Below are 57,671 nucleotides of genomic sequence, written 5' to 3' on the forward strand. Positions count from 1 at the left end.
TTTAGTTAAGGTGGTATTAAAGATTATTTAAGAAATCTTTAAAAATATGTTGAAAAATGTAAGCGCTTTCATTATCATTATTGCACCTTGGTAAAAAACTGTTAGCAATCAATGCGTGATCATTTAATTTTATTATCCGGTTTGCTGTTTCTTTTTATGGGAGCGCTTTCCTGTAAGGAAAAAGTTGATGAAAATGTATTGGCGCAAATTAACGATTACTCGATTACCAAGATTCATTTCGAGAATGCTTTCAAGGAATATTATTATCGCACCGGAAGAGCTATAAGTGCAAACCCTTCTACTAAACTTTCCGTTTTAAATGCAAAATTCGATAATTACGTACTAGCTACCTATGCTGAAGACAGAGGCTTCGACAGAACGGAGGAAGCTTTTCAAAAAAGAGGGGAGATTGAAAGAAGAGTTTTAAACGAAGAGTATTTGAATCAGGTTATTCTTAAAGATGTGCAAGTAAGTAATTCTGAACTTAATGAGTACTTCATTCGGTTCAATACTACATTAAGAGCTTCGCATCTATTTGCCCATGATCATGAATCAGCTGATCAGTTATATAAGAGGTTACAAAACGGCGAAAAATTTGAGGAATTAGCAAAAGAAGTATTTCAGACTCCTTATCTGGCAAACAATGGTGGAGATGTAGGACGTTTTACTACTGATGAAATGGATATCGCTTTTGAAGAAGCTGCTTTTGGATTAAAGATCAACGAAATTTCAAAGCCTGTTCCTACTGCTCAGGGATATAGTATAATCAAGCTAACTAACCGTTTCACAAAGCCTATTCTCACAAAAAATGAATTCGCTATTAAAAAAGCTGAAATTGCTTCTTATGTCTATAAAAAGAAGAAAGAGCTTGCAACCAGAGAACATTTATATAATTTCAGAGATAATTTAGAATTCAATTCTGAGGTTTTTGAGGCACTTTGGGCTAGAATGAATGAGAATTACTCCGCTGCAATTTCTAAGGATCCCGAGTTCTTATCTAATCTGGCATCAGATAATACTTTGGCTGTTTTTAACGATTTTGAATTTACTCTTGATGATTTTGCTGTAGAGTACAGATTTACTCCATTAGCTCAAATCAATGCAATAGAAGGGAAGCAGGGTTTCGAAAACTTCGTAATCGGGACTGCATTAAGAGCTTATTTATATAAGAATGCAAAAGATGCAGGAATAGATGATCAGGAAATTGTGAATGAGTCGATTCAGGAAACTTTTAATACATATCTGGCTCAAAGCGCGGTTAAGGATCTTAGAAGTTCCATTTCAAACTCAGATCAGGAATTGCGAACCGCTTATCAAAACAACAGTGAACGCTTTTATAAGCCCATAGAGGTTAATCTTTCCAGAATAGTTGTTGATACAGAAGAAAAAGCAAATTTTTTAATCTCTGAACTAAAGAGTGGAGCTGATTTCAAAGCACTAGTGGAAAAGCACACCATTATAAATGAAGACTTGCTTACAAATGGGGAGTTGGGTTTTGAAAGCATCAAGAATTATGGCTCTTATGCTCCTAAAATTTCTGAATTAAAAGTAGGCGAGATATCAGAAGTGATCAATTATCAAACAGGTCAATACACCATTTATAAAATGAATGGAAAAATCGAAGGTCGCTATTTGACATTTGATGAAGCCAAAGAGTCAGTTGATGCGTTTTTGTCGAATAAGAAATTGAAAGACTTAAAGGACAAGACAATTAAGGATGTTAAAGAAAAGCATAATGCTCTTATTGATATCGAAAAATTAAATGAAGTTACTATTCAAATTTGAAGCAGTGTATGAACATTAAAAAGCTACTACCGGTATTATTTCTATTAGTTAGTGTTGGGGTGCAGGCGCAGTCAGGAAAAATTACAGGTAAAATTCTTGATGCTGAAACCGGAGAGCCACTGATAGGTGCAACAGTTGGTATAAAAGGGTCTACAAAAGGTGCAGTTGCCAATATCGATGGTAATTTTCTGATGTTAAATGTAGCCCCGGGCACTTATACGTTGGAAGCAAGATACATCGGTTATGCTACTCTGGCTGTACAAGAAGTAATTGTAAGAACTGATCTAACTACGGAACAGGATTTCAGGTTAGAACTGGAAGCATTTGAAGGTGAAGAAATTGTGGTAGTGGCAACTCGTCAACCTGTTTTAAAAGATGTGACCAGTTCTGAATCCAGAGTAAGCAGCGAAGAAATTAAAAAATTACCTGTTCAGGAAGTTTCAGATGTGATTGGTTTACAGGCGGGAGTTAATGTTGATAATGGAGGTGGAATCCATATCAGAGGTGGACGAACTTCAGAGGTTTCCTATGTTGTGGATGGAATCAGGGTTACAGATGATTATGACAGATCAAACGGTGTAAGAATTGAAAATGAATCTGTGCAGGAATTACAAGTTATATCAGGTTCTTTTAATGCAGAACATGGTCAGGCACTTTCAGGAATTGTAAATGTAGTTACCAAATCGGGAGGCAGCCAGTTCGATGCTTCTGTAAATGCTTGGACAGGTAGCTATATGGCAACCTCGCAAAGTGGTATATACGATGGTATTGGAACGGGTTTTAATAATTTAAATCCAAACAGAATGTATAACCTGTCTGCTTCTGTATCAGGTCCTATTATAAAAGACAGACTTACATTTTTTGTAACAGCCCGAAGATTTGAGAACGAGGGGCATTTAACCGGTAGAAATGCTTTTTCATCTCACGGACAATTCAGAGATACGTTGGCACTGGGAACAGATTTTGATTCCTACAGAACTATATACAATGAGAGAGTCGACTTTGATAAGCCTTGGTATTCTATAGATACAGTAAATTTTCAAGGTACCGAACAATTGATTTTAACAGATGACGGAACCAGAGATAGTTCTTTAGTAAACATGAATAACTTTCAAAGTTCCAGTTTTCAAGGAAATCTGGAGTATCGTTTTTCAAAGTTTTTGAAATTTAACTTAATAGGCTCATATGGTCTTGAAGAAGGGCAGGGATATGATCACCAAAACAAATTAGTTCCCCTTGGCAGAGGTACGAATTATAGAAATAATTATGCTTTAAATTTCAAAACTACCATTACTCCTTCGGCAAAAACTTTCCTGACCGTTAATCTTGCTAACAGATACAACGAGCAAAAGAGCTACTTGTATGAAGATCCATGGGATCCGCGATACTTTAATTTTGATCGAGTTTCAGATTTTTACTCACCGGGCGAACGCAGTATACCGGGTGCGGCACAGTTTAGTTTTTACGGTACTGATAACAACAGATTTTTCAGATCGACAGATACATTTATCGGAAAAGCAGAAATTTCAAGCCAGGTAAGCGAGAACCATTATGTTAAAGCAGGTATTAACCTTCAGTTTGATGAAGTCAGTTTCGAAAATATCTCACTAGTTCCTTTTACTGATCCATCCATAAGTTTACCGCCCGGCACACCTGACGATATTAAACCATTTGTAAAACTAGGCTATCCGGAGTTGAATACACCCGGTTATCAAAAGTATTCGGAGTCGCCGAGAAATTTTAGTGCTTATGTTCAGGATAAGATCGAGTTTGATAATCTGATCATAAATGTTGGATTAAGATTCGATTACTTTGATCCAAATTCCAGAGTGGTTTCTGACCTTGAAGATCCTGATATCACTTCACCTACAAAACAAGAAAATCAGTACAGAGATCAAAACGGGAATGGGCAGCAAGACCCGGGCGAACCTGATGTTACTTTAGAAGAACGCCAGGAATATTGGTACAAGGATACCAGTGTTAAAACTCAGTTAAGTCCGAGAATCGGTGTAGCTTACCCGATCAATGATCGTGGAGTTTTGTATTTCTCTTATGGTTACTTCTTTCAGGTGCCTTCTTATAGCTTCATGTATACAAACAGCAGAGTATTTGTGGGTGAAAGAAGTGGGAATTTAGGTTTATTCGGAAATCCTGATCTGAGACCAGAACGATCTACTCAGTATGAGTTAGGTTTAAAGCAGGAAATTTTTGACGGTACAGCAATTGAGCTTACCGGTTATTATAAAGACACCAGAGATTATGTTTCAAGCCGACCTCAGGTTACAGGAGCAGCTTCTACAAATTACGGTATTTATTTTAACAGAGACTTTTCAAAATCAATTGGCTTTACGTTCGCATTCAATCAATTTGTAAGTCAACGTTTTAACTTTGGTCTGGATTACACATTCAGTTCTGTTGAAGGAAGTAATTCGGATCCAAACTCAGAGTATTTTGATATTGTTAATGCAGGAACTCAAATTGATTCAACAAATCAAACTTCATCAACAACAAAGTTGATCCAGCCTCTCAATTGGGATAGAGCTCATATAGTAAATGGTTCAATGTTTTATTCCGGAAATAATTGGGGAGCTAATCTGGTAACCAAATTCAGTACAGGTACACCATATACACCACAAACAGACATTCCGGGTGTAGAAATTGGTGTTGGAGCAAGTACAAGAGACCTAAGAAACACTTCACGTCTACCGGCACGACTAACGGTGGATCTTAATACATATAAGAACTTCAATTTACCAAACGGTTCCAGTATGGAGCTTTTTCTGAATATTTATAACCTGCTCGACAGCAAAGTAATTAATAGTGTGTATGGAGATTCAGGAGAGGCAACGGCTCCATTACCAATAAACACGGTTAGTTCTGCCGATCCCGGATTTTATTCAAATCCGACTTTCTATGCAGAACCAAGAAGAATTCAACTAGGACTTTCAATCTCTTTTTAAACAATGAATAAAAACACGTTAAATATTAAAAGCTTATTCATTTTACTTACGGTATCGCTGTTTCCTGTAATTATAGTGGCTCAGGATTATACTCCAAGTGATGAAAGATCTTCTTTTGAAGACAGAAAAAAGTCTACAATGGATGCCAACAGATTGAGAGCATCTTATTTCAATACCGGTCATGCAGGTCGTAGAAATAGTACAAGCTTAGATGAGTTGATCTATGAATTTCCTAGGAATACAAATCGTGAGTATATGTATTTCATGAGTGTTCACTTTGGAACAGAAGTAGAAGCTCAAAACAGCTCTGATATTCTTCAGGTAGTTGATGTAGCATCGTTCAAAACAAATAGAGATGGTAGTCAGAATTGGTCTCTTAATCCAATAGAAGGCTATTCACGAGATGATTCCAAAGAATTGGCAAGAAGTGACAGAGGTCCGGGTTCTCCTCTTGGCAATACCTGGCCTGATTCCTGGCCGGATAAGTTCAAGGATGGAGGAGATGGATGGGCAGGTTCATGGAATGGTTTCTTTGGTCGCGATCAGTTTAATGCAGATATAGAATTTTATTACAAAGCCGGAGACGACAGATATACACGTTACAGTAATTCCGGAGCATTCAAACCAGACGATACAGACCCAACCAGAGGTGGTTTAGCGATAGTGATGGATACAAGAGTATTAGCTTGGTCTCAAATCCTGATCAATTCTGTACACTTTAACATTTTTGAGATAACTAATGACGGTAGTTATGATTATCCGAGAATGTCATTCGGGCTTTGGATAGCTGATTTCGTTGCCGGTGGAGGACCAACAGATCAGCCTGTATTCGATAACCTGAGAGCAATTGCTTATTTAACAGATACAGACCGAAACAACGCACCATCTTCATTCGATGGATTACCTATTGGTGAAATGGGACTCAGTTTTCTGGAAACGCCCGGAAATGCAGGCGATGGTATTGATAACGATGGTGACAGTGATACTTACGATGTAGAAAATGCTCAGTTTTACGATCCTGACAATGCAGACCTTTTTAGTTTATTGTTAGAATCAAATGGAGGGTTTTATTCAAGTGAAACGCTCAGAGATACAGTAGTTAGAGAATTTATAGCCACAGACTTTGATTCCAGAACCATAAATATTGGGGATAAAATTGTATTGATCGATGAGAATGGAACCAGAATCGTTAAAGAATATGATGGTAATTCATTTCAGTCTCAGGGAGTTACATATAATCTAGGCGCTTCATTTTCAGTTCAGGAGGAAACATTGCCTCTTTCAGATCCTAACTTTGGAGTACATATTGATGGGTTAGATAATGATTTCGATGGATTAATAGACGAAAATACACCAAACCATCTTGAGAAAACTACTTTTGTTAATGGAATTTCCATTACTAAACCGGTAAGATTTATTAATTATTTATACTTCAATGATGGAGATAGCCTTCAACAAGGATTAATTGTATCCAATCAGGAAATCAGAGATAGGATGTCATCTGATCAAGATTTTGAGGATCTGGTAAACGATACCTATGACGGAAGACTTCAAAATCATTTTACCAGTGCTCCAATGATCGATGAAGGCAGAGGCGATTCTTTCGATAATGATAATGACTGGAATGAAAATTTTGATGACGTTGGAATAGAAGGTGATCCTGACTCCCCAAGTGATGGACAAGGAGATGGAAAAGCGACTTCAGGAGCGGGTTCTAATTTCCCCGGAGAACCAAATATTGATAAAACTGATGTTAGTGAAACTGATCTTATTGGGGTTTCCAGAGCTATAATATTTTCAGCAGGAGCACTCCAAGTTAATTTAGACTCTGATATTTGGTTTAACTATTTGATACCCGGTGAATTTGATGTAGTTGGAGATCCGGGAACAGATCAGGATATTTATGTTTCTTCAGGTCTTTTTCCTTTAAGAGTTGGTGAATCTCAAAGTTTTGCTGTTGCGGTTTCTGCAGCTGCTTCTACTTCTCCAACAGGGACTGCTGCTCAGGACAGAGCTCAGCTTAATAATAATTTAGATCAGGCACGTGTCGCATATGAAGCAGATTACCAGTTTGCAGTAGCACCTGATCCACCGGTTTTAACCGCTGTACCCGGAGATGGAAAAGTAACTTTGTATTGGGAGACAAATTCAGAGTCTTCATTCGATCGTTATTTAAATAATATCTCAGGAAATGGTTTCGATTTTGAAGGTTATAAAGTTTACAGATCAACCGATCCATCGTTTGAAGATATTTTTAATGTTACGGATGCTTATGGAAATGCTACATATTATAGTGATATAGCCATTTTCGATAAAAATAACGGCATCCAGGGATTGCATCCAGTAGATGTAAATGGTGTTAAATTTGACTTGGGTAATGATAGTGGACTCCGCAGATCATATGTTGATACAGATGTTGTAAATGGTAAGACCTACTATTACGCAGTAACAGGATTTGATTTTGGATATGTTCCGGCGGGAATTTCACCTTCGGAATCTCCAATTCAAATCAGTCAAGGTCCTGATGGATCGATCACTTATGGTGTAAATGTAGTTCAGGTTCGTCCGTCACGTTCACAAGCCGGTTATATTGCTCCGGATAAACCACAAGCTACAATTGTACAGGGCTCTCCGGGAGGTTCAGTAACAGTGGATATTATTGATCCGTATGAATTAAAGCCTGATAATTTATATGAAGTTACTTTTGAAGATACACTTATCGATGGTGGTTCTGATCCGGATACTTTGAGAACTGAAAACTTTACTCTTCGAAATGTAACGGAAGGAGCTAATGATACATTAATTGCACGTTCACCAAATGTAAACGGGGGCAATAATCCTATTACGGAAGGTTTTTCACTTGCGCTTACCAATATTGAGTCTTTTGGAGTAAATGAGTCCAGGTCAGGCTGGAATGAGACAGGAAACCCAAAACCACATGAGTACTTTTTTGCTACTCAAAGTGTGTCTAAAGTTTCTGATTATGAGTTAGTAATTGGAGCAAATATAGGTTTTGGTCAATCCACAGAACGTACTATTGAAATAGCTCCCGGTTCTTTTTTCAATGCTCCTTCTCAGCCTACCAATTTTAAAATATTCAATACTTATACAGAAGAAGAAGTTGATTACGCTTACTTAGATTTGAATAGAGACGGGACTCCATTTTCACCAAGCAGGTGTGATCCTACTACTAATGCACCTAACAATTACGTTTCTCCGGATCCGGGTATTTTATCTGCCGTTGCGGGACTAAATGGACAATGTTCTGATATTGTATATGCAATTGAAGATGCTCGAGACTTTCAGGATACACTTACTTATCGGTTTGAACTAAGGGCACAAATATCGAATAACAATCTTACAACTAGAAACCCGCAGTCAGGGGATACGTTGGAAGTATTCACTACTAAACCATTTTCAAGAAACGATCGATTCCAGTTCAGAATGGATCCTGAAAATCTACCAAAAGTTGACGCAGATTCTGCAAAAAGTGCTTTGGATGAGATTTTAGTAATTCCGAATCCTTATAAAGTTTCCAGTATTTATGAACAGGAAGCAGCAGGAGGCAGCAGGCAGCAAAACAGGGAGATCCATTTCACTGGTTTACCGGTTCCATCAAATCTAAAGATTTTTACTTCATCGGGAGTTTTAGTGAGAGAAATTGAGGTAACATCAAGAAATGTTCGGGGAGATAACGGAGGAACCTATATATGGGATCTGTTGACTAAAGATAATCTGGAAATCGCTTATGGAATTTACATATACCATGTGGAAGCTAACGGTGTAGGAAACAAAACCGGTAAATTTGCGGTGATCAAATAATGAATGCTATGAGAAAAATATTCTACACTGGTTTAGTTGTATTGTTGTCAGGAATTGGGAGCAGTAGTTTTGCACAAATTTCAAAAGTAGGTACAACATCAAGTCATTTTTTAGAGATGCCGGTTGGTGCCAGATCTTCTGCAATATCTGCATTTGCAGCCGCTGTAAATGACCCTTCTGCAATGGTATTAAATCCGGCAGGTTTGGCAGAATTAAATGGTCAGGAAATACAGATCGAGTTCACCGACTACTATTTGGATTTTACCCATAGTTACATAGGTATCGGATTACCAACAAAAAAAGGAGTGGCCGGAATTCATGTATTAGCAATGAACTATGGTGAGTTTGAAGAAACTACTGAACAAGCACAAGGCAAAACCGGGAGAACTTTTGGAGCATATTCAGTTTCGGTTGGAGGTTCTTATGCACAAAAATTAACAGATAAATTATCGGTAGGTGGTACCATAAAATTCCTGCATGAACAAATTGAAGATGTATCAGCTTCAGGACTGGCCTTTGATGTTGGTACCTTATTTATTACTCCTTTTGATGATATCCGATTTGGAGTAAGTGTTACAAATATCGGTTCAAAAATGCAGCTAACCGGAAATGGATTGATTACAGAATGTAATTTAGACGAAAGCAGCTCCGGAAATAGTGATACTGATTGTAATTTAGCTACCGGAAAATACGATTTACCATTAATGCTCAGAGTTGGTTTTGCCTGGGATGCTTATACAAGCGACGATATAAGAGCTACATTGACTCTTGATGGTAATAACCCATCAAATAATGTACAGAGCATTAGTGTGGGAGGAGAAATTTCGCTGTTAAATGATACGGTATTTCTTAGAGGAGGAATTCCTTATATCGGTCAAAATAACAGCAAAGAGACATTCAATGCCGGGATAGGGGTTAAATATCAGGTAGACAGTTCTTTAAAACTTGGTTTTAACTACGCATATCACGGATATGAATACATAGGCGACGTTAACAAACTTAGCCTTCAGATTTATTTTTAATACTACTAAACAATAACAACAAAACAAGGTACATGATGAATAAAGCTACTAAACTTGTGCTAACATGTTTGCTGATGATCTTCGGGATCTCTGCAACATCTATGGCCCAGGTAACAAAAATACGTGACGCACGTGGTATGGATGGCCAGGAAGTTACGATCGTAGGTATCATGAATACGCCAGACTACGGTTTTAATGACGGACAATTTTTTGTTCAGGATACAACCGGAGGTATAAACGTATTTTATGATGATGTAGGAGGAGCGAACAATCAGGATAGTTCAGCATTTTTAGGTTGGACAAAAGGTGATACTCTTCAAATTACTGGAACAATTGGTTCATTTGGACAACAAGTACAAATTGCCCCAAGTTCTGTAACCATTTTAGGTGCAGGAGATGCTTCAAGTGTTCCTGTAACAACAATAGCACAAGCAGACCTTAGTGTGGATTCCAAATATCAAGGTATGTTAGTGAAAATAGAATCAGTTGGCTTGGCTGATGGTGAAACATGGCCGGCTGATGCTCAAACATCTTCAGGAGTAAGTTTAGATGTTGCTACGGCTGACAGTGCATTTATATTAAGGATCGACAGAGATGAATCCTATTATGACGGTGCGCCAGCTCCTACAGAAGCGTTTAATTTAACAGGTTTACTTGCCAGATTTAATTCTGATGTACAGGTTATGCCGTTTGACTCTACCGATATTCAGAACATCGTTAAAGTTACTTTCATGGTTAATACTTCAACGGCAGCTGATACTGTAATGGAAGACCATTATGTTGGTGTGTTTGGTGCAATTTCAGGTCCAAACGGTGCAGGAAACCCATACTTAGGTCAAACTATTGATTGGAATAACTCTACTGATATCGTTGCTGAGAATCAGGGTGGTGACTATTGGTCAGTTACTTTTGATATGGCAGCTGGTGATACTTATAACTACAAGTATTGGTTAGGTTCAGATAAAGATACAGAACTTCCCGGAGGAGGATGGGAAAGTGGAGATAACAGAGTTTTCACTTTAGATTTTGATCAAGCTTCTGACTCGGTTGCTCCAATGAATTGGTATGAAACCAGAATGGCTCCATTTACTTCAGAAGAAGACAGTGTTTCTCTTTTCTTCAGAGTTAATGTTGGTGCTCAGGTTCAGGATGAATCATTTGATCCGGAGACATTTAAAGTTGGTGTTCGTGGAAACGGCGCTTTCTTTACCAATGACTGGGGAACAGGAGACTTCCTTGAAAAAGGTGGACAAACAGGTGATAATTTATTCTATGAAGGTGTTGTAAGAGCTCAGAAAGATTCTGCTGCAGCAATTGATGGCTCCATAGAATATAAATTTGTTTTTGAAGCACCTGATGGAGCAGTAACCTGGGAATCAACAGATAACAGACCAATAACTGTTCCTGCTCAGGATTCTACAGTTCACTGGGTGTTTTTCAATAATACTCCTCCTACGGATGCTGTAATTGTAAACACAACACTTAGCTTTGAAGTTAATGTTGGAATTTTGGAAGGACTGAATCTTTTCAACTCAAGTATTGATACAGTATCTGTAAGAGGTACATTCAATAGCTGGGGAGAGAATAGAATGAATTTCAATCAGGTGCTGGGTACTTATGAAGCAAACAACTTGCCTTACACAAAAGCTGAAGGAACTGAAGAGAAATACAAATACTACATTAAGTGGGATGCTCGAAGAGATTCTTCTGAAAGTGAGTTTTTCTTAGAAGGTATTCAATCGGCAAATACAGGTTGGGAAGAGCCTGGTGTAACCGGTGGTGCTGACAGAACTTTTACCGTTGAGAATAAAGACAATCAGGATAAGCTTTCTGAATTCTATAATGGTGTGGAACCGGAAGCATTGTTAACTGCAAACAATGTTGAGTCAGGTGCTATCAGCGTTACTTTTAGTATTGATATGTCCCCTGCACTTCAGCATACAACTCCGTTTGTTCCTGCATCTGATTCAGTTTATCTTTTTGTAGATACTCCATTCTTTGCATTAACAAATGGAATTACAGTTCCTGGTGATACTGGTGAGAACTTTATCACAACTTCGGATGCTGAAAAAGAAAGACTTCAGTTTACTGATGGTGATGGAGATATGGTTTACGAGCTAACTCTGGATCTGGTATTACCAACTCTAAACCATATTGGTTTCAGAATAGCTTATGGTGAGCCAACTTCAGCTGATGGTTCTCTGGTTGTTAATGGCGGTGGATTTGATGCCGGTCGTAGACATTACCAATACATTTCACCTCAAGTAGATGCGCAAGGTAATGTAACATGGGCTTCATCATTTACTTTCCCGGAATTAACGTGGAAAGCATCTGATCTTCCATGGGAGACTACACCTGATTACCAAACTGTTTCTAACGAAGAAATAGTTGGTAATGTGGAATCATTCAGATTAGATCAAAACTATCCAAACCCGTTCAACCCAAGTACAAACATTAGCTTCAACCTGCCAACTGCTGCAGATGTGTCTCTAACTGTGTATAACGTTCTTGGACAACGTGTTGCTACATTATTAAATAACAGAAAATATACTTCTGGTAGCCATACACTTAGTTTTGATGCAAGTAACCTTGCTTCAGGTATTTATATCTACCGTATTGAAGCAGGTTCTTATGTAAGTCAAAAGAGAATGACTTTAATCAAATAATTTTTCTCTAATAAGTCTTCGCAGATGCTTTGACCGGCATCTGCGTATTTAATCTGATACAGAAATTTGGCATCAACTATATACGATATTGCAGAAAAAGCAGGAGTAAGCATAGCTACTGTCTCCAGAGTTTTTAACAGGAGAGAGAGTGTTTCTGAACGAACACGAAAAAAAGTTATGGCTGTTGCAGAGGAAGTAGGATATCATCCTCAGGCTAATGCTCAAGGTCTTGCAAGCAGAAAAACGAATAACATTACCGTTGTTGTTCCTGTGATCTCTAACTATTTCTTTATGGAAGTTTTAGGAGGTATACAGGATAAGCTTAATAGCTTCGATTACGAACTCACTATTTTCAATATCAGTCCCAGTAAGGATACGTTTTCTCAGGTAGAACATGTGTTAAAGAGAAGGGCTTCAGAAGGGTGTTTATTCATTTCAATTCATTTAGAGCAGGAAGAATGGCATCAATTAAAGCGCTACAATATTCCGATTACTTTGATAGATGAATATTATGAAGGATTTGATTCTGTAAGTGTCGATAACACCGAAGGCGCTTATAAAGCAACAAAATATCTATTAAACAGAGGTTTAGACCGGGTGGCAATGCTTTCAGCGTTAGTTACATCTAAACCTATCCAAAGCAGGATAAAGGGTTTTAGAAGAGCCTATGAAGAAACGGGAAAAGCTTTTTCGCCTTCATTGATCGTAGCCGGAGATTCCACTTACAGAGATGGTTTTACTGAAAGAGGAGGATACGAGGCGATGGTTAAGATCCTAACCTTGAAACCTGAAGCAGAAGCATGTTTTTGTGCTTCTGATATCCAGGCAGTTGGTGCTTTAAAAGCTATGCAGGATATGGATAAAAGTATTCCTCTCATCGGTTATGATGATATTGAACTGGCTGAGTATATGGGGCTTTCCACTATTCGTCAGCCTATGAGAGATATGGGATTTTTTGCCACTCAAAATCTGATCGACAGATTAGAAAATCCAAAAAAAGCAGTTTCACAAACCGTTTATACACCAGAATTAATTTTAAGAGACTCCACTGAGTAACTTTTTTATGAAAAATTTTTTAAAAACAACATCAGTATTTCTAACACTTTTGTTTTTACCTGTAATCACTTTATCACAGGTTGTTACATTCGAACCTTCTTTTGCAACTCAGAACGATACATTAACTCTTACTTTTGATGCGACCGAAGGAAATGGTGGTTTAGAAGGTTTTACCGGCGATGTTTACGTATTTACGGGGTTAATTACGGATAAAAGCTCAACACCTTCTGACTGGAAATATGTTCAATCAGGATGGGATTCTTATCCTTCAAGGCTAAAGACAACGTCGCTTGGAAATGATAAATGGGAATTTAAATATCCTTCTTCAATTAGAGAGTTTTATAATGTTTCCGCTTCAGATGAAGTTCTGGAAATAGCAATGTTATTCAGAGGAACTAATGATGGAGCGGGTGATCCGGATGCAGTTGGTAGAGGTGCAGGCGGATCGGATATTTTTTTAGAATTATTTAAAAATGAAGTTTCTGTTCAGTTTTTAAACCCTGCAGAAAAGTCCAAGATCATAAAGACCGATGAACTCTTTGAGATTCAGGGAATAGGAAATTCCCCGGCCGGAAACCTAAATTTGAGTTTGAAACTGAATGGTACTGAAGTTGCACAAACTTCTGTTTCTGATACAATCAGTTACGCATTTTCGTCAGCATCTGAAGGGAATTATAAATTTGATCTTGTAGGTGATGACGGGGCAGGAGAAGAGGATTCAACGTCTGTAAATATCATCGTTACAGACGGTGCAGTTATGGAAGCAAGGCCTGCCGGACTTGAAGATGGAATCACTTATGGAGAAAATGGAAGCTCAGTTACCCTATCTCTATTTGCTCCGGGCAAGAAGGAAGTTTTTGTAGTTGGAGATTTCTCGAATTGGGAATTAAATTTCAACTACCAAATGAAAAAAGACTCTCTGAAAGCAGATAGCGTTTGGTTCTGGACAGAAATTACCGGATTAACTCCGGGAGAAGAGTATGGTTTCCAATATGAAATTGATGGAAGTTTAAGAATCGCTGATCCTTATTCAGAATTAGTACTTCATCCAAATGATGATAACTTCATTTCTGAATCCATATTTCCAAATTTGAAAGAATATCCAAACGGAAAAACCACAAACTATGTGGGAGTTCTCTTTCCCGGAAAAACCCCATACCAATGGGAAGCAACTTCTTACGAAAGACCTAAAAAAGAGGATCTGGTAATCTATGAGCTTTTGGTAAGAGATTTTCTGGCAGATCACAGCTATTCATCTTTAATTGATACATTGGACTATCTGGATAGGCTGGGAATAAATGCCATTGAGCTTATGCCGGTAAATGAATTTGACGGAAACGAAAGCTGGGGGTATAACCCAAGTTTTCATCTAGCATTAGATAAATATTACGGTACTCCCGATAAATTCAGAGAGTTTGTTGATGAAGCGCATAAAAGAGGAATAGCAGTTATTTTGGATGTAGTGATGAATCACGCTACAGGACAAAATCCTTTGTATCAAATGTACGAGTTTGGTAGTAACCCATACTTTAATACAGAGGCAAAACATGAATTCAATGTGTTTAATGACTTCAATCATCAGTATTCCGGGACTCAGTACTACAATAAGAAAATGATCGAACATTGGATCAATGAGTATAATATTGATGGTTTCCGATGGGATCTGACCAAAGGATTTACACAGAATTGTAGTCCGGCAGGGAATGGCTGTACAAGCTCTTATCAACAAGACAGAGTCGATCTTTTAAAAAAGTACGCTGATTACCAGTGGGCTACTGATCCTGATTTTTACGTGATCTTTGAACATTTGGGAACTTCAAATGAAGAAAAGCAGTGGGCTGATTACCGTATCGATGAAGGAAAAGGAATCATGCTTTGGGGAAAGATGAATCAACCATACAATGAAGCAACGATGGGTTACACAACTAACTCAAATCTATATGGAGTACTTTCAGAGTCTCGAGGGTTTCAGGAAGAAAGATTGATCGGGTATATGGAGAGTCACGATGAGCAATGGTTGATGTTCAAAAATATCAGTTTCGGGAATTCATCCGGCGATTACAACATAAGAAATCTGAACACAGCTCTTGGAAGACAAAAACTTGCCGGTGCTTTTTTCTTTACACTTCCGGGACCCAAAATGATATGGCAGTTTGGTGAAGTTGGATATGGATACGGAGACAATGGAGAGCAATGTTTAAACGATTCTGAAGATTGTCCGGCTAGTGCTCCGGGCAGAGTTGCAAATAAGCCAATTCGTTGGGACTATTGGAATACCAAAGGAACTGAACGGGTAAAGCTCTATAAAACCTGGGCTGCACTTATCAACTTAAGAAACAGCAGTCCTGCTTTTACAGAACCGGAAAGTACTAACTACGCTTTATCCAATCGTATAAAAAGAGTAATTCTCGAGCATTCAGACACTGATGTGGTTGTAGTTGGAAATTTTGATGTTGATGCAATCACAACAACAGGAGATTTCCCGCAAACAGGAACATGGTACGATTATTTTGAAGGATCAGAGTATGAAGTAACTGATTCCGAACAAGCAATTCGATTAGAGCCGGGTGAGTTCAAGGTGTATACAACTAAGCAATTTGATACTCCTGAAACGGGAATAGCAACTTCAACTGAAGAGCTGCCAAGCGAAGGCCCTGAATCATTTAAGCTTTACAACAACTACCCAAATCCATTCAATCCATCTACAAACATCAAGTTTGATGTTGCAAAGACGGGAGTAGTTAAACTGGAAGTGTTTGACATACTTGGAAGAAAAGTCGCCACACTTTTTGATGGAAAGAAATCGGTTGGTACACATACCGTAACTTTTAATGCATCATCACTTTCAAGTGGGGTTTATTTCACCCGATTTACAGCCGGAAATACTGTACAAGTTCAGAAAATGACATTACTAAAATAATTTAGAAAGCATAGCATGAGGAAATTAACCGGGTTAGTAGTACTGTTTTTGATTTGGGGGTGCTCCTCAGAAAGTAATATCAATTACGGAGATCAGATCGTTGGATTGGGATCTCCAATAACTTTAGGATATGATTCCACGGTTGTGACCATGGAAGACTATTTTATGGATCCATCAACAATCGATGATGTTTCTACACCTTCTTCAATCACTTATTATTTGACTGATGATAACTCAGAATTAGTTTTGAAGGGAGATATTTCCGGAAAGCTTGATGTCATTTCTTTTCATGATGGTGATGTTTCCTATGATATACTACTCAAGAAAACTTCAAAACAGGAAGTAACTTTCAGTATAGAAGACAAAGGCTATGATCTTGTACAGGTAAAAGGGGAGATGAATGCCTGGAATCCTAATGCTTCTGATTTCAAAAAAGAAAATGGCAATTGGACTTTCAGCATGTTGGTGAACGAAGGTTTGTATCAGTATCTGTATGTAATCGATGGAGAGGAAATGAAAGACCCATCTAATTCAGAAACTGTTTCAAATGGGATGGGCGGATTTAATAATCTGCTTATAGTTGGTAATACTGATGCTGAAAAGCCGAAATTAGATACATATGATTTTTCAGACGAACGAGTGTATTTGCAGTCTGATGAAGCCGATAATGTAATCGCTCTTTGGGAAAATCATCAACTGAAAACAGAATTTAAGGATGATATTATCAGAGTGTATTTACCCGAGAATTCTGATCTTGAAGGGAGAACGCATATTCGCGCATGGACTTTCAATGAAAGCGGGATATCTAACGATGTACTTATTCCTTTGGAAAACGGTAAGGTTCTGGATGATTCTGAAAGTCTTACCCGAAAGGACGTAAGAGCCTGGAACATGTATTTTGTGCTTATTGATCGATTTAAAGATGGGAATCCATCAAACACCAGAAAAGTTGATGATCCTGATATACATCCAAAAGCCAATTATTATGGTGGAGATCTTGCAGGAATTACACAAAAGATCAAAGATGGATATTTTGAAAAGATCAATGTAAATGCACTTTGGCTTTCACCAATTTCCCAAAATCCGGAAGACGCATGGGGATTATGGGACAAAGGCGGTGTAAAAACTAAATTTTCGGGTTATCACGGATACTGGCCAATCTCATCTTCTAAAATTGATGATCGATTCGGAACATCAGAAGAGTTTAAAGAATTACTTAGCGTAGCCCATGAAAACGGAATGGCAGTGATTCTCGATTATGTAGCCAATCACGTTCATAAAAATCATCCGGTTTATCAAAGAAATCCTGAATGGGCAACAGATCTGTATCTACCCGACGGAAGAATGAATACGGAATTGTGGGATGAGCAGCGTCTAACAACTTGGTTTGATACTTTTATGCCTTCACTGGACTTTTCAAATCCTGAAGTAATAGAAACCATGACGGATTCAGCACTATTCTGGGTTGAAGAATATGAATTGGATGGTTTTCGTCATGACGCCACAAAGCACATTCAGTTAGAGTTCTGGAGAACATTGACCAGAAAAGTAAAAGAAGAAATTGTAGTTCCTGAAAACAGACAAGTATTTCAGGTGGGAGAGACTTACGGAAGTCGTGAGTTGGTAGCCAGTTATATCAATTCCGGAATGCTTGAAAGTCAGTTCGATTTCAGCATGTACGATGCAGGATTGAATGCATTTGGCCAGGACCTTTCTTTTGAAGGATTACAGAGCCAACTTCAGGAAAGCTTCAATTACTTTGGTTATCACAATATGATGGGAGTTATTTCAGGAAATCATGACAAACCTCGATTCATAACGCTAACCAGTGGCGAAGTAAAATGGAATGAAGATTCTAAACTAGCAGGATGGACCAGAGAGATCGGTTCACCTCAGGCATTTGCTTATGACCGACTGAGTTTACTTCTGGCTTTTAATCTGACTATTCCCGGAATTCCGGTTACGTATATGGGCGATGAATTTGGAATGCCCGGTGCTAACGATCCTGATAACAGAAGATGGATGCGATTTGAGGATTCTGAATTAAGTCAGCTTGAGTTAAGGAACAGAAGTATCTATTCAAAATTGTCGGAGTTGAGAACTTCAGAAATGTCCATTCTTTTTGGAGATTTTCAATTCCATAAAGTTGAAGATGATGTTATGGCATATTCCAGAGCATATTTTGCTCAGCAAACCATTGTAGTTTTCAACAAAAGCAAAACACAACAACAAGTTTCAGTTGACCTGAGACCGGGTTTTGATTATTCAAGTTTGGCAAATCATTTTGGTAATTCTTTTTCAGTTGAGGGGAATACTTTGACTGTGACTTTACCTTCAAATTCATTCGAAATTTTAACGCTTTAAAAAATAAATATGCTTAAGCGAACTTTACTTTTATCCATTTTTGTAGCCTCGGTATTTGCGGCTTGCACTCCGACAGAAAAGCCGGTTGAGAAAAAACCAAGTCAGGTAGTACATCCTGAATGGAGTAAAAATGCGAATATTTATGAAGTGAATATCCGTCAGTATTCTGAAGAAGGAACATTCAAAGCTTTTCAGGAAGATCTTCCGCGATTAAAAGAAATGGGTGTTAAGATCTTATGGCTGATGCCTATTCATCCGATTGGAAAGATCAACAGAAAGGAAACTGAAGAAAGCAGAGGGAGTTATTATTCTGTAGCTGACTACAAAAAAGTAAATCCTAATTTCGGTACAGAAGAAGACTTTAGGAATTTGGTTGACGCAGCCCATGAGCAAGGCTTTAAGCTGATCATTGACTGGGTTGCTAATCATTCAGCTTGGGATAATCCATGGACAGAAAACAAAGATTGGTATGAGTTGACAGAAGATGGGAACTTCATGCCTCCAAGGGGAACAGATTGGTCTGATGTTATTCAGTTGAATTATGAAAGTGAAGAAATGCGTGCAGCAATGTTAGATGCTCTCGAATTTTGGGTTAGAGAATTTGATATAGACGGATATCGTTGTGATGTTGCAGGAATGGTTCCAACAGATTTTTGGGAAAACGCCAGAGTAGAATTGGACAAAATTAAGCCGGTATTTATGTTGGCTGAAGATGGAGAGCCTGAATTACTTCACAAAGCGTTTGATATGAATTATGCATGGGAATATGCTCATGTAATTCGTGAGATCGCTAAAGGAGAGCAAACATTCGAAGATCTGGACTCACTTTTTGAAAGAGATAGTAAACGATTTCCTGACAATGCATACCGAATGTATTTCACTTCCAATCATGATGAAAATTCATGGAATGGAACCGATCCTGAAATGTATGGTGATAATTTTGAGAATTTTGCAGTGTTGTCTGCTACCGTGAAAGGAATGCCACTGATCTACAACGGGCAAGAAAGTGATCTGGATAAACGATTGGAGTTTTTCGAAAAAGACGAAATAGAGTGGAAAAACTATAAGTATGCTGACTTCTATAAGATGTTGCTGACTTTGAATACAGAAAACGAATCACTTTGGAACGGGGATTTTGGTGGAGAAACGATCAGAGTTGAATCACCTGAAGGCACTTATGCTTTTAAAAGAAAGAAAGGAGATCATGAGATTTGGGTAGCGATCAACAATAATTCTGAGACTTCTACAATTAGTTTCCCTGAGTGGAATCAAGACAAGCTTAATGTATATGGAGAATTGGTTGGTATGTCGGAATTTTCTTCAATAGAGTTGCCGGCGAATGAATGGATCATTATTTCAACAAATTAAAAAAAATAAAAGGGATACTTAAATGTCTGAACAGCAACAAGATACTAAGCCACGTCTGAGTTTTTGGCAAATATGGAATATGAGTTTTGGGTTTTTGGGAATCCAATTCGGATTTGCACTTCAAGGTGGATTCATGTCCCGGATTTTCCAAACACTGGGTGCTGCTAAAGATGATATCCCTTTACTTTGGATAGCGGCTCCGTTAACCGGGTTATTAGTCCAGCCAATTATCGGATATTTGAGTGACCGTACCTGGAGTGTAAAGTTTGGTCGCCGCAGGCCTTATTTCCTGATTGGAGCAATTCTTAGTTCAATTACATTATTGTTTGTTCCTCATTCACCTATTCTTTGGGTTGCTGCAGGTTGTTTATGGATTCTGGATGCATCCATCAACATTAGTATGGAACCTTTCAGAGCACTTGTCGCTGACAAGCTTCCGGAATCACAACGTTCTTATGGATTCGTGGTGCAAACGCTGATCATTGGTATCGGTACCTGGATTGCCAGTAACTTGCCTTGGATGGTAAGTCAGCTTGGTGTTGCAAATGATGCTGCTCCCGGAGTAGTTCCAATGTCAGTAAAAGTTGCATTCGGAATAGGCGCTTTTGTTTTTATTTCAAGTATTATGTGGACGATTTTCACTACTGATGAATATCCTCCGGAAGACATGGAAGCTTTCGAGAAAGAGAAAAAAGAAAACTCAGGTTTTTTTACCGGAGTAAAAGAAATTTTTTCAAACATCGGTAGTATGCCGGTTGTAATGAGAAAATTAGGTGTTGTTCAATTTTTTAGTTGGTTCGCTTTCTTTACAATGTGGAGCTTTGCGGTTCCGGCACTGACAGAACATGCTTTTTTAGCTCCCGTTCCAATGCCCGATGCAGTAGATTTTGATACAGCCAATGTGGCCTATAACAATGCTGCAAATCTTGTTGGTTCTTATATGGGGACCTATGGATTGTCTTCCATGTTTTTTGCCTTACTTTTGACTTTTGTTACCAGCAAGATCAGGATCAACAGAAAGTTGGTTCATTTTGGATCGCTTTTAGTTGGTGGAGCAGGATTTATAAGTATGTACTTCGTTTCTCCTGAAAATACCGGAATGCTGAATTTGAGTTTTGTTTGTGTGGGAATCGCTTGGGGAAGTATTCTCTCCATGCCATATGCTATGCTTTCGAGTAGTATAGATCCAAAGAAGATGGGTTTGTATATGGGACTCTTTAACATGTTTATAGTAATTCCACAGATCATTGCAGCTTTAGGTGGAATCAACTTCCTCTATAAAACGATCTTTGGAGAAGCTACGATAGGAACCATGCTTCTTGCCGGAGTTTGTTTAACAATCGCCGCCTTTAGTAACTTCCTTATTACAGAAGAGGAAGCTATTAAGTAGCAGTAGTCCTGATTTGAATAGTTGCAACTTTTATTTAAATTGGTTGCAACTATTATTTTAAGTGATCATTATGGCAAAGAAAGACAAAGATATTGTTTGGTTTGGGATGAAGTTAACTCCCGAGGAAAAGCAGAAGATCGAATTACTTGCTGAAAGAAAAGGTATTTCTAAAAAAGAAGCCGTAATGAATGCTGTAAATGAACAGGTTACAGAATACGAGGTCGTAGCTAAACCGGGATCAACATTAGAAAAACTGGCTCCATATGTGGGGATAATCAAAGACGGTCCCGTAGACCTCTCTACAAATCCTAAATACATGGAAGATTTTGGCAAAGACAGTCTTTCTTGATACAGGACCTCTTGTTGCTTTATTCAGAGAAAGGGATCAATTTCATCAATGGGTGAAAATAGAGCTTAGTAAAGATGATTTCAGATTTATAACCTGTGAAGCTGTTTTAACTGAAACACTGTTTCTGACAAATAACTTACCTGAAGTTCTGGATTCAATATCAGGAATGATTGAAAGTGGCATGATGGTAGTGCGATCCGCTATAGCTTCAAATCCAAAAGCAGTCTTCGAAAAAATAAACAAGTACAATGATCTGAAAACCTCATTAGCAGATATAAGTCTTCTTGTATTGTACGAAGAGCAAAAGGATTCAGACATATTTACCACCGACTCTGATTTTCTGATCTATCGAGATTCTCAAGGAAAAAAACTCAACCTGATTTCACCTTATTTAAAATGAAAGCACTCTACTCTATTATTATAGCATTAATTTTTTCAGGTAGCTTATATAGTCAGGAAAATGATGAGATTTTTTCTGCTTTTATTGAAGACGAATACACTATTTCTGTAAAGTTTGCAGGAGAGGTTGATGAGGATCATCATTTGAAAATTGAATTATATAATGATTCTGATCGAATTACTAAAGTGCCATTCAGAGTTTCAACCACTGAGTACTCGATAAAAACTAATATTAAATTAGATTTCACTAAAAAATATATAGTTAAAGTCGGTGATACAGAAAAACAGGCTCAACCTCACTGGAAAGCTATTGATAAGCTTTATACATATGATGGGGAATTAGGCTCATTCTATAATTGGAACAAAACGGACTTTAAATTATGGGCTCCACTTGCTTCAAACGTCGTTCTGAATTTGTATGAGAAGGGATTGGATGAAGAACCATATGAAACAGTTGAATTAAGTAAAAAAGAGAAGGGCGTCTGGCATACTTCTGTTCCGGGAAATCTGAAGGGAAAGTATTACACCTATTCTGTAACTAATTACGGAGTAACTAAAGAAGTAATGGATCCCTATGCCAAATCAATGGCAGAAACTGTACGAAAGACATTTTTTACTCCCAGGGGCGCAATTGTAGATCAATCTTCTACAGGACCAAGTTTAGACTTCGCACAAATTGAAGGATATGAAAAAAGAGAAGACGCCATTATTTGGGAAGCTCATGTTTGGGATATTACCGTAGATCCTGATATTCAAACAAAAGCTCCTTATGGAACATACGATGCATTTTCTGAGCGACTTGATTACATCAAAGATCTTGGAATAACTCATATTCAATTGCTTCCCGTGCTCAGTTACACCTATTCAGATGAAATAGACCGGGAGCGAAATTTGAACTATGAATTGGGAGCAAACTATAACTGGGGTTATGGACCCGATAATTATTTTGCTCCGGAAGGAATGTATTCCGTCGATCCAACCGATCCGGAATTGCGAATCAAAGAATTGAAAGAACTGATTAAAAGCATCCATGAAAAAGGAATGGGTGTTACTTTGGATGTGGTTTATAATCACACCGCCAGACTGGAATTTTTGGAAGATATCATTCCCGGCTATTATCATTTCATGGATGCGAAGGGTGTCGCAAAACAAAGTTATGGAGGAGGACGTCCTGGTTCTACTCACGCAATGGCGAGAAAACTGATTGTCGATTCAATTCTCTACTGGACAAAAGAATATAAAGTGGATGGTTTTCGATACGACTTGATGGGAGATCTTGATGCTGAAACTATTCAAATTGCATACGATGAAGCCAAAAAGATCAATCCGGATATTCTTATGGTTGGAGAGTGCTGGAGAACCTTTGCCGGAGATGATGGAGAATCTGTTACTCCAGCCGACCAGGACTGGATGGATCAAACCAATAGTGTTGTATGTTTTTCGGATGAGATCAGAAATGAATTGAAATCCGGTCATGGTATTGAAGGCGAGCCAAGGTTTGTTACAGGCGGTGCAAGATCGATCCAAAACATCTTCAATAATGTAATTGCCAAACCTGATAACATGACTGAAGATGATCCCGGAGATGTGCTACAGTATGTAACTGTGCACGATGGACTTACTCTTCATGATATGATCGCTTATTCTATCAAAAAAGATCCGAAAGATCATCAGGAAGAAATTCATAAAAGGATCAGGTTGGCGAATGCGATTGTGTTAACTAGTCAGGGAGCTGCCTTTTTACATGCCGGTCAGGAATACGGGAGAACCAAACAGTGGTTTTCTACAACTCCACCGGAAAGGGAATTTATGAAAGCAGATGAGTTTGAATATCCTTACTTGATAAGAAACTCCTACGACGCTTCAGCTGCTGTGAATATGTTTGATTGGGATAAAGTGACTGAGGAAGGAATTCACAAACGGACCATGGAATATACAAGCGGTCTTGTTGCTTTGAGAAGATCCACAGATGCATTCCGATTAGGAAATGAAAAGCTAGTCTCAGAAAATATAACATTGATAGAAAGTAAAGACATCAAAGAAGAAGATCTGGTTCTGATATTCAAAGCTGAATCTACTACAAACGAGATCTATTATGTTATTGTGAATGCAGATTCAGAACAAAGAATGATCTCTTTAAATATTGATTTTTCTTCAGGGACTGTATTGGTCGACTCTGATGAAGCAGGAACAGAAGCTGTATCTGAAGTATCAGGGATTCAGATCAATTCGGATTCAATTATAGTCGATCCACTTACATCTGTAGTAATAAAAGCCAAGTAATTTCAGAAATATTCTTTTTGAAATAGCTTAATCATTGAAGACAGATTTGCTTAATTTCAGGTCATGAAATTAGATACCAAATACTTCCCGGCATTTATGGCGGTAGTAGCTGTGCTTACTGCTTTAGCCATCGTTTTTTCTTCATTGAGATACAAAGAAACTCAAAAAGAGCGATTTATTGAAGCCATTCAGGAAAGTGATTCTTTACTAACAAAGCAGTTGCTGCTTATTAATGAAAGTGATTCTGTTTCTATCGATCAGTACAAAGGAAATGACATTGTTGTGGTTTTCTGGTCAAGTTGGTCCGAAAAATCCGATCTGCTACTTCAGGAAATCTATACTCTTCAGGATCAAACGGATTCGCTGGTAGTTATCTCAGCTTTGGTTCTGGATGCAACCGATGATATTTCTAACACTAAGTTCCTAGATGGTTTTGTGCACATAGATGGAGCTTCCTTATATAATGAACTCAAGGTTCCCGGAATCCCCTCTTATGTACTATTAGATAAAAAAGGCGCTTTGAAATACGCTCACGTTGGATATCAGGAGAATGCAGGGTACAGTTTATTGAGCAGTAAAATCACCGAATGAGTAGTTTTGTAAATATAAATGGAACGTTGTTTCCTGAAGAAGAAGCTTCACTTCCTGCTACTTCAAGAGCAGTTTCTTATGGTGATGGATGTTTTGAAACGTTTGTAAGCTACAAAAGTAAATTCCTGCATTTTGAAGATCATTTTTCCCGACTCCAATCCGGTTTGAAGTACCTGGAAATGAATCTTAATCTTACAAAAGATCAACTAAAGTCAGAGATCCAAAAGTTATTGGAAGAGAATGAACTTGAAGACGAAGATTCTGTAGTGCGGATTCAATGTTTCAGAGAAGGAAGTCCAGGCTATTTTGATATTTCTGATCGTTCAGGGTTCATTATTTCAAATCGATCAATTCCGGAACGATCGGATTCGATCAATCTAAAAACAGTTTCGATTTCGACTATTCCTTCCATCGCTTTAGAAAGAAAAGTGAAACTCAGCAATTCCATCAATTATATCAAAGCTACTCAGGAAGCCAAAAAGAAGGGCGGGAATGATGCATTGATGCTTACTATTGATAAAAATATCAGCGAGACAAGCATTTCAAATATTTTTTGGGTAAAAGGAAATCAAGTTTCAACACCATCTGTAAATTGCGATCTTTTGCCCGGTGTAACCAGATCGATATTAATTACATTAATTGATCAGGATTCGGAATTACAGTTAATCGAAGGAGCTTTCGGGCTGGAAGATATTTATAGTGCTGAAGCTGTTTTCTGTACTAATTCAGTAATGGAGATGAAGTCTGTATCTAGTGTAGATGATCATTTGTACAAAACCGAACATTCTGTGTTTGAGAAGCTAAAAGATGATTTTAAAGTGTATAAAGAAAAGTGGCTTTGTTGAACGACCTTTAGAATTATTTTCACCAACTCTGTCATCCCGATTTCAGCGAAGTGATGGATAGCTACTTCGCCGTCTGTCGGGCTTTGCACGGCTGACGGATTTTGGTTGTTTAGGAAGGAATAAGACCCGCCCGGCTAAGAAGCAGTTTCTTGGGGCTATGTACTTTTGTGCCGACAAAAGTACCAAAAGCTCCCGACAAGAATTATTGGCGCGAACTTCATTACATCGACTAATCATTACAAAAGGTCTTCGGACGTGTGATACATATTCAAGAATCAGCCTGAGTGTAATGATTGCTCCTGGGGAGCCGTCGATTTCATTGCGTTCTTGTCTCGCCAATAATTCTAAAGGTCGGTTTTGATTGTATTATTTTGATGCTGATTATTTCATGTCAGAACCTTTTTGATAAACACAAAATCACATTAATAGGTCATCCTGAACTTGTTTCAGGATCTTCGCGAGGTTCATTTCTAGTTGAATATCCAGTCCATCAACCAGCGTTTACAGTTTTAATATTGCTGAAATAAGTATGCCCTTAGTATTTAACATAGGTTCACTGACTCTACGCTGAATAATTCCAAAGATCTTCGTTCTTTTAGATATAATTTCTAAGCTCCTCATTTTAAGGAATTATTCCTGCTCCGTAGACGCATACGCATCATGCTCTCTTCTCCGTCTTAAATACTAAGGGCGGTTTTTTTGAACTATCAATACTAAAATTGTCAACGAAATAATTAACTTATCAAATACTCATCTTACCTTAGAATCTTATGAAATGATCCTTAATTTCCTTAAATGAACACATTCAACAACATTAACGAGGTATGGGAATACCTGGATAAGATCCCGAAATTTCAGGATAAGGGAGCGTCAGCATCGAACTTTGAATTAGAGCATATCACTAAATTCTGTAAATCGATTGGTGATCCTCAAAACTCATTTCCATCCATTCATGTTGCAGGAACCAATGGAAAAGGAACTACATGTCATTTATTGGAAACGGTTTACAGAAAAGCAGGTTACAAAACCGGATTGTTTACATCTCCACATTTATTCAGATATCACGAACGATTTCGAATTAACGGAGAAGAAGTTCATGATGAGCTGATCCTGAAATTTTTCCAATCCTATTCAAAAGAACTGGAAGAAGTTCCGTTGACTTATTTTGAAATAAGTACCGCGTTGGCTTTTTGGATATTTGCAAAAGAAGAAGTTGATATCGCAATTATTGAAACCGGATTAGGAGGGAGGTTAGATTCCACAAATATCATTCATTCCGAGCTTTCTATCATAACGAGCATCGGTTTGGATCATCAGGATATTCTGGGGACAACAGAAGCGGAGATCGCAAAAGAGAAAGCAGGGATAATCAAACCAGGTAAACCTGTTATACTGGGAAATATTTCAGATGAAAATTCCAGAGTGATTTCAGAGATTGCGAACGTGAACAATGCAGAAATGATCAAGACTTCAGAATTAAATCCTGAGTTCAATAAAGGCTTATTCTCATTAAAAAATGAATCACTTTCTGTTCAAACCCGGCTACTGGAAGAAGTTAATAAATGGAATCTTGCTGCAGTTTATCAAACGGTAAAAGTTTTAGAGGATAAACTCCCGGTTTCTAAAAATGCTCTGGCGGAAGCCTTTGAAGAGTTCAAAGGCGTTCCGGCTCGGTTTGAGAAGCTGGATGAAAACAAGAATTGGTATTTTAGCGGAGCTCATAACGTTCAGGCACTTACATCCACACTCAAGACAATGGATGGATTTGGGGGGGAGCAAGGAGTCATAATCTTTTCTCTGATGAAAGATAAATTAGTGACTGAAGTCATTGAAACTATTAAAGAACGAAGTCATAAATTCTATTTCGAATTAAATGCAGAGCGGGCAGCCTCTTTTAATGAGATAGAGCAGAAAATTTCAGCAAAAAAAATAGACGAAAACTCCTACAAAAGTATTTTAAAGGAATTTGAGACTTCATTAGTTATTTTTACAGGAAGTTTTTACTTTTACAGTACAGTTAAGCGATGGGTTAGTAATTGTTAGTCCCATCAATCTTTCCTTACCTGATAGAACTTCGCAGGAATTATCCAAAATCGATAATGTGTAGTTCATCCCAAATTCAGTAAGAATCATTATTTATACAATAATAATATCCACAATTTTTTATGTCAGATAATCAGACCGTAAATCTAACGGCTGGGGAATTGGAATCCTTAGAGAAGAAGAAATTACCCGAGTTAAAGATCCTCGCCAAAATGATTGGTGTTAAAAGGGTGACCGGCGTTAAGAAGCAGGAATTGATTGATAATATCCGTGAAGTTTCCAGCTCTAAACCAAAAGGAATAACTGTAAAGCTACGACCTAAGAGCGAACGACCGCCGCTTCCCAAAGAAGTGATTCCTACAAAGGCAAAGGAAGAGAAAAAAGCTAAAGAAGCAAAAAAGGCTAAGAAAGAAGAAGAGTCTAAAAAAGAGGAAAAAAACGAGAACCAAGAAGAAAATGGCAGCAAGTCTTCTCAAAAGAATGACGAATTAGCTACTTATGGTGGCGACTCACACATTGTTTCTTACAAAAAGAAAGAAGAGCCTAAAGAGAATAAAAAGCCACGCCATAACAACAACCGCAACAACAATAAAAAGAAGCAGGAACATGATCTGCTTCCGGAATCTGAAGCGGAAACGTTGGAAGAACGAATTAAAGAACTGGAGCCGGAATTAGGCCAGTATCTGTTTAATGAGGGAACGTTAGAAATTTTACCGGATGGTTACGGATTCCTGAGATCGGTGAACTATAATTATAAAGCCAGTCCGGACGATATTTATGTATCACCCTCACAGATCAAACGATTCAGGCTTAAAAGCGGTGATTGTGTAATCGGTATTATTCGTCCACCTAAAGTTGGTGAGCGATATTTTGCTTTACTGAGAGTAGAAGGAGTGAATGGACGAATTCCTCGTGATATGGATAATCGTCAGGAATTTGACGATATGCTCCCAATACACCCGGATGAGCGATATGTGATGGAATTTGATCCAAGTAATTATTCTACACGCTTTATTGATCTTTTTGCACCGATTGGAAAAGGACAGCGTGGATTGATCGTTGCGCAACCGAAAACCGGTAAAACCACTTTACTTCGCGGAATCGCTAATGCAGTGGCAACTAATCATCCGGACGCAAAGATCTTAATCCTTTTGATCGATGAACGACCTGAAGAAGTAACTGAAATGGAGCGCACAGTTAAAGGTGCTGAAGTAGTCGCTTCTACTTTTGATGAAAAACCGGAAAACCATATCGATCTGGCTGAAATCACCTTCCAGAAAGCCAAGAGATTGGTAGAGAGCGGTCACGATGTTATTTTGCTACTCGACTCCATTACTCGTCTTGCACGCGCTTACAACGTAAAAGCGAGCAACAGAGGCCGAACCATGAGTGGTGGTGTAGATTCAGAAGCGTTGAAGATTCCTAGACAACTATTCAGCTCTGCCCGTAATATCGAAAATGGTGGTTCTTTAACTATTTTGGCAACAGCTTTGGTAGATACAGGCTCCAGAATGGATGATGTGATCTTCGAAGAGTTTAAAGGAACCGGTAACATGGAAATTGTTCTTGATCGTCGTATTTCTGATCGCAGAATGTATCCCGCTATTGATGTTTTCCGAAGTGGAACTCGTCGCGAAGAATTATTGGTTGCGGAAGAGGAGAGAGAAAAGGTGGTGCTTCTTCGTCGTTATATGACACAAATGAATGCATTTGAAGCCATGGAATTCTTGTTGAAGCAGATCAAAGGCACGAAAACGAATGAAGAGTTCCTGATCTCGATGAATAAATAAGGCTAAAGCCAAAATTCAATATCCAATTTCCAACATTCAAGTTCCAGTGTTCAATAATTTATTGACAAGCTACTAAAATAAGCTTGTGGTGATGATATTTTTGGTTGTTTTAAGCACTATTTACGAAACTAATTTTACGCTAGAAGGACATTTATATCCGCCTTAATGACCATCTTGTATTTGCTGGTTATGTGTCATCTCGCGGCGTATGCCCGAGATCCGGATCAACATAAAGATTAGATTATCAATAAACGTCTAGAAGGCTATTTAAAACTTTCATAAGAAAGAGCATTATATTTAAGCTATGCAATCCAAACTCCTTTTAGTTACACCACCTTTTACTCAGTTGAATACGGCATATCCGGCAACAGCTTATCTGAAAGGATTTTTGGAAGAACAAGATGTTTCAGTTTCTCATTGTGATCTGAGTATTGAGCTTTTTACTTCCGTTTTTACAGGTGAGTTCTTGGCCGACATTTTTCAGGAAGCCGAAGATCTGGGAAATGATCTCTACCCCGAAATGCGGGAAATGAAAGAACAATACATTTCACGAGTTGATAAAGTCATTGGGTTTCTTCAAAAGAACGATATCGAAACTGCTCATGAGATCTTAGAAACTGATTTTCTACCCGTTGGTCATAGACTGAAGGACGTGAACACAGAGATCAAATGGGAAGCCGGCGATGAAGGTATCATCGATAAGGCAAAGCATTATTCAACGCTATTTATTGAAGAGATAGGAGATTTTATTCAAGCGAATGTGGATGAGTTCTTTGCATTCACAAAGTACGCCGAACAGATCGCCACATCGGCCAGTAGTTTTGATCAGTTAGACGAATTTTTGAGATATCAGCCTACGCTTATTGAAGACGAGATGTTGAATATTCTGGAAGAACAGATCGGGACCCATGCTCCAAACCTGATCGGCTTTACCATTCCTTTCCCCGGAAATTTATTTGCAGCACTACGATGCGCTCAATTCATTAAACAGTTCTATCCGGATATTCAGGTATCTTTCGGCGGTGGATATTGCAATACCGAATTACGCAGTTTAGAAGATCCAAGAATTTTCGAGATCGTTGATTTCATTTCTCTGGACGATGGGGAAGGGCCTTTGCTGAAAATGCTCGAGTATCTGGATGGAAAGGTTGAGATAGATGAGCTGGAAAGAACCTACGTTTTAGAAGATGAGAAAGTTGTTTTTAAAAACAAACTGCCGAATACTATTCATCATCATCAGGACTTGCCTGCTCCAAATTATTTAGGATTGCCTTATGATAAATACGTCTCTTTTTTGGATGTGGTAAATCCTATGCACCGCATGTGGACAGATAAAAGATGGAACAAATTGACGATCTCACACGGATGCTACTGGAGACAATGTTCTTTTTGTGATGTGAGTCTGGATTACATTGGGAATTACCAAAATACAACAGCTGAAATTTTAGTCGATAAGATCGAAAAAATTATAGCGGATACAGGAATTTCAGGATTCCATTTTGTTGATGAAGCCGCACCGCCAAAAATGTTAAAGGCGATGTCAAAAGAATTGATAAAAAGAGACCTGTCGGTTACCTGGTGGACCAACATACGATTCGAAAAGACGTTCAATTACGAATTATGCGAATTAATGGCAAAAGCAGGTTGTATTGCGGTTACTGGAGGATTGGAAGTAGCTTCTGATAGATTGTTGGGCAAGATGAAAAAAGGAGTGGATATAGCTCAGGTTACCAGAGTAACCAATAATTTCTCTGAAAATGGCATTATGGTTCATGCTTATCTGATGTATGGATTTCCAACTGAAACTCAGCAGGAAACCATTGACTCTTTGGAGGTTGTAAGGCAATTATTCGAGAAAAATTGTATCCAGTCGGGATTTTGGCATCTATTTACAACAACGGTTCACAGCCCGATTGGTAAAAATCCGGATGCATTCGGTATAACAATAACCGGACCGGAATTTCAGGGCTTTGCTCAAAATGATCTGTGGCACGAAGATCCCGAAGGAACCGAACACATCACATACACACAAGGGCTAAACCGGGCTTTACATTCTTATTTGAATAATGAAGGGCTTGAAAAAGACATTGAAGAATGGTTTGATTTTCCAGTTACTCCAACCAGTCATCCTGAGAATCTGATTGACAGTTTTTTGAGTTAGGTCATTAATTTATTCCGTTTCTACGGCATCGGTCAGACGGCTCCAAGCCGTCCGACCGATAAGCTAATCGAAATAGATTCAAAAACCTCATTCAAGAGTGATGTCGAGTAATCTCTCTATCTTTGTGTGAAACTTAAGAAGCCGTATTTGGAGTAGGAGCTCCTATGTGTTTTCACAAGCAGGAGCTTGGGAAAGAGGATAAATACGAACCTTGTCCAAAAATATTTTTAAATAGCACTAGTGAAAATTATCATATTCCTCACTCACTATATCTCTCATCGATTTTATCCAGAATGATTTCACTGTTCGCTAAAAATGATTCCAAAGTTGGGATGAAGTTTTCGTAAATAAGAGCATAATGATAAGCCACGCGATTTCTGAAGGCAGGGCTTTTATGCATAAAATTTATATAATCGTCGGTGATATTTTTTTGAATAGCATCTGCAAACCAGTCATTATTATCCCGAAAGAAAGCCAGATTTTCGGTTACATTTTCCTGAATTTCATTTCGAATGGTTTCGGTATCAGCAATAATATTAGAATAGAAAAGTACGATCTTAACTATCAATGTATCTTCATCTGATGCAGTGTTTCTTTTAAAGTTAAGAAGCATATTATACGCTCTTTTATCGATAACAAAAGACCTGCGACCTGTAATTATATAAGGACAAGCCGGGCAATCCTTGACTTCCTGTTCTGAAATCGTGCCATTCATTATTTTGAGGAAGAGGTCTTCTCTGCTTTTATAATGTTCCAGAATAAATTGTGCTTCCTTTCGATCATTTTTGATATCCTCAGCTAAAACTGAAAAAGTATTTTTTAACGCGTTGTCTTGTTTTCGCTGTTCATTCCAGTTGTTTATTGAAACTGCTATCAGGATACCGATCACTACCAGTAATATTTCACTTAATGCATATTTCAGATAGCTTCCCGGTTTATTTCCGGAGAACATCTTTTCCCTGATATGACTGAAATAATGTGACATACTTCCAATTTTTTTAAAAAGCTGTAATCTAAAATGGAGAATTTTACTTTTATTTCAAAAAGGGGAGAAGTTCTACCATTTATCAGCTTGTTTACACCGTTAGGCGGGCTACAGCGAAGTGAACTCCTATAAGCATCGGTCAGACGGCTCCAAGCCGTCCGACCGATTATGAATCGAGCTAAGTAGCAGATAAATACCGATAAAGCAGGAGACTTGAATTTATTTTGGAATAGCTATTGTTTTCTTTTCTCTAATAAATAAATAGCAAGGAAAGTCAGGAAGAATACCGAGCCGATAATAAGCAGGTTGTTTAAAAAGAATGAAATGAAAATTAATCCATTTGATTCAACCACAAATTCCCCTAAAGTTCTAAAAGCTCCCAAAAAGGATTCATCACAGGGAGGGCATGGATTTTGAGAACCTAGATTAAAGCAAAAACACTGAAACAAATAAGCAGTAACATAGAATAGAATCAGATAAGAAATAAATGCAAGAAGTCCAGCTATTTTAAGGGCTTTTATTTTTGAAGTATTCATTCTCATGATCCCTAAATAAGAAAGCAGGTTAAGTTCTACAGATTTCTTCTATTTATTAACGCTCTTTTTTTCGTTCTCCCAAAATTGCTGATATAACTCAGCTCTAAACTTATCATTCATTTCATATCCCGGTGGGTGAACTTCGTTATTCTGAGACATGATAATACCTACAAAATTGCGTTTCGGGTCGGCCCAAAAGTATGTGCTTTCGTAACCTCCGCCAATCCATAATCCGGCTTCTCCTTGATTCATTGTTCTCATGGTATCACCGCTAACCCAAAGGTTATACCCATTATATCCATAAGGACTATCAAGTTGGGTATGTGGCGCATAAATATCTTCGACGGTTTCTCTGTTTAAAAACTGATAGCCATTCAATTCACCTCTTTGCAGCAGCATTCTAACAAAATCAGCATAACCATCAGCTGTTGCCACCATTCCTTCACCTCCTAAATACAAAGGATGATCAGGGTCATAATCCGGTACATCAGGTCCGAATATATCTAACTCTCCTCTGGTTGCCGTTCTTAAAACAGAATCTCTTCCTGTAAACTTCGGAAGAAGATTTTCATTGTCAGGAAGCCCATATTGTAATCCTTGAATATTCATTGGCTCAGTTACACGTTCGGTAACTAATTGACTAAGATCCTTACCTGTAGCTCTTTCAGCGACTAAGCCCAATACAGTAGTATTTGTTCCATAAAAATATTCAGAACCGGAATGTTGGATCAAAGGTAGTTTAGCCATTCGGTCTATAAGTTCATCGGAATTTCTAGCAGTGGGAAGATTTTGTTCCGCTACTAATGAATCGAGGCATGGAATACCAGTTACAGCATAATAAAAACCAGCTTCATGATTGATCAAATGGAGTACCGTCATTACAGAATCATTCGGTACCAGCTGAATTGGGCAGCCTTGCTCTCTTGCTCCCCAATCATATTCTGTTAAACTGTTGCCTTCACTTGAAACTGCCACCTGCAGATCTTCAAATTCCGGAATGTATTTTGATACAGGATCATTCAGAGCCAGAAATCCGTCTTCCACCAGATCTAATACAACCGATATAGTAACTATTTTGCTCATTGACCAAATTCGAATCCAGGTGTTTCCATCTACTACTGTATTAGGTGATAGCTCTTCGTTGACAGTACCATGTTCATAAAGCACATTCCCATCCAGATCTTCTAACCGGGCATATATAAAAGGATAAAATCCTTCTTCAACGTAATAATTAAGTACATTATCTAATTTTTCAGGAGAAGAGATTTCTATAGTGCTTTCGGTAGTCTCATTAGAACATGAAAGACTAGCAACGGCTATAAAAAAGGCAAAAGTAATAGGAAATAGATTTCTAGACATAGCTTGGATTTTTTAAGGCTTTCCAATTTATAGATTTCTTTCTGTTTTACAAGCTTCAATTTTTGCTTTTGATACTAATTAGCATCGGGCGGAGGTCTTGAAGTTGTCTGACCGAAAATGAATCGAGCTTAGAGTAGATAGGTTCAAAAATCTCATTTATGAGTGATATGGGAGTGATCTCTCTCTTTGTGTGATTCTTATAAAGCAGTATTAGGAGCAGGAGCTCCTATGTGTTCTCCCAAGCAGGAGCTTGGGAAAGAGATGAATTTTTTTCTTTGTACTTGTTTATATAAAGCCTAGTTGTTTCATAACTATTTTTCTGTCAAAGATCTGAGTATGTCCATTTATCAAATTGTCTTTAAAGTGATAGATGGTAATCCCCTTAGTATTTATGGCTTTTTTAGTTGGGGGATGTTCTCCAATCTTCCCAAAATTTGTTCCTGTCAAAATCCATGTAACTGCCACGTAATTTTCGTCCTCAATTGCGGAAGTTATCTCAAAATTCATATCAGGAAATGGCCCGAACGAACCTAATTCCATCCGATTCTTAAATTCTAAACGGGATAGTGTTTTTCCTTCCCAAAGGTCACCTGGGTCAAGATGGATTGTGTATTGATTATGGATATATTTTTCAATTTTATCAAAATTCTTTTCATTCCAAACTTCTTCCATAAACTCCCGAAGGAAGGACTCTTTATTCATTTCGTTTCTTTAAGTTGCTACAACGGTTTGGTTATGTGCTGTATCCCGGAGGGTATTGAGTATAGATTTTTTTGTACTTTCGCGAGTTCTATTTTTCATTTACCAATTCACAGTCTCTGAATATTCTTTGTCTTTATAATCGTTGAAGTCTCTTATTTTCTTAAACTCGAAAGTCTGAATGTTGATTTCCCAAATTGCGGAGTTCCTATTCCAAGGATCTGTTAAAACTTCAACTTTTTCTGAATCCTTAGTACGAATTGAGTGCACCCATTTAAGATTCTCGTCATCTATTCTTTTCCACTTTTTTGGTGTCCAGATGGTCAAATGTTCTCCAGCTACAATTGCCCATTTGTTGTTTTTATCGATTAGACCACAACTAGGATCACCAATGAAATCGTCTTCCATTAAAGTCTTACCGGTTGACTTTTCAGTGAGGAAGGTAGCCTCAAATTCATTTTCAAGTTTTAATCTCTCTGTTTCGTACAGAATATTCATTTTGTTAAATAGCCTTTTTGCATGAAGAACAACTAAGAGTAAAGTGAGCTCTATTCTCTTTATTCCTTATTTCATGTTATTCTTAAAATATTGAGGCTAATATGAATAAATGCGAATTAATTACCAAGCAAAGGTCAATCAGAATCGAACTTAGAGTAGATAAGTACAAAATTCTCAGTCATGAGCGATATCCAATTGATCTCTCTATTTTGTGTTATTCTTATAAAGCAGTATTTGGAGCAGGAGCTCCTATGTGTTTTCCCAAGCAGGAGCTTGGGAAAGAGCTCAAAGGGAATTAATTACCAAGTAAGAGTCAATTAGCATCGGTCAGACGGCTTGGAGCCGTCCGACCGATAGGCTAGAATATCATTGCTTCCAAAAAGCAGGAGAGAAGATGATAAGAACGGTAAAGATCTCAAGTCGACCGATCATCATCAGCATGATCATAATCCATTTTCCAAGATAAGGCATTTTTGCAAAGCTGTCGGTGGGACCGAATTCACCCCAACCCGGACCAATGTTCCCAAGTGCGGCGATACTTGCTCCGGCCGAGGACATGATATCATATCCGAATAGTGAAATTACAAAAGCTCCTAAACCAAATATGAACATATACAGGATAAAGAAACTCAACACCGTTCGTTGAATATTTTGATTGATAGCCTGATCACCAATTCGGACCGGAAGAATGGCTTTTGGATGAATGATCTGTTTGATCTCCCGCCCGGTGTTGCGAATCAGGATCATCCAGCGGATCATTTTAATTCCGCCACCGGTAGAGCCCGCACTTCCTCCGGTAAAGAAAAACAGAAGCAGTAAAAATGCCCCGAAAGAATACCAGAGTTCGTAATCGTCGGTTCCAAATCCGGTAGTGGTAATAATAGCTACCGCTTGAAATGCTCCCGAACGAATAGCTTCAAGAATAGTGTATCCATCAAAAAACCAGAGAGAAAAGGAAATCCCCAGAATACCGATCATAGTGATCAGAGTGTAGAATCTGGTTTCCCTGTTTGCAAAAAAGGGTTCAAATTCCCCACGAAGCAATCGGAAATGCATAGCGAAGTTAATTCCTGCTAAAAACATAAATATGGTAATGATGGTATCGATGTAAGCAGAATCAAAGGCAGCGATACTGGTATTTTTGGTGGAAAAACCTCCGGTAGCAAGCGTGGCAAAAGCGTGATTGATCGCTTCAAACCAATCCATGGAAGGGTGGAGCCACAGAAGTAAAAACTCAGCTGCAGTAAAAGCTACATACACTACCCAGAGTAATTTCGCAGTTTCCTGAACTCTGGGCGTTAATTTATCGGCAGTAGGACCCGGTGATTCCGCTTGAAAAAGTTGCATACCACCAATTCCCAGAAGTGGGAGAATTGCCAAAGAAAGCACAATGATTCCCATTCCACCGAGCCAATGAGCGAGGGATCTCCAGAATAAAAAGCTTTTTGGAAGATCCTCAATGGCAGGGTTTACAATTCCTGTACTGGTGGTTCCACCCATAATAGTTGAACCCGTAGTGGATAAACCACTCATAGTTTCAAAAACAGCGTCGGTATAATTTGGCAGAATACCTGAAATAGTAAAGGGGAGGGCTCCTACCAGCGAAAGGGCAAGCCAGGTTAAACTAACGACCAAAAATCCTTCACGAATTCTGAGTTCTTCTTTAGGTTTAAAGAAAAACCAAAGCAAACCCCCTAATATGAATGCGATTCCGGCAGAAACTACAAAAGTATACCAGGTGTCCTGTCCATAGATCAGGTCAATACCTGCGGGTAACAGAAGTGCGAATCCCATAAAAAAGATGAACGCGCCCAGAATTCCCAATACAACCAAAAAATCAATGGTAGGGCGGTTAAAAGCGCTTATTACACTTTTACTTTTAGGCATTGCTGAACAGCTTGGTTACTTTATCTATGGCTTCAGGTAAGCAGAATACCATTACCCGATTTTCTGCTTGTATAACGGTTTTACCGGTAGCAATTTCTACCGATCCATCACAAAGAACTCCACCAACTATACAGCCGTCAGGAAGTTTGATCTTTTGAATTTGTTTATCTGCCACTTTAGATTTTTCTGAAACCAACAGCTCAATTACTTCTGCTTTAATTCCCCGAAGTTCTGTTACAGAAATCACATTTCCACTTCTAACGTAGCGGTGAATTTCATTCGAAGCAGCTACTTTTTTGTTTACGACTGCATCAAGACCAATGGTTTGTGAAAGCGGAATGAAATCCGGCTTAGAAACCAGCGCAACTGTCTTTTTAACATCTAAATGCTTCGCCATCAAACAGGAAATAATATTGGATTCTTCATCATCGGTTACCGCAATAAAAGCATCCATATCAGTTATACCTTCCGAAGCGAGGAGATCAGGATCCGTTGGGTTTCCATTAAGGATCATTGCATTTTTTAATTCAATGGCGAGTTCTTCTGCTCTTTCGTAATTAGGTTCGATGAGTTTTACTGACCAGTCCTTTTTTTCATCTCCACATAAAATACGGGCAATAGTTGTACCGATTCCGGAACCTCCGGCAATCATTATTCTATTCAGATCTGTTTCTGATTTACCTGTGGTGGCTATGATAGCAGGGATGTCTTCTGTTTTTGCCAGAATAAAAACCTGATCAAAGGTTTGGAGCTTCATGGGCCCGCGAGGCATCAGCGTTCTTCCACGACGCGCAATGGCAACTACACGAAATGTTATATCTTCGTTTTCAGATGCGTATTCGATCAGCGACTTTCCTATCAGGGGAGCGTTTCTGTCTAACCGGATTCCAACAAGCTGCATGAGGTCATCAGCCAAATTGATCACATCGCTTGCTGCTGAACGTTTTAAAAGCTGAGCAATTTCCTGAGCGGCACTCAATTCCGGGTTGATCATTACATCGATTCCCAGATCGGTAGCTTTTAAAGGAGAATCACGGTGCGAAAACTCATCATTTCTGACTCTGGCGATCACCATTTTAGCACCCAGTTTTTTACTGATCATGGACGCGATCATATTTACTTCATCCACGCTGGTAACAGAGATCACAATATCTGCTTCAGAAACACCTGCTTTATTGAGGTCGTTAGCTGAAGTAGCATTTCCTTCTTTACATAGTACATCCAGAGTTTCTGATGCTTTTGATAACGATTCTTTGTCGCGATCTAAAATTATTACATCGTGCTTTTCTTTGGAGAGTACACTAGCAAGGTCGTACCCAATTTCTCCGGCACCAATTATTATGATCTTCAAAAAGAGCCTTTTTTCGTAATTTGTTAACGAATTAAACTACTGTGTTTTTAAGTGAAATGAAAGATTTTGAAGAGGTATACCTGAATAGTTATTCGGTTATAATAACCACATCAATAGTTATTGGGCTTGATCTGGCTACCCGTTGATCAGTTACCTGAACTGTAAATCTGTTTTCACCTTTAACCAATTGAACGCCAATCTGTTTTCCGGTTCCTAGAGTAGTACCTCTTTGCTTCCATGTATAAATTACATCAGAGTCTTCCCTATTAACAGAAGGAGCTTTAAGTATTATAGAAGGATTTGCAGGATTCCATTCAATAGTTTGTGTTTCCGGGCTTTCAGTGAAACTGAGTCGGGGAACAACCTGAAGAGAAAATTCTTGTGATACTAACTCAGAACCATTTTGTAAATATGCAAGAGTTAGAGTCTTATTACCTGGTGTTGTTGATGTCCAGGTTAGTGAGAATTGTCCCTGATTCTTAAATCTCCATGGGTTTTCCATCCGGATATCAGCTAATGATAAAGCTCCGCCAACAGCTATCAGTTTTGGAAGGTCAGGATTTGCAACAGGTAATACTTTTGGTGTTACACGAATTACAGCACTGTCTACTGAGTTGGAAAGCCCTCTGTTATCATTCTGAATCAGAACAAGTTTATGACCTTGTGGATTGGTTACTTCAAAAGTCGGGCTTGAAATTACATTTCCATCAAGTTTCCACGTTGATGTTAATACATCTTCATCTCTGTCCAACGTTGATGCATTTCTGAAACTAACAGTCTCGTTCAGATAAACAGCTTCAGGAGCAATAATAGAAGGAGAAGGCTTACTATTTGCAAAGAATGTTTTTTCGACTGAAGCAGTGTTATTTGTTGCTGTAGTATTGTCGGTGATCTCCAGTTTAACGGTATGATCTCCGGGCTGAATTGCTTTTATGATCTCAGCAGCATTTTCACTGATCAGTTGCCCATCCATATACCATTTGTAAGACTTAACGAATCCATCAGGATCTCTGGAACTCAAAGCGTCCAGTTTAAGATCTGTTCCGGCTGGTATATTCGTAGGTAAATTCCAGTTTATAACCGGTGGTGCATTAACCTTTATACTTTTGGTGATGCTTACGGTATTACAATTTGTTTCTGAATTAGTTTCCAGTTCAAGGCTTACAAGATATTCGCCGGGTTCATCGAAGGTATAAGTAGTATTAAGTCCTTCAACAACTTCTTGTCCTTTTTCAGAATCAATAACCCATTTAGCAGATTTAAAACCACCGTCAGCTGATGATTCTGATCCATCCAGTGTTACTGCTTTTCCTGGAATTGTATATTCAGGAAGCTCAAAACTTGCTTCAGGGCCTTCAACTACGGTTACTGTTGCAGTTGTTTGACTGATGTTGCTGCAACGACCGGATCCTGAACCTTCAACGGTCAGTGAAACGGTATACACTCCCGGTGTAGTAAAAATATGATCGATCACAGCTCCTGTTTTTGATTTTCCATCACCGGTATCCCAACTAAAAGATGGGAGGGAGCCGGAAGGATCTGTACTCGAAGATCCGTCAAATCTGATGCTGTTATTTACGCAAATCGTTGTATCCGATAAATTTAACTTTGCTACCGGAGAACCTTCAATGATAACAGGAATCGTCGCCACTGTTTGTTCTTCGGTAAAGCCATCATTCAAAGTAAGTTTGGCTTCATAAATTCCCGGTGTTTCATACACATAGGATGGATTAGCCTGATCAGAAGAGGCACCGTTACCAAAGCTCCAATTTACACTGAAAGGATCTCCGTCAGGGTCAAAGCTCTGTGAGCTGTTAAATAAAACCGTTTGTCCTGTACAGGAAGCGATTTCAGATGCAACCACTGCTTTAACCGGTCTGTTGATTAAAACTCTGATGGATTCCTCTGCAATACTATTTTCAAGTCCTAAACCATCATTAACTGTAAGCCCAATGAAATGCACACCCGGCTCACTTGCTTGCCATGTAAAGGAAGATTCGTTTCGTTTTGTGCCGTCCGGTAAAGTCCATTCAAAAGTCAATGGGTTTTCATCCAGATCATAACTTGAGGTTGCATCAAGTTTTACTGAAAGCGCATTAGATCTTAAAACGGTTTCTGTAACGATCAAAGGCTGGTGATTTACTTTCAGTTCTCCCGATACAGAAGAGCTGGAGTTAGATAAACCATCATTATCCGTTACTGTTAATGTGAAAGACTTGGCTCCACTTTCTCTGAATGTTCTTTGAATTACACGGCCACGAAGTGTTACTCCGTCATTAAATTCCCACCTGTATCGAGCTATACTACCATCCAGATCGTATGATTCTGCGGCAGAGAATCTGATTTCTTTGTTTGGAGCAACATAATCTGCATCAGAAACCCAAACAGCAGTAGGAGGGGTGTTTACCCGAACTTTTTTAGTTTTAATTCCTTCCGCAAGTTCATAACCGGAATCGTCTTTTACTCTTAGCGAGATATTTGCGTTTCCTGTTTTACTTAAGGTGGTGGTGATTGTGCTTCCTGTTCCGATTAATTCTCCTTCATTATACCACTCATAACTGGTAATCAATCCATCGCTGTCTGTACTTAAAGAACCATCTAAAGTGAACTCCTGTCCCGGAGCAACAACTACAGGTGAATTAAAATCTGCAATCGGATATTGGTTGATCAATAAAATGTGTTCCGTGGTTCTGCTACTGTTTGAAAGTCCTTCACCATCATTTACCTGAAGAGTAACTCTGTACTCTCCCGTCTTAGAATAAGTATGTTGAACTCTTGGTCCTGTTGCAGTATTTCCGTCTCCGAAATTCCATCTGTATGTACTTAGTGTGGATTCTGAATCGCTGCTTTGTTCTGCAGAAAAAGTTACTCTGGAACTGGAAGTTACTTTTGCAGCAGTAATTACCGGCTGTGGAGGAGTATTTATCCGAACGGTTTTAGTTAGTTCCTGCACCGAATTTGAAACACCTCTGCCATCGTCAACTATAAGTTTTACACGGTATGCACCGGGATCAGAAAATTGAAATTCTGTTACTGCTTCAGAAGCTATCAGATTATCATTAACAAACCACTTGTAAGTCAATGGATTATTATTCCCATCTGTAGAACTGCCGGCATCAAAAGTGATATTATCTCCGGGAGCAGCTTTCTCTCTTAAAGTGAACAGTGGTACCGGAGGTGCGTTAACTTCGTATCTTTTGTTAATGGAGTATAAACCGTTACTGGATCCGGAACCATCATCTAAAGTTAGATTAATTGTATATGAACCCGGGTCTGAGTGATTTACAGTTACTGTTTTACCATTTGATGCACCTGCAATACCAACTCCTCTCCACGAATAGATCAAAGAATCATTATCAGCGTCGGTTTGATTACTTACAGTTGCTGTAACGTTTTCATTTGTTCCGATTAGCGAAGCGATATTTAACTCAGCATAAGGCTGTGTGTTAACTCGCATTTGAATTTGACGCTCATCAGTCGCGCAAATAGGATTGGAGCCACCATCAGAAACTCTAAGAGTTACATTATAAGTACCGGAAATTGTACTGGAAAACCGGAAAGATTCTGAATTACCTCTAGGAGAACCATTTACATACCATTGGTACGTCAATGGCTTGCCTTCAATATCATAAGAATTTGAGCCTGACAGTAAAATTGTTTCAGTAGGGGAAATAACACGTTTTGGTACTGATACTCGTGCAACAGGTGGTGAATTTATAAATACTGATTTTGTATATGTCCAATACTCCGGGAAAAGGGATCTTTGATTCGGAATCAGAACGGTGTACTGAATCTCACCGGGAGTATCAGAAGAAATGGTTGGTGTTTTACCGGAAGCCACTTGTTGATTATCCAGTATCCATCTGGAGTTGCTGATTTCCGCGTTATTAAAGTCGTTTCCTGCTAGTTCGAATGTTTTCTCGGTACATTGTTGAGTAGGCACTTCATTAATACCGAGATTGGGCTTTATGTTATTTTCACTTACAAAGGGTTCAAGTAACCAAAGAACCGGGCTATCAAATCCATATACAGTCATTGTATTAATTCGATCTGATGATCCTGTAATATTCAATCCCCAATTGTTTTTTAGTCCAAATTTTGATGCTGGGATACCGGAACGGGACAAGTCAAAGATCTCACCAAAAGTATCTATTTTACGAACTCTGGAATCTTCCTGTCCGCTGGCAACTAGTCGGGGTGAGTCTGAAGTTTCCTGCAACAAATAAGGTTTGAGTTGAAATACAGAACTTCTTTGTGAATTAAAAAGCCCTATTGACAGATCAACGCCAATAATTTGCCAATTTTGGCCTGATAAAATCTGTCCGGTTGGCGAACTAACCCTGAAGTTAAAACTATTTACATCATCTCCGTTGTCAGTCGAGACGCGGATTATATAGCCGTTGGATGAAGTATTATCGATATCAGATAAAGCAACCCACCTGTTTTTAAACCGCTCTTCGTTTTGGGTTGTTAACTGTGTTACTTTATTCGATGGATTAGATTTAGATCGTAGCCTTCCATTTTCAATACTGTAAACTTCATCAAAAGGGAATAGTGAAAATGAAGTGGAAGTATTGGCACCGTTTTGAGTTACAATATCTACAGCACCGCCTAAGCCTGCATCAAAGATCTCAATTTTCCCGTTTTGAGGAGTACCTGAAGGTTTGATCCAAATATCGTACTGATTTCGGCTGTCACCACTAACAATAGAAGTACTTCTACCGGATATAGAAAGATAGACTTCCTGAGCTAAAATAGAGTGCGAGACAAATAATAAAGTAAGAACGAGTGTTAGTCGTTTTATCATAATAACCCGATCGAATTTACTTAACCGTATAAGATTTGGACAATGTTTCTATGCCTGTTTGATTTGCCTTAAATGTAATGGAAAGTTTGCCTTGTTGCACGTTCATTGTTACACCCCATCTTCCTTGCGAATCAGTTTTTACAGTTTTTATAGTATCGCCATTTTTTAACTCTACTTCCATTTCAGGAAAAGCACGTCCCGTTATTGTTTTTGCAGAGTTTGCGGCGGAAATATCTTCTTTTATATCCAACCCATCAAGTTTAACTTTAAAAAGATATTCCTCAGTTAAATGTACAACACGAAGTTCTTTGCGAGTGGTATTTTGAGAGCCATCTGTTGAAGTTACATTAATAACTTGGTCATTTAATTCTAATAAAACAACTCTGTTGAATGTCCCGGAACCTGATACCTCAGTAGTTTTACCATTTACCAATACAACGGCATCGGGTTCGGTTACACCAGTAATGGTCACAGAATTTGATAACACAAAATGAACCTTTTGGTTAAACTGATCACCAAAAATCGGAGGAGATTTAGTGTCCTGATTTCTTATTACCAAAAACGTATCAGAAAAAGGGCCTTTCAGTCCTAGGTTATCTACGGATTGTACTCTCACATAGGTTGTGCCAAGAGGAAGGTCTTCCATCAAGATTCTGGTGTTAGTTACTTCCTTCACTACTACATTTTTATCAAAATTATAAGCACTACTATATTCTACTCTATAATTGACAGCGTTGCTAACACCGATAAAATTCAGAAGAAAATCATTTTGATAAATAATGGTGTCCAGTTTTGAAGTTAAATATTTGGGTGCGGGTAAAAGCTTTACAGGAGGCAAGGGAGCAGCATTTCCACGAATGATAGTACCTTCATCTTTTCGGATAGTTACAATAACGTTATTCGCTGAGACCTGAGCATCACCATCATAATTAGAGAGTCTTACATTCGTTCCGCCTGAGTTTTCTGCCAGGAAATTTTGTGTATTCAACTCTGTTGTCGAACTTCCTGCATTCAAAACATATTTACTTCGTTCTTTACCAACCGCGGAAAGCTTTGAAAGTAAACCACCTTCTACCAAAGTGATTTCAGCATCAGCACTTTTATCAAGCTTATCTATTCTGGACTTTCTGATAATTGCTGTTGTATTGGGATTAACTATGATATTACTTCCATCAGTAAAAGCTAAAGTAGCGTAACTTTCTTGTTGTGTTCTTACCCCGTGCGATTCCTCAAAAAGATCACCCACAAAAGCTTCATTCCAACCGGCAAGCAATCCAAGCCTTTTATCAACAATTCCGTTTTTGGAAATCAATTGCGCCTGGATGGCTACCAACCGATTACTATTCAGGGTTCTCTCCAAAGCATCAACTGAGGGCTTAAGTTGTTCACTGATACCCAAAGCATTTTCTAAGTTTCCATTTCTGATCTCATCGAGAAAATCACTAAACAACTTATTGGTATCATTTAGTTGATTAGTAGCAAAAATAGTAGCTCCTTCACCAATAAGTTTATTCGTTCTTTTTTGTTGATCTTCGAATATGATTGTGGAATTAGTGAGACTTCTGAGTTTAAGCAAATCACCACTGGATAGGGTAAAAGTATTATTGGTAATGTTATGTTCAGCAAGACTAACAACTACAGGCCAATTCAGAGAACTGCCTGCATATCTTTGTGATATTTGCTGAAGCTTATCGCTTGAAAAAGACACAGGATCCTGAGCCTGAACACCCAAAGAAATAAAACTTATTAGGATAGTTATTATCAGTGATTTCATTAACCTGCTTTATATTTTTTTGGGAAAGTTAGTATAAATCTACTTCCGATCTTAGCTGAAGATTCCAAAGCAATATCGCCATGATGACGTTGCATAATTTGTTTCACATATGCCAAACCTAGTCCTGTTCCTTTTTCACGAGCAGACTTGATATTGGATTTTACCCTGAAAAATTTTTCAAATACTTTACTTTGGTCCTCAATACTAATTCCATAGCCATGATCGGTAACTGCAACTATTACGGAATCACGGGTTGATTTAAGGTCTATATCAATGACTCTTTCCGGTTCACCATATTTTACAGCGTTACTGAGAATATTTTGAATGGCATCAAACACAAGATCTTTGTCTGCCTCTATATTAAACTTTTTTCCGGTCTCTGTAACTGAAAGAGATAAACTCTTGGAAGAAAGCAATGGTTTAGACAACATGGTAACGTTTCCAATTACTTCTTTCACATCAACGTCTGACACATTTAGAGAAGTATTTCCCGCTTCAAGTTTTTGAACTTCCAAAAAGCGATTTACTAACTCGTTCATCCGTTCTCCTGAGTTAAGAACTTCCTGCATCAGCGCTTTTGATTCTGCAGGTTCCATATCATCTGTTTCAATAATCAATCTGGATAAACCTACAACACCTGTAATCGGGTTCTTAAGCTCGTGAACGATCACATTGATCATATCATTACGTTTGATGTCTAACAAGCGATCTTCGGTCTTGTCATGAATAATTACATAGGCACCGATCTCTTCATTACTTTCATCCAGAATGGACAGATACTGGAAGTCATAGAAGTATTCTGCGCCCTCATTGGTTGAATGAGTTAATGAAGACTGGTTTACTTTTATGGTGAAAGGGTCAGGGTAATGTAAAGCTTGGTTGGATTCTGAAACTTTGATATTGGAATGATCGAGGATCTTTTCCAGTGATGCGTTCTTGGGATTCAATTCCAGTTCTTCTAAAAATGAAACAAACTGATTGTTGATAAAAGTGAACGTTCCTTCCTCACCAATTATACCTATCAGATCTTCAGAATAGGTAACCATATATTTATTTTTCCACTCTTCTAATATGATCTTTTCAACGTTTAGTTTTTGATAACGGCTTAAGGTAGCTCTGATGTTTTCAAGGGTATCATGCATTGGCTGGAATTCAGGGAGCGAGACTTGTTTGATACGATGATCGAAATCCAGATTTCCTAAATACTCCACATCTTCTAAAAGGAGTTTTATGGGTTTATTTACACGTAAACTTACATACCAGCTAAACCCGAACATAAATAACAGAACAAAAGCCGCAGTGTAGTAAGAAAAACGCAGAAGTTGGTTAACCGGTTCAAGAATGAATGCATCATCTACAGCTACCAGATGCCAAAAAGGAATTGTTTCAAACCTCGAAGAAAGGATATACCAGTTTTTTGAATCTATAGTTATCATCTTTTCATCTGAAAAACTGGTCTCACCAATTAAGTCATTCGGAAATTCAAAGCCAGAGGAAGGAGTAATACTTTCTCCCAGTGAGTTTGAAATGCTGGTGAAATAGGTTCCTCCAAGGGGAATGTTGGTAAGACTGTTATTCAAATTCTGAGCATTAAAGTATAGCCGAAGTTTAAAAACATTAGAGCCGACCTGAAAAGCTCTTTCCGTAATAAAGAAATCTACAGTTTGTTCAGGGCGATTTATTAACGCAGTATTAGTGGTTTCATCAATTCGGGAGGGGTACCAGTCAATCTGTTCAACAGAGAAATCAATTGAATCATAAATAGCGCGAATCAGATCTATTTCTTCATCACTTTCAGTGTCAGCAATTATAACTCTCATTAAGCCGGGAGTATAATTTATTGCTTTGTTAGCTAATTCGGGTGCATTTGCAGGGTCCTGAGACAGATCTTGTGCAAGTCTGATAGTGGAATTGAGCCAGTTTCTTATCGTACCGTCTGTCTGTCGCAGAGTATATTCCTGAAGCTGAGATACGATGGTAGTTCTCTCTTTGACGATCTTACCCTGATATTCGGGTTTTATAAAAACCCATATCAAAGTAATCGCTGCCATAATAAGAAGCGATGAAATCAAAAAAATTCGATCTCTGAGAGTTAGTTTTTGAAACATGTACGATTTAGTTAACTGAACAAAGGTCTGCTTTTAAACTTAAAAATACGATTAGAAAGATATCATAATTCAAAGTTATCAAAATTCAAAGTACTGAGCTTTACACTGAATTAATGAGTTAATGAAAGGATAACATTTAGTTAACAAAAGTTTAAGCTGAAAAATAGATTTTTTCACTGAACGAAAAGTTAATCATTGATTCTGGGAAGTGATTTTAATTTGAAGGCCAAAAGCATCCTAAAAAGGATGTATATCGATTCTGATGGAGAGGAGGGAGTGCGTGTTTCTGTTAAAGAAATCTCTGAAGAACTTGGTATAGATAAAACGGAAGCCAGGAATTTATTCGAATATCTGGAGTCAAAGAAATGTTTAAAGATCGAGACCTTAGGTGGGGAATATTTATATGGACATGTTTCTCTCACAAAAAAAGGATTGGCGCGATCTCAGAAATAAAAAAGGCCCCGAATCGGAGCCTTTTAAAATTATCTAAATGCTGATTTTATTTATCGGCTTCCAAAATAGCATCAATTCTGATCAAGACATCCTTTAAATGAGCTTGGGTTGCCGCATTTGTACGGAACGAAATATCATTTTGAACTGCACTTCTTAATTCTGTTAACTCATGACGCAATGCAGGTCTGATATCTGAGTCTTTGATATCAAGAGTAGGTCCTCTGAATCCTCCACCTTGAGTATCTTCCTCAAACATAGCAGCTATCGAACTCAGATATTCTCTTTGGAGGTTTCTTCTGAAAGCATCAATATTATTTGTACCTGTTTTATAAACTTCGCTCCAGATTCCTTTTCTGATATCTTCAAGTGCTTCATGAAGCGGATATGAATCTTCATCAAATTCAGCTTGCTCTGATAAGCGGATCATTGCTCCTGCATTCATAGTGGAGCGTAAGATTCCTGACTGAAGATTTTTGATGTTGTTTGTTACACCCTGAGCTTGGATCCTGTATAGAATTTCTTCATCCAGTAACCAATCAGGTGTAGTAAAAGCATGCTCGTTCAGGAATGCCATCGCTTTTTTCTGGTATTCTTTGGAAACAGGAGTATAAACCCATCCTTCCTGATCAGAAGCTTTTCTGGATTGATAAACTCCTCCGATATTGGTAGCAACATGGCGAGCATAGCGCGACCATTGTCCGACCAATTCACCATAGATCTCTTCCAGATCGTCATAGCCTTCGCCATCGGTAGAAGTCCAATCAATTAAGTTTGGAACTACTCTTTTTAAATTCATTAAACCATAAGTACTGGATTTAACAGGATCGTCTCCCAGATCTTCAGTTTGAGAAGAGGGATCGTAACCTGTTGAAGATGCAAATCTGTATACAGGGTCATCAGCTTTGGCTTCGATCCAGTTGTCCAATGTTTCCAGTTCATCTTCAGGTGTTTCTGCGTCAGGAATTACTCGGTATCCCCAGTTAACAGAATATTTGTCGTAAGGACCGATCTGTCTGATAAAACGAATGTTTTCATCACCGGGTTGTGCAATGTAATTCTGACGGGCGTATTCCATAATAGTTGTCGCGATTCCCCACTTCTGTGTAAATGAACCTGATCTTAAAGAATCGGTAGGGTAGGCAGAACTTGATTGCATGTTATGTGGCAACCCAATGGCATGGCCAATTTCGTGTGAAATTACACGACGCATTGTTTCACCGATCAGATCATCATCCAGCTTAAGTTTTCTGGCTGCCGGATTTGCGGCACCTGTTTCGATCATTAAGCGATTTCTGTAAGATCTCATGTGGTTGTGATACCATACAATATCGCTTTCAATGATCTCACCTGATCTTGGGTCAGATACACTTGGTCCCACCGCATTTCTTACTGTACTTGCAACCCATCTCACGGTTGAATACCGGATATCTTCTGCGCTCCAATCCGGATCTTCTTCTTTTGTAGGTGGAATTTTGGCTTGAACCGCATTTTTAAATCCGGCTTCTTCAAAAGCTTCATTCCAGTCTAAAATTCCTTCAATGATATAAGAGCGATATTTTTCAGGAGTAGCCGGATCCAGGTAGTAAACAATGGGTTTTACCGGCTCAACCAATTCACCACGGGCGTAAGCTTCAGGATCTTTAGGCTCTAATCTCCATCTTCGGATATATTCTTTCTGAGCTGCTTTTTGTTCATCAGAACCATAATCAATTTGTCGAATGCTGAAATATCCTACTCTGTAATCAGCGTACCTTTTTTGCATGGGTTCTTCTGGCAAGAGTACAAGAGATTGACTTACTTCAACCGAAAGAGTTTGAGTATATCCGGCACTTGGGGGATTTGCAGCAACGTAAGTCATAACCTGGCGGACTTCTATATTTTCCGGGAAGCTTTTTACTGACTCCACGAAACTGCGGTCTGCATCCAATCTTCGTACCTGATAAGTCCTTCTCAAATAGGAAGGAATTCCACTTATCGCTTCCACATCTTTAGTGAAAAGATCAGTTACATCAATAAGGACTCCTGATGAATCCTTACTTAAAGCTTCGATATCAAAAGCAGCGATTACAGGCTCATAATTATTTGCTCGAACTGATTCGTAAACAGGAAGTTCTTCATCAGCAATAGCCTCATAAGATTTTTTCCTCATTAAGATCTTGTCTTTATTTCTGGAAAAACTAACTACCTGTTCAGCAGATTTAGATCCCGCAGAACTAAAGCCTGAGAAACCGGGAGGCACACCGGCAATTCTGCTTACCATCAACATTTCTCGATTTAAAAGGTCATTACTGATCTCAAAGAAGTATTTTCCTTCCTGCTCATAAATAGTGAAAACACCCTCATCTTTAGTGGCGCCTTTTTTGATAACTTTATCAAAGGATTTAATACCTCCTTTAGCGGAAGGTCGAGAAGTGCTTGGAGTAGTTGTTTTATTAGATGTTGATTTCTTGGCTCCTGTACAACCGGCGAAACTAAGTGCCGAAGCAAGAATCAGACTCAAAAAGATATTGCGATATTTCATTTATAGATAGTTAATGTAATTTGATTGAACGAAAGTATGTAAAAAAAGAAACCGCATTCGTAAAATGGTTTTATTTCTCCAGATTTCTGACCGATGCTTCACTTTCAAATCCGAACCTGTCTATATAAGTAACTTGAATTTCCTGAAGCAGAGAAACTTCAGTTACTTTCAGAGAATCATCACTCTCTGTTTGAACTTCTATCGTATATGGAAGTACCAGTTGTTTTCTTTTTTTACTCAGAATTCTTTCAGACCAGGTATCATCGTACTTATAATAAACTATCCAGTTGGATATTTCTGTTTCAGGATTATTAAGTGAAACAGAAACGTTTTCTTCAGAAAAGTCATAGTTAACATCTGGTATACCGGAGTTTTTTTGGTCAAGCCACGAAAGTGATGGAACCACTGCTTTTTTTCTGTAAGGCTTGGTTTTTAACTCCGTTTGAAGGGAGTCGTTTCCTATTAACGGAGCTACACTCCAGTGCACCAAGCCGGGCGCTTCCGGGAGCATTCCTCTGGTTATCATGATATTGTTAAGTATTTCATCAGCCTGTTTCTCACCTTGGAATCGTCCGATACTGATTCCGGGCCAAACATGCCTGTTTTTATAGTTTTGTTCTGCCCACCAACCCAACAGTACAGGAAAACTTTGCTCAACCTGATTAACAGGCCAGTATAGCTGAGGGGAGAAATAATCTATCCAACCCTCGTTTAGCCACAATTTAGCATCTGCATATAAAACGTCATATTGATCAAATCCCTGAATAGATGAAGGATGTCCTGGTCGCCAGATACCAAATGGACTCAATCCAAACTTTACGAATGGCTTTTCTTTTTTAATTGAGGTGTAAATATTTTCAATGAATTGATTTACTGAGTTTCTGCGCCAATCTCCTCGACTTAAATCTCCGCCATTTTCAACATATTCATTCCAGCTTTTGTCGTCCGGGAAATCTTCATCATTGTTATATGAAGGGTATGGATAGAAGTAATCATCAAAATGAACACCATCTATATCGTAGCGTTTAACAATATCCATTACTACATCGATACCATGATCCTGAGTTTCTTTCATGGAAGGGTCAAACCACCAATAACCATTTTTCAATTCTACAACAAGATCACTTTTAGTGTTTACGAGTGAGTTATCTGAAACAATTCCTCCTTTCGGATGGTGAGCTCTGTATGGGTTTAGCCACACGTGCAGTTCCAATCCACGTTTATGTGCTTCATCGATCCAGAAATCAAGCGGGTCGTAGTAGGGAAAGGGAGATTCTCCTTGTTCTCCTGTTAGATAATAAGACCAAGGCTCCAGCTCACTTTCATATAAAGCATCAGCTTGGGGTCTTACCTGAAATATTACAGCGTTAAAATTATTATCAGCCAACAGGTCAAGTATTTCTAAAGCTTCTTCTTTCTGAACAGTAACGGGCAAGCCCGGAGAACTGGGCCAGTTAATGTTATCAACAGTAGCTACCCAGGCAGCTCTGAATTCTCTTTGTATTTCCGGGTGCGTTGGAGTAGTAACATTCTGTGTAGGTTTTAGAAACTGACAATTCAGAACTAATACAACAGAACACAGCAAAAAGAAGGTTTTTCTATACATAAATTAATTATAAAGGGTTTTTGAAGCCGTAAAGGTTAACAAACCGGAGATAAGAGTCATTATTAAGTTTGAAGATTCCCAAATTAAACATTTAACAAAAAAATGGAAGCGTTTTTTTATGAAAAATACCTACCTTTAAGTCTTTCAAAATTTTAAGCAACTAAATTCCCAACGTTATGATTATTGGTGTACCGAAAGAAATTAAAACACACGAAAACCGAATCGCTCTTCAACCGGGTGGCGCATTGCAAATGAAACGCAATGGACATGAGGTTTTAATACAAAAAGGCGCAGGTATTGGAAGTGGTTTTTTTGATGAAGATTATATTGAAGCAGGTGCAACCATAGTTGATGATGTAGAAGAAGTGTGGAAGCGTGCTGATATGATCATGAAAGTAAAAGAGCCTATCGCTGAAGAATATCCGCGAATGAGAGAAGGACAGGTTATTTTTACTTATTTCCATTTCGCTGCTGATGAAGCCCTGACCAAAGCGGTTGTTGATTCAAAATGTATTGCTATTGCATACGAAACTGTAGAAAAAGCAGACGGATCACTTCCTTTGTTAATTCCGATGAGTGAAGTTGCAGGAAGAATGGCTGCTCAGGAAGGAGCTGTTTATCTGGAAAAGCCAAAAGGCGGTCGTGGTATGTTGATGGGAGGAATTCCCGGAGTACAACCTGCTAAAGTACTGGTTTTAGGTGGTGGAATAGTAGGTGTGAATGCTGCTAAGATCGCTGCAGGTATGGGAGCTGATACTACGATCATGGATATCAATATGCCAAGACTTCGTTATCTGGATGATGTTATGCCAAAAAATATTCACACGTTCTTTTCTTCAGAAGCGAACATCCGTGCAATGTTGCCTAGTGTTGATGTGATCATCGGCGCTGTTTTAAAGCCGGGTGCAAAAGCTCCGCATTTGATCACCAGAGAAATGTTAAAAGAAATGCGTCCTGGTACTGTTCTTGTTGATGTTGCTATCGATCAGGGTGGATGTTTTGAAACATCAAAACCAACTACACATACTGATCCTGTATATTTTGTAGAGGATGTAGTTCATTACTGTGTTGCAAATATGCCGGGAGCGGTTCCTTACACTTCTACTTTAGGTTTAACAAATGTAACGCTTCCGTATGCTGTTGCACTTGCAAACAAGGGCTGGAAACAAGCTCTTAAAGATGATAAAGAATTGCTTCAGGGTTTGAATATTGCAAACGGTATCATCGTATATGATGATGTAGCAGAAGCATTTGGTATGGATTGGGAACCTGTTGATTCTGTATTGAATTGATTGGTCCTACTTAGAAAATCTAAAAGCTCTGTTGATTATTCGGCAGAGCTTTTTTTATGGAACTCTATGTCCTTTGGAAGCCACCCATATCTTGTACCATTGCTCTAAACTCATCTTTATTTTTTCAGCTTGTACAGCTGAATTAATTCGTTCTATCTTACCTGAACCTACAATTGGTAGAATTTGAGCAGGATGATTTAATAGCCAGGCATAGATCACAGAATCGATATGCTGCTGATCAAGTTCTTCAGCTACCTCTCTTAAAGTTTTTGCTAAGCGATGTCCTTTTTCTTCTTTTGGATCAAATATAGCTCCACCGGCTAAAGGGGACCATGCCATAGGTTTAATTCCTTCCTTTAAAAAGAAATCAATATTTCCGTTATCAAAATGTTCGAGATTGTAAGGTGATATCTCAACCTGATTGGTAACCAATTTTTGATCCAAATGTGATTGCAATGATTCGAATTGCATTGGAGAAAAATTTGAAACGCCAAAGTGTTTTACTTTTCCCGATCTGTAAAGATCGTCGAATGCTTTTGCGACTTTAGCGGGATCAAAGAAAGGGGCGGGGCGGTGAAGCAGAAAAACATCAATATGATCGGTGGATAGATTTTTTAGAGAAAGTTCAGCAGACTGAATTATGTGTTCATAGCTATAATCATAATAACCAATTGAGCGCTGAGGAAATTTATCAGATAACTTCATAATACCGCACTTGGTAATTATTTCGATCTTATCTCTTAGAGAGGAATCTAATTTCAGTGCATCCCCGAATTTCTTTTCACATCCATAGTCTCCGTATATATCAGCATGGTCAAAGGATGTTACTCCTAAGTCTAAGCATTGTTCTATAAAACTTAGAAGTTCCTGATCAGATAAATTCCATTCCAGCAATCTCATTTGGCCATGAATGATTCCGGAAAGCTCTAATTCTTCAGATAATTTAATTCTCATATTGTATCACTTTTAATTTCGAAATGGTTTACTGTTTAGTTTTTGACTCGCTTTATTTCTTATTCCTTTAACAGTACCATGTTCGGATAAAAAAAGCAGATCTTCTCTTTTTACATCTGTATGATCTAACAACAGATCCTGCAGTTTTTTGTGATCGGAATTCAAAATTTCAGACCTGACTTCATCAGAGATCTTTGTTTCGAGCAATTTTATTCTGATGTGTTCCGCTTCATCATCCACCACGCCTCGTGATTTAAGAATTCTGGGATCTTCGTAAGGCGGAAGTTGTAGCATCAATTCCTCAATTTCGGATACAACTTTTAATCGGTCTTTGGAACAAAATTCATAATGAGGATTTTCCCAATCACCAACCAGATCAAAATCCTGGGTTTTTGAGTTATAGTGCTCTTCAAGATTGATTACTCTGAGGATAAATTCACCATCGTAATCTTCTTCAGGCCTCCATTCTAAATTAATCGCTCTTTTCATGTTTCTGTTATAGGCATGTAGCAAGCTACTTCCTGAAAAGTCAGCCATATCATCCGGATGAGGATCCGTTTTCATAAACGTATTCCATTCTATAGTCCATCCTGATGTGATCCGCAGAGGTTGAAAGTTTATCATGTCTGAAATTAGAATTCATATTTCTTAAAACAAAAAAAGCCGGATCTTTTTTAAGGATCCGGCTTTAAAAATATGAAACAGATTATTTAATGAGGGTAAGCCTTCTGGTTTTAATAAATGTACCAGACTGCATACGATATAAATAGATACCGCTCGAATAAGAACTCATATCAAGAGTTATTTGGTACGACCCGGCCGTTTTACGTTCGTTAACTAAAGTAGAAAGCTTTCTTCCCAACATATCATACAAAGTGATAGTAACATTCGCTGTTTCAGGTACTTTATAAGTTATATTTGTAGAAGGGTTAAACGGATTTGGGTAATTCTGCTCAATAAAATATTGTTCAGGAGTTTCAGTTTCGTCAAAAATATCCGTGGTAATGGTTGTACTGGATTCATTAGAAGCTTCACTTAGGTTTCCTGATAAATCAAATGCTTTTACCACAAAGAAATATTGAGAACCTCCATCAGGTAAACCCGATAATTCGAATTCCTCAAAAGTTGATATTGTGATCGGAGATTCTCCTTCATTTGCATCAACTCCATCATATACACCGCTTTCTGATCCATAATACACTAAATAGCCGGCCAGATCGGTTTCTGAATTCAATGACCAATTCAAAGTAATGTTATTCTCGTTGTCAGGCGAGATCATTGAACTCAAATTAGACGGAGCAGATGGAGCGATAAGATCAGGAATGCTTATAGAACGGTTTGCTTGCTTCGCTTCTGCGTTATCAGCATCAACCGATACTGTATATCTATTCGGTCCTGAAACGTTTTTATCCGCTCTGACCATCCATTCCACAGTAAGAGATTGTTGTCCCGGAAGTGCAGCTTCATTAATAACTGAGTCTTCACCTACTAAAGTGAGTCCGTCAAATAATGCGATCTTTACGACTACATTTTCAGCATCAACAGTTCCTTGATTAAAAATGTTTGCTGTGACTTTAAAAGGATTCCCTGCAAGACTATCTTCCTCGATCTCTAAACCACTTGGAGCAGTAACTGAAATAGGAAGAGGAGGAAGTAGATCTTTATTAGGTACAAGAGGTCTTATGATAGTGTTATTTGAACTATTTGATTCTTGAATCAGGTCTTCAGGATCAACTTGAAGAGATAATGTTCTGAATTCAGGATCACGGGGAACAATGAAATCAACACTAATTATTGCCGAATCCTGTGCAGCAACCAGAGGAATTTCTTCAAAACCAATAACAGGGGCGGTTCCTTCGCTGGAAATATCGCCATCATAAAGAGCTACAACTACATTTTCCGCATCAACAGGTCCAAAATTTCTAACAACAAGTGAAACAGTTACTGCATCTCCTTCACCAAAAACACTATCAGGAGGAGTGAATGATAAACCATCCTCACTAATAGCCAAATCCGGAAGCTCCTGAGCAAAACTAAGCGGCATGAAATCAGCCCCAGCTCCACCATTACTCTGAAGAACAGAAGAGTTTCCTGTAGACTCTACTTTATAAACATGGTTTCCGCTTAATGTAAAGAAGTTATATCCTTCACCTGCATTGAGCGTGCCTTCATAAACAGTGTCTTTTGTAGCGGTGTATGGATAATCTTCTTTATCACCTAAATAAGTGATCATGACTTCATTGTCATCATCAAACGAAAAGATATCCATTCTGGAGTTTATGGTTGGAACATAGAATAGCTTTCCGGCACCAATTCCTGTTTCATCCATGGCTCTTGTCATATAGAAGTAGTTTCCTGTCCAACCTGAATAAGGAATATTTGCTACTGTAACTGTTTTCTGAGCTTCGACTTCCCAATAAGTTTCCTGAGTTATAGGATAGGTAAACACTTCACCCTGTCCTAAAGTATCAGCTACTAAAGTATCTCCGGTCTCAGAATTAAAGGCGTAAACGATATTGTTGTCATGATAAGATGAAACTGTTATGCTGTTTGTCCAATTTCCGATGTGTGCCGAAAACCCATAAAATGTAGTGCCTGAAAATCTGCCATTTGCTGCCGGTACATAATAATCCTGATCACCGTACGATAAAGCTGAAACAGGTTTGCTGGCTGAAACTTGTAAATAAGTTCTGTGCGGTGTAGCAGGCAATGTGTAATGTTCACCCTTATTCAGAACTCCGGCAAAAAGTATGTCTCCGGTCGACAAGTTCTTAATATTAAAACTTGTGTTGTCCTGATAACCGAAAACGATGAAACGTTCTTCTCCCTGAAAACTTCCGACCATGTATGTATTTAAAAGGGTAGAAGTTCCTCTTCCACTTTGATCGATTGCAAAATATCCCTGAACCAGATTCGATATGGCATCACCTACTAAAGCTGTGTACGATTTACCACTACTAATTCTGAAAATGCCGCTATTGGCGTTGAAGGTAGTAAATCCATTTGCTGCCAGTGTATCTGTAAAGA

General features: G+C 38.4%; 35 protein-coding genes (1 of these 35 running past the window's edge). 20 read left to right on the forward strand and 15 right to left on the reverse strand.

Annotated elements, in window-relative coordinates; translation table 11 throughout:
* Positions 1-111 precede the first annotated feature (111 nt).
* From A8B79_RS03090 to A8B79_RS03175, 18 genes are all read left to right on the forward strand, one after another.
* Positions 112-1,785 (forward strand): peptidyl-prolyl cis-trans isomerase, encoded by a 1,674-nt coding sequence (locus tag A8B79_RS03090; RefSeq protein ID WP_066217832.1) that lies wholly within the window; start codon positions 112-114, stop codon positions 1,783-1,785.
* A gap of 8 nt (positions 1,786-1,793) precedes the next feature.
* Positions 1,794-4,745 (forward strand): TonB-dependent receptor, encoded by a 2,952-nt coding sequence (locus A8B79_RS03095; RefSeq protein WP_066217836.1) that lies wholly within the window; start codon positions 1,794-1,796, stop codon positions 4,743-4,745.
* 3 nt (positions 4,746-4,748) lie between these two features.
* The gene (locus tag A8B79_RS03100; protein WP_066217839.1) at positions 4,749-8,567 is read left to right on the forward strand and encodes a hypothetical protein; all 3,819 of its coding nucleotides are present in this window, start codon (positions 4,749-4,751) and stop codon (positions 8,565-8,567) included.
* 8 nt (positions 8,568-8,575) lie between these two features.
* Positions 8,576-9,589, forward strand: coding sequence for a PorV/PorQ family protein (locus tag A8B79_RS03105; protein ID WP_161485130.1), 1,014 nt, complete (start codon positions 8,576-8,578; stop codon positions 9,587-9,589).
* Positions 9,590-9,621: 32 nt separating this feature from the next.
* Complete coding sequence (locus A8B79_RS15930) at positions 9,622-12,255, forward strand: T9SS type A sorting domain-containing protein (protein ID WP_066217848.1); 2,634 nt, start codon at positions 9,622-9,624, stop codon at positions 12,253-12,255.
* 66 nt (positions 12,256-12,321) lie between these two features.
* Positions 12,322-13,311 carry a LacI family DNA-binding transcriptional regulator gene (locus tag A8B79_RS03115; RefSeq protein ID WP_066217850.1) on the forward strand — a complete coding sequence of 330 codons (990 nt, stop codon included), beginning with the start codon at positions 12,322-12,324 and terminating at the stop codon, positions 13,309-13,311.
* Between the two features lie 7 nt (positions 13,312-13,318).
* Positions 13,319-16,231, forward strand: coding sequence for an alpha-amylase family glycosyl hydrolase (locus A8B79_RS03120; protein WP_066217852.1), 2,913 nt, complete (start codon positions 13,319-13,321; stop codon positions 16,229-16,231).
* Between the two features lie 15 nt (positions 16,232-16,246).
* Positions 16,247-18,595 (forward strand): alpha-amylase family glycosyl hydrolase, encoded by a 2,349-nt coding sequence (locus A8B79_RS03125; RefSeq protein ID WP_066217856.1) that lies wholly within the window; start codon positions 16,247-16,249, stop codon positions 18,593-18,595.
* Between the two features lie 9 nt (positions 18,596-18,604).
* Complete coding sequence (locus A8B79_RS03130; protein WP_066217858.1) at positions 18,605-19,963, forward strand: alpha-amylase family glycosyl hydrolase; 1,359 nt, start codon at positions 18,605-18,607, stop codon at positions 19,961-19,963.
* Between the two features lie 22 nt (positions 19,964-19,985).
* Positions 19,986-21,353, forward strand: a complete 1,368-nt coding sequence (locus A8B79_RS03135; protein ID WP_066217860.1) for an MFS transporter — start codon at positions 19,986-19,988, stop codon at positions 21,351-21,353.
* A 70-nt stretch (positions 21,354-21,423) separates the two neighbouring features.
* Positions 21,424-21,702 (forward strand): hypothetical protein, encoded by a 279-nt coding sequence (locus A8B79_RS03140; protein ID WP_066217861.1) that lies wholly within the window; start codon positions 21,424-21,426, stop codon positions 21,700-21,702.
* The gene (locus tag A8B79_RS03145) at positions 21,680-22,102 is read left to right on the forward strand and encodes a type II toxin-antitoxin system VapC family toxin (protein ID WP_066217863.1); all 423 of its coding nucleotides are present in this window, start codon (positions 21,680-21,682) and stop codon (positions 22,100-22,102) included. The genes A8B79_RS03140 and A8B79_RS03145 overlap by 23 nt, the downstream gene beginning before the upstream one ends.
* Positions 22,099-24,384, forward strand: a complete 2,286-nt coding sequence (locus A8B79_RS03150) for an alpha-amylase family glycosyl hydrolase (protein WP_066217865.1) — start codon at positions 22,099-22,101, stop codon at positions 24,382-24,384. The genes A8B79_RS03145 and A8B79_RS03150 overlap by 4 nt, the downstream gene beginning before the upstream one ends.
* 63 nt (positions 24,385-24,447) lie before the next feature.
* Positions 24,448-24,975 carry a TlpA family protein disulfide reductase gene (locus A8B79_RS03155; protein ID WP_066217868.1) on the forward strand — a complete coding sequence of 176 codons (528 nt, stop codon included), beginning with the start codon at positions 24,448-24,450 and terminating at the stop codon, positions 24,973-24,975.
* On the forward strand, positions 24,972-25,820 hold the full coding sequence (locus A8B79_RS03160; protein ID WP_066217870.1) for an aminotransferase class IV: 849 nt from the start codon (positions 24,972-24,974) through the stop codon (positions 25,818-25,820). Before A8B79_RS03155 ends, A8B79_RS03160 begins: the two co-directional genes overlap by 4 nt.
* Positions 25,821-26,615: 795 nt before the next feature.
* Positions 26,616-27,863 (forward strand): bifunctional folylpolyglutamate synthase/dihydrofolate synthase, encoded by a 1,248-nt coding sequence (locus A8B79_RS03165; RefSeq protein ID WP_066217872.1) that lies wholly within the window; start codon positions 26,616-26,618, stop codon positions 27,861-27,863.
* A 122-nt stretch (positions 27,864-27,985) separates the two neighbouring features.
* A complete protein-coding gene (rho, locus tag A8B79_RS03170) occupies positions 27,986-29,653 on the forward strand; it encodes a transcription termination factor Rho (RefSeq protein ID WP_066217874.1) in 1,668 nt (555 codons plus the stop codon).
* Positions 29,654-29,957: 304 nt separating this feature from the next.
* Positions 29,958-31,814, forward strand: a complete 1,857-nt coding sequence (locus A8B79_RS03175) for a B12-binding domain-containing radical SAM protein (RefSeq protein WP_066217876.1) — start codon at positions 29,958-29,960, stop codon at positions 31,812-31,814.
* Positions 31,815-32,073: 259 nt separating this feature from the next.
* On the opposite strand, the gene A8B79_RS03180 is transcribed toward A8B79_RS03175, so the two are convergent.
* The 10 genes from A8B79_RS03180 to A8B79_RS03230 all read right to left on the reverse strand — a co-directional run bounded on the left by A8B79_RS03180 (position 32,074) and on the right by A8B79_RS03230 (position 47,818).
* Positions 32,074-32,799, reverse strand: coding sequence for a DUF6090 family protein (locus A8B79_RS03180; RefSeq protein WP_066217878.1), 726 nt, complete (start codon positions 32,797-32,799; stop codon positions 32,074-32,076).
* Positions 32,800-33,032: 233 nt separating this feature from the next.
* A complete protein-coding gene (locus tag A8B79_RS03185) occupies positions 33,033-33,335 on the reverse strand; it encodes a hypothetical protein (RefSeq protein WP_153038335.1) in 303 nt (100 codons plus the stop codon).
* A 48-nt stretch (positions 33,336-33,383) separates the two neighbouring features.
* Positions 33,384-34,694: a serine hydrolase domain-containing protein gene (locus tag A8B79_RS03190; protein ID WP_066217882.1), complete on the reverse strand. Its 1,311-nt coding sequence runs from the start codon at positions 34,692-34,694 to the stop codon at positions 33,384-33,386.
* 285 nt (positions 34,695-34,979) lie between these two features.
* Positions 34,980-35,396, reverse strand: a complete 417-nt coding sequence (locus A8B79_RS03195) for an ester cyclase (RefSeq protein ID WP_066217884.1) — start codon at positions 35,394-35,396, stop codon at positions 34,980-34,982.
* Positions 35,397-35,495: 99 nt separating this feature from the next.
* The gene (locus A8B79_RS03200) at positions 35,496-35,891 is read right to left on the reverse strand and encodes a hypothetical protein (RefSeq protein ID WP_066217886.1); all 396 of its coding nucleotides are present in this window, start codon (positions 35,889-35,891) and stop codon (positions 35,496-35,498) included.
* A 366-nt stretch (positions 35,892-36,257) separates the two neighbouring features.
* Positions 36,258-37,778, reverse strand: a complete 1,521-nt coding sequence (locus A8B79_RS03210; protein WP_082894044.1) for a TrkH family potassium uptake protein — start codon at positions 37,776-37,778, stop codon at positions 36,258-36,260.
* Positions 37,771-39,129 (reverse strand): Trk system potassium transporter TrkA, encoded by a 1,359-nt coding sequence (gene trkA, locus A8B79_RS03215; protein ID WP_066217890.1) that lies wholly within the window; start codon positions 39,127-39,129, stop codon positions 37,771-37,773. Before trkA ends, A8B79_RS03210 begins: the two co-directional genes overlap by 8 nt.
* A gap of 88 nt (positions 39,130-39,217) precedes the next feature.
* Positions 39,218-43,936, reverse strand: coding sequence for a PKD domain-containing protein (locus A8B79_RS03220; protein ID WP_066217892.1), 4,719 nt, complete (start codon positions 43,934-43,936; stop codon positions 39,218-39,220).
* 16 nt (positions 43,937-43,952) lie between these two features.
* The gene (locus A8B79_RS03225) at positions 43,953-45,710 is read right to left on the reverse strand and encodes a FecR domain-containing protein (RefSeq protein ID WP_066217894.1); all 1,758 of its coding nucleotides are present in this window, start codon (positions 45,708-45,710) and stop codon (positions 43,953-43,955) included.
* Entirely contained in the window at positions 45,710-47,818 is a 2,109-nt protein-coding gene (locus tag A8B79_RS03230) for a HAMP domain-containing sensor histidine kinase (RefSeq protein ID WP_066217896.1), read from the reverse strand. The genes A8B79_RS03225 and A8B79_RS03230 overlap by 1 nt, the downstream gene beginning before the upstream one ends.
* 246 nt (positions 47,819-48,064) lie before the next feature.
* Here A8B79_RS03230 and A8B79_RS03235 point away from each other — a divergent pair, with 246 nt between their 5' ends.
* The gene (locus tag A8B79_RS03235) at positions 48,065-48,271 is read left to right on the forward strand and encodes a hypothetical protein (RefSeq protein WP_153038336.1); all 207 of its coding nucleotides are present in this window, start codon (positions 48,065-48,067) and stop codon (positions 48,269-48,271) included.
* Between the two features lie 46 nt (positions 48,272-48,317).
* Here A8B79_RS03235 and A8B79_RS03240 read toward each other — a convergent pair whose 3' ends face one another.
* Entirely contained in the window at positions 48,318-50,792 is a 2,475-nt protein-coding gene (locus A8B79_RS03240; protein ID WP_066217900.1) for a zinc-dependent metalloprotease, read from the reverse strand.
* 70 nt (positions 50,793-50,862) lie between these two features.
* On the reverse strand, positions 50,863-52,398 hold the full coding sequence (locus A8B79_RS03245; RefSeq protein WP_066217902.1) for a glycoside hydrolase family 10 protein: 1,536 nt from the start codon (positions 52,396-52,398) through the stop codon (positions 50,863-50,865).
* 176 nt (positions 52,399-52,574) lie between these two features.
* On the opposite strand from A8B79_RS03245, the gene ald reads away from it, so the two are divergent.
* The gene (gene ald, locus A8B79_RS03250; protein ID WP_066217904.1) at positions 52,575-53,690 is read left to right on the forward strand and encodes an alanine dehydrogenase; all 1,116 of its coding nucleotides are present in this window, start codon (positions 52,575-52,577) and stop codon (positions 53,688-53,690) included.
* Positions 53,691-53,744: 54 nt separating this feature from the next.
* Here the strand turns inward: ald and A8B79_RS03255 are convergent, their stop codons facing one another.
* From A8B79_RS03255 to A8B79_RS03265, 3 genes are all read right to left on the reverse strand, one after another.
* Positions 53,745-54,644 (reverse strand): aldo/keto reductase, encoded by a 900-nt coding sequence (locus A8B79_RS03255; protein WP_066217906.1) that lies wholly within the window; start codon positions 54,642-54,644, stop codon positions 53,745-53,747.
* Between the two features lie 12 nt (positions 54,645-54,656).
* Positions 54,657-55,268, reverse strand: coding sequence for a hypothetical protein (locus tag A8B79_RS03260; RefSeq protein WP_082894045.1), 612 nt, complete (start codon positions 55,266-55,268; stop codon positions 54,657-54,659).
* Between the two features lie 82 nt (positions 55,269-55,350).
* Positions 55,351-57,671: the 3' portion of a CARDB domain-containing protein gene (locus A8B79_RS03265; protein WP_066217911.1), read on the reverse strand. Its footprint extends 286 nt past the window's final position; the window shows 2,321 of its 2,607 coding nt (coding positions 287-2,607); its start codon lies off the right edge, out of view — the gene reads right to left on this strand; the stop codon is at positions 55,351-55,353.

The organism is Balneola sp. EhC07 (assembly GCF_001650905.1).
Lineage (GTDB): Bacteria > Bacteroidota > Rhodothermia > Balneolales > Balneolaceae > Balneola.

What these genes read in the sequence shown, in the direction of transcription:
- A8B79_RS03090 (WP_066217832.1), top strand. Translation starts at nt 112, where the DNA reads ATGCGTGATCATTTAATTTTATTATCCGGTTTGCTGTTTCTTTTTATG.
- A8B79_RS03095 (WP_066217836.1), top strand. Translation starts at nt 1,794, where the DNA reads ATGAACATTAAAAAGCTACTACCGGTATTATTTCTATTAGTTAGTGTT.
- A8B79_RS03100 (WP_066217839.1), top strand. Translation starts at nt 4,749, where the DNA reads ATGAATAAAAACACGTTAAATATTAAAAGCTTATTCATTTTACTTACG.
- A8B79_RS03105 (WP_161485130.1), top strand. Translation starts at nt 8,576, where the DNA reads ATGAGAAAAATATTCTACACTGGTTTAGTTGTATTGTTGTCAGGAATT.
- A8B79_RS15930 (WP_066217848.1), top strand. Translation starts at nt 9,622, where the DNA reads ATGATGAATAAAGCTACTAAACTTGTGCTAACATGTTTGCTGATGATC.
- A8B79_RS03120 (WP_066217852.1), top strand. Translation starts at nt 13,319, where the DNA reads ATGAAAAATTTTTTAAAAACAACATCAGTATTTCTAACACTTTTGTTT.
- A8B79_RS03125 (WP_066217856.1), top strand. Translation starts at nt 16,247, where the DNA reads ATGAGGAAATTAACCGGGTTAGTAGTACTGTTTTTGATTTGGGGGTGC.
- A8B79_RS03130 (WP_066217858.1), top strand. Translation starts at nt 18,605, where the DNA reads ATGCTTAAGCGAACTTTACTTTTATCCATTTTTGTAGCCTCGGTATTT.
- A8B79_RS03135 (WP_066217860.1), top strand. Translation starts at nt 19,986, where the DNA reads ATGTCTGAACAGCAACAAGATACTAAGCCACGTCTGAGTTTTTGGCAA.
- A8B79_RS03140 (WP_066217861.1), top strand. Translation starts at nt 21,424, where the DNA reads ATGGCAAAGAAAGACAAAGATATTGTTTGGTTTGGGATGAAGTTAACT.
- A8B79_RS03150 (WP_066217865.1), top strand. Translation starts at nt 22,099, where the DNA reads ATGAAAGCACTCTACTCTATTATTATAGCATTAATTTTTTCAGGTAGC.
- A8B79_RS03155 (WP_066217868.1), top strand. Translation starts at nt 24,448, where the DNA reads ATGAAATTAGATACCAAATACTTCCCGGCATTTATGGCGGTAGTAGCT.
- A8B79_RS03160 (WP_066217870.1), top strand. Translation starts at nt 24,972, where the DNA reads ATGAGTAGTTTTGTAAATATAAATGGAACGTTGTTTCCTGAAGAAGAA.
- A8B79_RS03165 (WP_066217872.1), top strand. Translation starts at nt 26,616, where the DNA reads ATGAACACATTCAACAACATTAACGAGGTATGGGAATACCTGGATAAG.
- rho (WP_066217874.1), top strand. Translation starts at nt 27,986, where the DNA reads ATGTCAGATAATCAGACCGTAAATCTAACGGCTGGGGAATTGGAATCC.
- A8B79_RS03175 (WP_066217876.1), top strand. Translation starts at nt 29,958, where the DNA reads ATGCAATCCAAACTCCTTTTAGTTACACCACCTTTTACTCAGTTGAAT.
- A8B79_RS03180 (WP_066217878.1), bottom strand. Translation starts at nt 32,799, where the DNA reads ATGTCACATTATTTCAGTCATATCAGGGAAAAGATGTTCTCCGGAAAT.
- A8B79_RS03185 (WP_153038335.1), bottom strand. Translation starts at nt 33,335, where the DNA reads ATGAATACTTCAAAAATAAAAGCCCTTAAAATAGCTGGACTTCTTGCA.
- A8B79_RS03190 (WP_066217882.1), bottom strand. Translation starts at nt 34,694, where the DNA reads ATGTCTAGAAATCTATTTCCTATTACTTTTGCCTTTTTTATAGCCGTT.
- A8B79_RS03195 (WP_066217884.1), bottom strand. Translation starts at nt 35,396, where the DNA reads ATGAATAAAGAGTCCTTCCTTCGGGAGTTTATGGAAGAAGTTTGGAAT.
- A8B79_RS03200 (WP_066217886.1), bottom strand. Translation starts at nt 35,891, where the DNA reads ATGAATATTCTGTACGAAACAGAGAGATTAAAACTTGAAAATGAATTT.
- A8B79_RS03210 (WP_082894044.1), bottom strand. Translation starts at nt 37,778, where the DNA reads ATGCCTAAAAGTAAAAGTGTAATAAGCGCTTTTAACCGCCCTACCATT.
- A8B79_RS03220 (WP_066217892.1), bottom strand. Translation starts at nt 43,936, where the DNA reads ATGATAAAACGACTAACACTCGTTCTTACTTTATTATTTGTCTCGCAC.
- A8B79_RS03225 (WP_066217894.1), bottom strand. Translation starts at nt 45,710, where the DNA reads ATGAAATCACTGATAATAACTATCCTAATAAGTTTTATTTCTTTGGGT.
- A8B79_RS03230 (WP_066217896.1), bottom strand. Translation starts at nt 47,818, where the DNA reads ATGTTTCAAAAACTAACTCTCAGAGATCGAATTTTTTTGATTTCATCG.
- A8B79_RS03235 (WP_153038336.1), top strand. Translation starts at nt 48,065, where the DNA reads ATGTATATCGATTCTGATGGAGAGGAGGGAGTGCGTGTTTCTGTTAAA.
- A8B79_RS03240 (WP_066217900.1), bottom strand. Translation starts at nt 50,792, where the DNA reads ATGAAATATCGCAATATCTTTTTGAGTCTGATTCTTGCTTCGGCACTT.
- A8B79_RS03245 (WP_066217902.1), bottom strand. Translation starts at nt 52,398, where the DNA reads ATGTATAGAAAAACCTTCTTTTTGCTGTGTTCTGTTGTATTAGTTCTG.
- ald (WP_066217904.1), top strand. Translation starts at nt 52,575, where the DNA reads ATGATTATTGGTGTACCGAAAGAAATTAAAACACACGAAAACCGAATC.
- A8B79_RS03255 (WP_066217906.1), bottom strand. Translation starts at nt 54,644, where the DNA reads ATGAGAATTAAATTATCTGAAGAATTAGAGCTTTCCGGAATCATTCAT.
- A8B79_RS03260 (WP_082894045.1), bottom strand. Translation starts at nt 55,268, where the DNA reads ATGATAAACTTTCAACCTCTGCGGATCACATCAGGATGGACTATAGAA.